The 57671-nt window shown below is 38.5% G+C and carries 46 protein-coding genes and 2 riboswitches (1 of these 48 running past the window's edge); of the genes, 17 read left to right on the top strand and 29 right to left on the bottom strand.

From position 1 onward, the window contains the following. Positions 1-14: 14 nt before the first annotated feature. The 5 genes from PO903_RS15785 to PO903_RS15765 form a co-directional block, all read right to left on the bottom strand. Entirely contained in the window at positions 15-293 is a 279-nt protein-coding gene (locus PO903_RS15785) for an HPr family phosphocarrier protein (RefSeq protein ID WP_069328229.1), read from the bottom strand. 284 nt (positions 294-577) lie between these two features. Continuing rightward, a complete protein-coding gene (locus PO903_RS15780) occupies positions 578-1189 on the bottom strand; it encodes a hypothetical protein (protein WP_069328228.1) in 612 nt (203 codons plus the stop codon). A gap of 26 nt (positions 1190-1215) precedes the next feature. Then, the gene (thiD, locus tag PO903_RS15775) at positions 1216-2025 is read right to left on the bottom strand and encodes a bifunctional hydroxymethylpyrimidine kinase/phosphomethylpyrimidine kinase (protein WP_069328227.1); all 810 of its coding nucleotides are present in this window, start codon (positions 2023-2025) and stop codon (positions 1216-1218) included. A gap of 126 nt (positions 2026-2151) precedes the next feature. Beyond that, positions 2152-2970: a uroporphyrinogen-III synthase gene (locus tag PO903_RS15770; protein ID WP_273593901.1), complete on the bottom strand. Its 819-nt coding sequence runs from the start codon at positions 2968-2970 to the stop codon at positions 2152-2154. Positions 2971-3039: 69 nt separating this feature from the next. Next, on the bottom strand, positions 3040-4362 hold the full coding sequence (locus tag PO903_RS15765; protein ID WP_273593900.1) for an MDR family MFS transporter: 1323 nt from the start codon (positions 4360-4362) through the stop codon (positions 3040-3042). A gap of 125 nt (positions 4363-4487) precedes the next feature. Here PO903_RS15765 and PO903_RS15760 point away from each other — a divergent pair, with 125 nt between their 5' ends. Further along, positions 4488-6266 (top strand): ABC transporter substrate-binding protein, encoded by a 1779-nt coding sequence (locus PO903_RS15760; RefSeq protein ID WP_273593899.1) that lies wholly within the window; start codon positions 4488-4490, stop codon positions 6264-6266. A gap of 62 nt (positions 6267-6328) precedes the next feature. Here the strand turns inward: PO903_RS15760 and PO903_RS15755 are convergent, their stop codons facing one another. The 4 genes from PO903_RS15755 to PO903_RS15740 all read right to left on the bottom strand — a co-directional run bounded on the left by PO903_RS15755 (position 6329) and on the right by PO903_RS15740 (position 9804). Next, the gene (locus tag PO903_RS15755; protein ID WP_069328223.1) at positions 6329-6946 is read right to left on the bottom strand and encodes a flavin reductase family protein; all 618 of its coding nucleotides are present in this window, start codon (positions 6944-6946) and stop codon (positions 6329-6331) included. Between the two features lie 151 nt (positions 6947-7097). Beyond that, entirely contained in the window at positions 7098-8549 is a 1452-nt protein-coding gene (locus PO903_RS15750; RefSeq protein WP_137224339.1) for a DHA2 family efflux MFS transporter permease subunit, read from the bottom strand. A gap of 47 nt (positions 8550-8596) precedes the next feature. Next, the gene (locus PO903_RS15745) at positions 8597-9184 is read right to left on the bottom strand and encodes a TetR/AcrR family transcriptional regulator (protein ID WP_069328222.1); all 588 of its coding nucleotides are present in this window, start codon (positions 9182-9184) and stop codon (positions 8597-8599) included. A 119-nt stretch (positions 9185-9303) separates the two neighbouring features. Beyond that, complete coding sequence (locus PO903_RS15740) at positions 9304-9804, bottom strand: mismatch-specific DNA-glycosylase (protein ID WP_069328221.1); 501 nt, start codon at positions 9802-9804, stop codon at positions 9304-9306. Between the two features lie 186 nt (positions 9805-9990). On the opposite strand from PO903_RS15740, the gene PO903_RS15735 reads away from it, so the two are divergent. Both PO903_RS15735 and PO903_RS15730 read left to right on the top strand, forming a co-directional pair. Beyond that, positions 9991-10452 carry an IDEAL domain-containing protein gene (locus PO903_RS15735; protein WP_069328220.1) on the top strand — a complete coding sequence of 154 codons (462 nt, stop codon included), beginning with the start codon at positions 9991-9993 and terminating at the stop codon, positions 10450-10452. A 142-nt stretch (positions 10453-10594) separates the two neighbouring features. After that, the gene (locus PO903_RS15730; protein ID WP_069328219.1) at positions 10595-11020 is read left to right on the top strand and encodes a DUF4190 domain-containing protein; all 426 of its coding nucleotides are present in this window, start codon (positions 10595-10597) and stop codon (positions 11018-11020) included. A gap of 101 nt (positions 11021-11121) precedes the next feature. Here PO903_RS15730 and PO903_RS15725 read toward each other — a convergent pair whose 3' ends face one another. Continuing rightward, entirely contained in the window at positions 11122-11988 is an 867-nt protein-coding gene (locus PO903_RS15725; RefSeq protein ID WP_137224141.1) for a VOC family protein, read from the bottom strand. A gap of 168 nt (positions 11989-12156) precedes the next feature. Then, the gene (locus tag PO903_RS15720) at positions 12157-13086 is read right to left on the bottom strand and encodes a cellulose binding domain-containing protein (RefSeq protein WP_273593898.1); all 930 of its coding nucleotides are present in this window, start codon (positions 13084-13086) and stop codon (positions 12157-12159) included. 389 nt (positions 13087-13475) lie between these two features. Here PO903_RS15720 and PO903_RS15715 point away from each other — a divergent pair, with 389 nt between their 5' ends. Both PO903_RS15715 and mprF read left to right on the top strand, forming a co-directional pair. Further along, on the top strand, positions 13476-15119 hold the full coding sequence (locus tag PO903_RS15715; protein ID WP_273593897.1) for a multicopper oxidase family protein: 1644 nt from the start codon (positions 13476-13478) through the stop codon (positions 15117-15119). A gap of 342 nt (positions 15120-15461) precedes the next feature. Then, positions 15462-18107 carry a bifunctional lysylphosphatidylglycerol flippase/synthetase MprF gene (gene mprF / locus PO903_RS15710; RefSeq protein WP_069328216.1) on the top strand — a complete coding sequence of 882 codons (2646 nt, stop codon included), beginning with the start codon at positions 15462-15464 and terminating at the stop codon, positions 18105-18107. Positions 18108-18221: 114 nt separating this feature from the next. Here the strand turns inward: mprF and PO903_RS15705 are convergent, their stop codons facing one another. Together PO903_RS15705 and PO903_RS15700 are read right to left on the bottom strand one after the other, a co-directional pair. Next, positions 18222-18776 carry a LytA/YqiH family protein gene (locus PO903_RS15705; RefSeq protein WP_273593896.1) on the bottom strand — a complete coding sequence of 185 codons (555 nt, stop codon included), beginning with the start codon at positions 18774-18776 and terminating at the stop codon, positions 18222-18224. A gap of 216 nt (positions 18777-18992) precedes the next feature. After that, entirely contained in the window at positions 18993-19571 is a 579-nt protein-coding gene (locus tag PO903_RS15700) for a hypothetical protein (protein ID WP_273593895.1), read from the bottom strand. Between the two features lie 376 nt (positions 19572-19947). On the opposite strand from PO903_RS15700, the gene PO903_RS15695 reads away from it, so the two are divergent. Continuing rightward, on the top strand, positions 19948-20292 hold the full coding sequence (locus PO903_RS15695; RefSeq protein ID WP_069328213.1) for a DUF3243 domain-containing protein: 345 nt from the start codon (positions 19948-19950) through the stop codon (positions 20290-20292). A 110-nt stretch (positions 20293-20402) separates the two neighbouring features. Here PO903_RS15695 and PO903_RS15690 read toward each other — a convergent pair whose 3' ends face one another. The 6 genes from PO903_RS15690 to PO903_RS15665 all read right to left on the bottom strand — a co-directional run bounded on the left by PO903_RS15690 (position 20403) and on the right by PO903_RS15665 (position 27409). After that, positions 20403-21011, bottom strand: coding sequence for an undecaprenyl-diphosphatase (locus tag PO903_RS15690; protein WP_273593894.1), 609 nt, complete (start codon positions 21009-21011; stop codon positions 20403-20405). A gap of 156 nt (positions 21012-21167) precedes the next feature. Next, positions 21168-22490, bottom strand: a complete 1323-nt coding sequence (locus PO903_RS15685) for an amidohydrolase (protein ID WP_273593893.1) — start codon at positions 22488-22490, stop codon at positions 21168-21170. Positions 22491-22712: 222 nt separating this feature from the next. Further along, complete coding sequence (locus PO903_RS15680) at positions 22713-23351, bottom strand: DUF1906 domain-containing protein (RefSeq protein WP_273593892.1); 639 nt, start codon at positions 23349-23351, stop codon at positions 22713-22715. Positions 23352-23485: 134 nt separating this feature from the next. Continuing rightward, positions 23486-24694: a threonine synthase gene (locus tag PO903_RS15675; RefSeq protein ID WP_273594662.1), complete on the bottom strand. Its 1209-nt coding sequence runs from the start codon at positions 24692-24694 to the stop codon at positions 23486-23488. Positions 24695-24803: 109 nt separating this feature from the next. After that, positions 24804-26123: a response regulator transcription factor gene (locus PO903_RS15670; RefSeq protein ID WP_273593891.1), complete on the bottom strand. Its 1320-nt coding sequence runs from the start codon at positions 26121-26123 to the stop codon at positions 24804-24806. Positions 26124-26353: 230 nt separating this feature from the next. Then, on the bottom strand, positions 26354-27409 hold the full coding sequence (locus PO903_RS15665) for an NAD(P)/FAD-dependent oxidoreductase (RefSeq protein WP_273593890.1): 1056 nt from the start codon (positions 27407-27409) through the stop codon (positions 26354-26356). A gap of 306 nt (positions 27410-27715) precedes the next feature. Here PO903_RS15665 and PO903_RS15660 point away from each other — a divergent pair, with 306 nt between their 5' ends. From PO903_RS15660 to PO903_RS15650, 3 genes are all read left to right on the top strand, one after another. Next, positions 27716-29065: an MFS transporter gene (locus tag PO903_RS15660; protein ID WP_069328207.1), complete on the top strand. Its 1350-nt coding sequence runs from the start codon at positions 27716-27718 to the stop codon at positions 29063-29065. Positions 29066-29219: 154 nt separating this feature from the next. Next, positions 29220-30668: a cardiolipin synthase gene (gene cls, locus PO903_RS15655; protein ID WP_137224981.1), complete on the top strand. Its 1449-nt coding sequence runs from the start codon at positions 29220-29222 to the stop codon at positions 30666-30668. A gap of 409 nt (positions 30669-31077) precedes the next feature. Next, the gene (locus PO903_RS15650) at positions 31078-32472 is read left to right on the top strand and encodes an S-layer homology domain-containing protein (protein ID WP_273593889.1); all 1395 of its coding nucleotides are present in this window, start codon (positions 31078-31080) and stop codon (positions 32470-32472) included. 496 nt (positions 32473-32968) lie between these two features. Here the strand turns inward: PO903_RS15650 and PO903_RS15645 are convergent, their stop codons facing one another. The 3 genes from PO903_RS15645 to PO903_RS15635 form a co-directional block, all read right to left on the bottom strand. Beyond that, on the bottom strand, positions 32969-33940 hold the full coding sequence (locus PO903_RS15645; RefSeq protein WP_273593888.1) for a D-2-hydroxyacid dehydrogenase family protein: 972 nt from the start codon (positions 33938-33940) through the stop codon (positions 32969-32971). 18 nt (positions 33941-33958) lie between these two features. Beyond that, the gene (locus PO903_RS15640; protein ID WP_273593887.1) at positions 33959-34492 is read right to left on the bottom strand and encodes a hypothetical protein; all 534 of its coding nucleotides are present in this window, start codon (positions 34490-34492) and stop codon (positions 33959-33961) included. A gap of 131 nt (positions 34493-34623) precedes the next feature. Continuing rightward, on the bottom strand, positions 34624-35205 hold the full coding sequence (locus tag PO903_RS15635) for a hypothetical protein (protein ID WP_273593886.1): 582 nt from the start codon (positions 35203-35205) through the stop codon (positions 34624-34626). Between the two features lie 589 nt (positions 35206-35794). Here PO903_RS15635 and thrS point away from each other — a divergent pair. Continuing rightward, positions 35795-37708, top strand: coding sequence for a threonine--tRNA ligase (gene thrS, locus PO903_RS15630; protein ID WP_273593885.1), 1914 nt, complete (start codon positions 35795-35797; stop codon positions 37706-37708). 124 nt (positions 37709-37832) lie between these two features. On the opposite strand, the gene PO903_RS15625 is transcribed toward thrS, so the two are convergent. Beyond that, positions 37833-43352, bottom strand: coding sequence for a cadherin-like beta sandwich domain-containing protein (locus PO903_RS15625; RefSeq protein WP_273593884.1), 5520 nt, complete (start codon positions 43350-43352; stop codon positions 37833-37835). A 247-nt stretch (positions 43353-43599) separates the two neighbouring features. Here PO903_RS15625 and PO903_RS15620 point away from each other — a divergent pair, with 247 nt between their 5' ends. The 7 genes from PO903_RS15620 (at position 43600) to PO903_RS15590 (ending at position 48896) form a co-directional block, all read left to right on the top strand. Then, entirely contained in the window at positions 43600-44085 is a 486-nt protein-coding gene (locus PO903_RS15620; protein ID WP_273593883.1) for a GNAT family N-acetyltransferase, read from the top strand. A 23-nt stretch (positions 44086-44108) separates the two neighbouring features. Beyond that, positions 44109-44627, top strand: coding sequence for a phage tail protein (locus tag PO903_RS15615; RefSeq protein ID WP_273593882.1), 519 nt, complete (start codon positions 44109-44111; stop codon positions 44625-44627). A gap of 26 nt (positions 44628-44653) precedes the next feature. Then, a complete protein-coding gene (locus PO903_RS15610) occupies positions 44654-45172 on the top strand; it encodes a phage tail protein (protein ID WP_273593881.1) in 519 nt (172 codons plus the stop codon). A gap of 71 nt (positions 45173-45243) precedes the next feature. Beyond that, positions 45244-45792 (top strand): phage tail protein, encoded by a 549-nt coding sequence (locus PO903_RS15605; protein WP_273593880.1) that lies wholly within the window; start codon positions 45244-45246, stop codon positions 45790-45792. A gap of 31 nt (positions 45793-45823) precedes the next feature. After that, positions 45824-46147, top strand: a complete 324-nt coding sequence (locus PO903_RS15600) for a DUF3219 family protein (RefSeq protein WP_083243540.1) — start codon at positions 45824-45826, stop codon at positions 46145-46147. 439 nt (positions 46148-46586) lie between these two features. Then, entirely contained in the window at positions 46587-47762 is a 1176-nt protein-coding gene (locus PO903_RS15595; RefSeq protein WP_069328196.1) for a family 10 glycosylhydrolase, read from the top strand. Positions 47763-47981: 219 nt separating this feature from the next. Next, positions 47982-48896, top strand: a complete 915-nt coding sequence (locus tag PO903_RS15590; RefSeq protein ID WP_273593879.1) for a DUF4097 family beta strand repeat-containing protein — start codon at positions 47982-47984, stop codon at positions 48894-48896. 52 nt (positions 48897-48948) lie between these two features. Here PO903_RS15590 and PO903_RS15585 read toward each other — a convergent pair whose 3' ends face one another. From PO903_RS15585 to PO903_RS15565, 6 genes are all read right to left on the bottom strand, one after another. After that, positions 48949-51291, bottom strand: a complete 2343-nt coding sequence (locus PO903_RS15585) for a histidine kinase (protein WP_069328194.1) — start codon at positions 51289-51291, stop codon at positions 48949-48951. Then, on the bottom strand, positions 51288-51863 hold the full coding sequence (gene kdpC, locus PO903_RS15580) for a potassium-transporting ATPase subunit KdpC (RefSeq protein WP_273593878.1): 576 nt from the start codon (positions 51861-51863) through the stop codon (positions 51288-51290). Before kdpC ends, PO903_RS15585 begins: the two co-directional genes overlap by 4 nt. A gap of 68 nt (positions 51864-51931) precedes the next feature. Further along, positions 51932-53959 carry a potassium-transporting ATPase subunit KdpB gene (gene kdpB, locus PO903_RS15575; protein ID WP_069328192.1) on the bottom strand — a complete coding sequence of 676 codons (2028 nt, stop codon included), beginning with the start codon at positions 53957-53959 and terminating at the stop codon, positions 51932-51934. 75 nt (positions 53960-54034) lie between these two features. Then, positions 54035-55705, bottom strand: a complete 1671-nt coding sequence (gene kdpA, locus PO903_RS15570; RefSeq protein WP_273593877.1) for a potassium-transporting ATPase subunit KdpA — start codon at positions 55703-55705, stop codon at positions 54035-54037. A gap of 19 nt (positions 55706-55724) precedes the next feature. After that, positions 55725-55805: a K(+)-transporting ATPase subunit F gene (gene kdpF / locus PO903_RS22300; protein WP_083243537.1), complete on the bottom strand. Its 81-nt coding sequence runs from the start codon at positions 55803-55805 to the stop codon at positions 55725-55727. 248 nt (positions 55806-56053) lie between these two features. Continuing rightward, positions 56054-56236: riboswitch (cyclic di-AMP (ydaO/yuaA leader) on the bottom strand. A gap of 61 nt (positions 56237-56297) precedes the next feature. Further along, positions 56298-56501: riboswitch (cyclic di-AMP (ydaO/yuaA leader) on the bottom strand. A gap of 302 nt (positions 56502-56803) precedes the next feature. After that, on the bottom strand, positions 56804-57671 hold the 3' portion of the coding sequence (locus tag PO903_RS15565) for a carboxypeptidase regulatory-like domain-containing protein (RefSeq protein ID WP_273593876.1). Its footprint extends 494 nt past the window's final position; the window shows 868 of its 1362 coding nt (coding positions 495-1362); its start codon lies beyond the right edge, outside the window — the gene reads right to left on this strand; it ends in the stop codon at positions 56804-56806.

Genomic DNA, 57671 nt, shown 5'->3' with positions numbered 1-57671 from the left:
ACATGAAAGAGATATTATACAGATGGAGCGAACAAAACTTGTTCAAATAATGCTTGTACATTTTCCAAAGCTTCCAATTCGTCTTTACCACGAGTTGTTAATTCGATTTCTGTTCCAGCAGGGATAATCATCAACATCATACCCAACAAGCTTTTTACGTCTACTTCTCTACGGTTGTCAGGGTTACCAAATGCGATACGAATGTCAGAAGCAAAACGTGAAGCTTCGTTAGCGATTGCTGTTAAATGTCCTCGGTCTAAGTTTTGTTCTGTTTTAAATGTATTGATTCTCATTATAATTGTTCCTCTCTTGCACTGATCTTTGCAGTGCTTTCGCTTATTTTTGTGATAATCATGTAATTTACATCATTTGCATACATACTGCTTATTTGTGCATCTTTTTTCAAAAATATCCCTCAAAATACCCCTACCGCATATATCGGCAGAGGCTTGAGTATTTAGTACAGCATGTAACACATTTTATCGCTTATATTGCCAAGCGATAGAAAGATATTTTGCTTTACAAAAATCACTTTTCATTGAAATAGATGAAGTATCGCTTATATTGCCAAGCGATATTATTGCAATGTTAGATCTTTATACCACGTTAATTCGTCTCCGGCTTGATTGCGGAATGTTAATGTGAACTTGCCCTCTTCACCAGCAATATGTCCATCATAAATGAAGCCAAAATTGCGATGATCGCTACTTGCGTAGAATCCATTATTGCCTTCTTGACCGTTCTTCACAGCTTCATCAAATGTAGCTGCTTCACTATATCCTGGTCCAGTCCAGTCTAAATTGCTAACAAGATATCCTTCTGGAAATTCATTAAGACGTACAAAAAATTGTCCAGGGCCTTGTTGTACAATGGTAATATCGACTTGACCTTCGTTAGCAGGAGTCAGTTCTGGTTTGGCAGCAGGGACCGTTTCTTTGCCACCATTGTCTGCTGTTTCAGTAGAACCTTCTGTGCTTGAAGACGTTCCGTCTGTATTTGTTGCTGGTTCAGTACCTGTTGCCGGTTGGTCTGTACTGCCTTCAGTCGAAGGAGTAGCAGGTGTTGATTGTTCTGTGGTTCCATTATCCATGGATGACGGTTGTTGTGTACTATTTCCAGAACAAGCGCTAATGATCATCAAAAGTAAAACTAGCGCTCCACCGAGTAACGATTTGGATAAGCGATTCATTGAGCAATCCTCCGCTCCAGATGCTGTTATTTCAATTGCAAACGGTGTGCCACATGTAGGGTTGGACCTACAAAGTCATTCAGACGGAATCCGTTAGCAATTGCTTGAGTAATGAAGTTTTTAGCGTCAGCATAAGCATCTCTGACAGACAATCCTTTAGCAAGTCCAGCTGTTACTGCTGCGGAAGTTGTGCAACCTGCACCATGTGTAAATTCCGTAGCAATAGCATCCACTTCGAACCAGTCAAATGTTTGACCATCATATAACAAATCCAATGCTTTGCCTTCTTTAATCTTACCGCGTGTTTTGATCAATACATGCTTCGCTCCACGCTCATAAATAATTGCCGCTGCTTGCTTCATTTGATCTTCTGTAGTGATAGGACCTGTTTTAGCTAATTGAGAAGCTTCAAACAAGTTCGGAGTCACTAGATCTGCGCCTGGAATCAAGAATTCTAACATCGCTTCTGTATTTTCCGGTTGAAGAACCTCATCAGTGCCTTTACATACCATTACAGGATCAATAACAACACGATCCATTGGGTAACGATTCAGATGGTGTGCTACCAGTTCAATAATTTCTACAGAACCCAACATACCTGTTTTCAAAGCATCAAAACCGATACCATCCAGTACAGTACGCAACTGCGCTTCAACTACTTTCAGATCAATAGGGAATACTTGATGATCCCATGTTTTAGGGTCCATAGCAACAATCGTGGTAAGCACGGTCATGCCATATACGCCCAATTCCTGAAAAGTTTTTAAATCGGCTTGAATACCAGCTCCACCGCTTGTATCTGATCCGGCTATAGTTAACGTTTTAGGTATAGTCATCTTTGTATTTCTCCTTCACTACATAATAGTTTATTTTATCATAAGCTTACATGAGAATGAACCTTTTTCAATGAAATAAACTGAAAAATTTCATTAGAGTACACAAATTATTCATGAATAGACTTTTTATTGTTCAAAATACTTCGCCATTTCTACAATCATAGCGCCCATTCGTTCATTTTCGGGAGCTACGATTCGGGTGATTCCTGCTTGAGTCAATGCTTCTGAAGTCACTTTGCCTACAGAAACAGCCAGCACGCCTTGATTGAGAGCAGATCGTAATTCCTCTTCATATCCATGTTCACGAGCATCTTTAAATAAATAGCGAACTTGAACCGCTGTTGTAAAGCAAATCGCATCAATCTCTCCTTGCTGGATCTCCTGACGCAATTGCTTTAACGTGTCCGCTTCCGGTGCAATATTAAGATAAGGCAATAAGGTATGTACAGATGAGGCTCCTTTTGCTTCCAAAAACTGAACAAGATCTGGAGCAGGCTCGCCATGCAATTGTATCCATATTTGTTCTTTTGTAAATGTGGTCGATTCTAATTGATCTTCTAGACCTTTCATCGTTCCATCAGAATCCCGAATGTCTGGAGCTAATTCTTGCGTTTTGAGAAAGTTATATGTTTTGTAGCCACGGATAGCGATTTTAGATTGTTGCACCGTTTCTACAAATTGATCTTTGATTCCTAGACGATCTGCTGCATCGAATAATGCTTTGGCTCCTATTCCAGTTGTGAAAATAACCCATTCTGGTCGATTGGCAATAAACAGACGCAATTCCTGCTCCATTTCTTGCTCCTTGAATGTGGTTACACCTTGTAGTGAGCGAACAATCGCTGCTCCACCTTGTTTCTCAATTAATGCTGACATTTCATCGAGTTTTCTTGAACCTGCAATAACGATTGTTTTTCCGCTTAACGGTTTTGATCCTTTACTCATGTTAATCCCCCCTAAGACATGCTGTTGCTTATACATTAATATGCACGTTAGTTCTCAACTTTCTATATCTTACAATGTTACTTGGTTTTTGGTAACCCCTTGTGTCGAAGTTGCTTTTGCCGAAGCTTGTACCCGACTGATGACATAAGAAATAAGCAGGAATCCTATTAATCCAACCATAGCAATAAGGATCGACATACCATAGGAAGGTATCCATACGCCCAAAGTAATCCCAAGAGCCGCTATGGCTCTAGCTCCTTGGGTCCCCATTCCATGAACAGCCATATAGGAACTACGAGATTGATCATTAATAATTTGAGCTAGCAGAGATTGACGAATAGGCACATGAATCAACTCTCCTACAGTTGCTAATAGCATCGCTCCAGCCAGTATCCATAGTGTATTGCTAAATGCCATCACTGCAAATCCGGTAATATAGATAAGAACCGCTACATTCATCCAAGAAATTTGACGTTTAGAACGACGGATCACTCCAGCAAGAAATAATGAAAGGAGTACAATACCAACTGTATTTTCGATCTGGATCATACTTAGAATCTTGATACCATTTAGTTCTAGCTGTCCATTGCCCCAGATCATTATCGTTTGTGGGACAAATTCATTTTGCAGACGAACTCCTATATATTGAGTCAAATGAAATTCAGTCGATAACAATAACATATTACCTAATACAAATAGAATAAACAGCCGGTCTTTCCAGACTTGATGATAATTGCGAATAATCAATTTTCCACTAGAAATAATATTCCATTGCTTGATCTGTTGTATATGATTCTTCTGTTGTACATGAGTCTGTGGTACATAGGTTTCTGTAATCAAAAAGATCGTAATTAACCAGATGATCAAACCTGTGATCGCCAATAATCCAAATAACGCCATTCGATGCGAACTGAACATCGCTCCACCAATTAATGCCCCGAATGTAATCGCCAGATTGATCGACCAGTAATTGATGCTATACATTAGTGTACGTGTCTGTGGTGTGCTTACATCGATTAACATAGCATCTGAAGCAGGGATGATCAGACCATTACAGAGACTATGTATAATAATCATTGCAAATGTAAACCATGCCGATTGCCAGTAAGGCGAGTTAGCTAGCATCATGCCTAGAAAAGCTACACATTGGATACCTTCTCCCCATACCATTACCTTTTTACGTCCCCACCGATCAGCTAAATACCCACCATATAAGCTAGCAATCAGTTGAACGATCAGACTAGAAAATAATAAAATACCCGCAATGCCTGCACCTAAATAGCCAGCAAAATAAATCGCCATAAATGGAAAAATCATCGTTCCTGTTAATCGGGTGATAAATGTAGTCAAAATACGCAGTTGAATCGTCCGGTGCAATTGCAAAAATTCCATTCTTTATTCCTCCTCTTCCAGTCATCTTATTATCAGCTGGAGAAAGAGGAAGAAAAAGAGTAAGATTAAATCAATCGTTTCCCCTTTTATACATTACAAGTCAATACAGCTTAGGAGATAAAGATATGAAGCATCAAGAGCATTACATAACGATTCTATTGTCATTAAATAATCCAGACCTACATAGTACACATACTCTAACAATTGATCATTTGGCTTCTCTTCTGCACTGTACAACCCGCAATGTAAAGTGGATTATACGCAAACTTCAAGAAGAAGGATATATTCACTGGCAGAGCGGTCGTGGACGTGGACATCATTCTATGCTAACGATACTTCACTCACTTGAACATGTATTAAGTGTCTATTTTGAGCAACTACTCACCCAAGGTAAATTACAAGAAGCCGCACAATGGTTGCAACATCCACAGTTACCCTATACTTATGTTCAGCGTCTTCAATATCGGCTTGAACAGCAGTTTGGACTTCATATTGAGCATCATGGTTCTCAGACACTGGATGTATTACGGATTAACCAGAGTCGTATTCTGGAGTCATTAGATCCAGCATTTGTGTTTACAGCGTTTGAATCTCATTTGATCGGTCAAATTTGTAGCTTATTAATTACATATCAAGCTGAATCACAGACTTTTATACCTCAACTGGCTCATTATTGGGAAAGCGATGATACCGACCAATGTTGGACATTTTATTTGCGTAAAGGAGTTCGATTTCATCATGGACGCATATTGACCGCAGAGGATGTAAAATATACATGGGAACGCCTACGTGATTTGGATTCGCCTGCTTTTTGGCAATTCACCCATGTTCACTCTGTTGTGATTCACAATGATTATACAATCAGCTTTTATCTACAGCGGTCTGATCCCTTTTTCCTGAATTATATTAGTTCATTATGTATGTCCATTCTTCCGCATGATCATGATATGGCTGATCGAGGTCGACAATTGGTCGGAACAGGGGCTTTTCGCTTAACCTCTTCTAGTGAAAATCATATTGTACTTGATGCTTTTGATACTTATTTTGAAGGAAGATCGCTGTTGGATCGTGTGGATATTTATTTTGTAGCGGCTGATTATCAAGCAGATCGACGTTATCAGCTATTTCGTCAGAATAAAGCTACAGATTATACTGATCCTGCACAGGTGAATTACAAAGTGATTGGATGTAATTTTATTATGTTCAATTTTTGCAAAGAAGGGATTCAACATGACTCCACTTTTAGACAAGTGATTCATATGTTATTAGATCGTCCACTGTTGACAGAGCAATGTTCTGAGTATTGGTTAAAGCCAGCGTATAGCTTATTTCCGTGGAAAAGCAAACAAACCCATGCTCCAACATATTCATTAGAGCAAGCACGTCAGTATCTGCAACAAACGGACTATCAAGAACAACCTTTGAAACTCAATTATCTGAATCGGGCAGAAAATCATGCAGTCTGCAAATGGTTACAAGATCGTGCACGTTCTATAGGTCTGATCCTCACTTTGTGCCCGCGTGATTCATTTGCTTCCAAAGCAGTAATGCAAGAAGCCGATTTATTTATGGGACAGGAAATGTTAGAGGAAAATATCGTCTGGGGATTGCTTAACTTTTTTAGTAACCGATCAACGTATGTACGTCAATTATTGAATCCTGCTCAGTTAAAAGAGTTAGATCAATTACTTGTTCCTTTTGTTGCTACACCGTTACCTGATTATAGTCAGCATGTTGAGAAGATTGAGCAATTTTTACACACTTCATTTTTATTTATACCTGTTTATCATTCTAATCAAAAGTTGCTATTTGACCCTTCTTTTCAAGGATTATATCCTGATGCATTTGGTTGGATCAATCTTTCAAAATTATGGATTAAGCCTACTTTATCGCCAAAAGACTGAACCTTATTATCAAGGCTCAGTCTTTTTTTAGATATTTTATTCGATATCACTTCATTATAGATTTAACTTGGACGTTCTATTGTAAATTGCTCTGCCAATCCTGCATAGTTATTCCCTGCTAGGCGAGCGACAGGTTTCAATACATCTGCCCAGATATAGAAGCGCTCTGCATCGACTACTTTTTCATCAAAATGATAACAAATAATGCGTACCAACAATAAATCTTGTACGATCTCACCACTATCATTGCTAATCGGTACATGTTGCTCTAACACACACTCAAATCGAATCAAAGCTTCTGCAAGACCAGGTACTTTGATTTTATCGCTAGGGACAGTGTGAAGCGTTGTTAATTCAAGTTCACTCTGTTCACTAGGCAATGAAGCTGCTGTATGATTCATTTGCTCGGTTAATTCTTCATGCACAATATGAACGACCAGCTCTTTATTCTCGATTACATTGCGAGCAGTATCTTTCATTTCGCCACCTTTGCGTGCTACAGAAATGGAAAGAATCGGTGGATCAGAAGCGACTATATTAAAATAGCTAAAAGGAGCTAGATTAAGCACTCCTGTACTCGATTGACTGGTCACAAATGCAATCGGTCTTGGAATAACAGAACCGGTGATTAATTTATAATTATCTATATTGGTTATAGATGCTGGATCGATCGTAATCATAATGATTCTCCTTTTTTTCTTCTATATAGTATAGGTGTACTTTATCTTTTAAACTAAATCATGATATTCCTACCAAAGCTATTGCGATAATAGGACTAAAAAAGCCATCTGAATCCCCAGATTGAGGAGTTCAGATGGCTTAATCACATCATTACATACCGTGTTTTACATTGACACGTTTGATAAATAATGCGCATATCAGACCGATAACAGCAATCACAACAGCGAAGATAAAGGCATGTTGCACCCCTACTGTAAATGCGGACAGCACATTCGCTGGATCTTTCGGATTATCGACTCCACTTAAGAAGTTAGCACGACCTGCACTTAGAATACTTACAGCCAATGCTGTACCAATCGCACCAGCCACTTGTTGTAATGTATTCATAATCGCTGTACCATCTGGATAGTATTCACGTGGTAACTGATTCAGACCATTCGTCTGTGCTGGCATCATAATCATAGATATACCCACCATTAGTGCGGTATGCAATCCAATAATCAGACCGACAGGCGTTGTTGAATGAATTCTAGTGAATGAGAACAAAGCGATCGTCGCAACCGACAAACCGATGATGACTAACCATTTCGGACCGAATTTATCAAATAAACGACCCATAACTGGAGATAAGAAACCATTCAGTAAACTACCCGGTAATAATACAAGACCTGCTCCTAGAGCCGTCAAAGCCATACCTTGTTGCAAGTATAACGGTAAGATCAACATAGAAGATAAGATCATCATCATACAGATAAATACAAGAATCAGACCGATTGTAAACATCGGGAATTTGAAAGCACGAAGATTGATCATTGGTTGCTTCATCTTCATCTGGCGGAAGCCAAACAATAACAATGAAACAGCTCCTAATAACAATGTTCCGACTACAACAGGGCTTCCCCATCCGCCAGAACCTTCACCTGCACTACTGAATCCGAATACGATTCCGCCGAATCCAAGTGTTGATAACACAATCGAAAGAATATCGATTTTAGGTTTGGTGATCTTAGATACATTTTCTAAGAACAATATTCCGAAGATCAAAGCAATTGCAAGAAACGGCAATGAAATCCAGAAAATCCAGTGCCATGTTAAATTAGCTAAAATCAAACCTGATATTGCAGGACCAATCGCTGGTGCAAACATAATAACTAGACCAATCAAGCCCATGGCTGCTCCACGCTTTTCAATCGGGAAAATAATTAAAATGGTATTAAATAGTAGTGGTAACAATAATCCTGTACCTACTGCTTGTAATACACGTGCAATTAACAGTATTTCAAAGTTAGGTGACAAAGCCGCAACAATCGTTCCGACAATCGAAAAAGTTAACGATGTAATAAATAGTTGTCTTGTGCTAAACCATTGTAGCAATAATCCGGATACAGGTACGAGAATACCTAATACTAATAGATATCCTGTTGTTAACCATTGAATCGTAGCTTCATCTACACTAAGTAGTCCCATCAATGAGCTAATCGCTACATTCAATGCTGTTTCACTAAATAAGCCGATAAATCCACTCAATAGCAATGAAATCATAATCGGTAATACTTTGTACTTTCTTCCTTCAGGCTGATCTTTGATAGCATCTGCGTTCATACTTACGTCCACGTTCCCATCCTCCTAAAACTGTCTCTATCTATTGTTTATTTTGTTAATACTGCTGTCTTCATCATTGCTGACAAATAGTCTGCTGCTGTCAACATAGGTTGTTTACTTTGATTGGTCAGACTAATAATCAAAGCCCCTTCCATCATCGAGATCATGAGTAATGCTGCTTCCTTAGCACGAACTTCCAAAGCACCCTCCTGCTGTAGACGATCAGCAATCACTTCTTGCCAATCTGTAAATACGTCCTGACAAGCGGAGCGCAATTTGTTACTAATACACGAAGTCTCTACTGCTGCCCAAAAACTAAAGGGTAAAAAGCCAGTAAATCCGGATTTTTCAGTATCGTCTGCCATATCGCGAATAAAGGCTTGAATCGCATCGCCTGTTGTCTGATGTTGTTCAAAAACAGCTTTGAACTTTTCCAATACATGTTCATTGGTCTTTTCAATACAGACATAAGCTAATTCTTCTTTGCCATTTGGAAAATAATGATACAAAGAACCTTTAGGCGTATCGCTTTCTTTGATAATCTGGCTCAGCCCTGTGGCATGATACCCTTGTGAAAAGAAAAGTCTCGCTGCTGTCTCTACAATCAGATCGCGTGAGTTAGACTTTTCACCCATACATTCACATCCTTCAAATTCATTATAACGATCGGTCTACATAATTAAAACGGTTTTTGATCATATTGTCAAATTTTATTTTGTTCAATCTTTTATTTTGATTGTATTCTAATTTACCCTTATCGTTCATCAGAAAGATGTCGATAAATATCAATAATATCGTCAACAGGCATTCGCACCAGACTACTAGAAGAAGGAGCTACAAATTCTCGTATTCCTTCTATTATAGGTTCTTTTTGGAACCCCCATGATGCTTTGGCACGTTGACTATATTGAAGATAGACTCCTTTACCGACAAAACAAGCAATCTCTGGTTGGTATTTTGTAAGTTTCTCTCGTAATTCTTGTCGACCGGTCGCATATTCTTCTGGCAGAATATCTTCTGCCCCTCGTGTAGGACGAGAAACAATGTTAGTAAATCCATAACCTAATTCTAAAAGCTCACTATCTTCACCAGGTGTATACAAGCGATCTGTAAGACCAGCTTCATAAAGAATTTTCCAAAATCGGTTGCGTGGATTAGCATAATGATGCCCTACTTCTCCAGATCTCAGACTTGGATTAAAACCGATAAATAGAATAGATAGCCCCTTTTTTAAATGATCTTCAACTTCTGACATATATAGTCCTCATTTCCTATAACATTTTTTCCTTTTTTTCGACAAAATATATACAAAATATGAGTCTATTGACCGATATATATTTTAACAGCTTGATAATCTGCAAATCATCACCTGAAAAGTTGACCTGACCCTTACAATCCAAAACGTTTTATAAAAATATATAATAGCAAAGGAATGATTAGCATGATTAAATTAAACGAACAAGAAATTTATGCTGTCCTTCATAAACAATTAAGCAAAAATTTCCCTATACAAACATTCGATCTTAGTTACCATATTGAAGCAGACCATAGATTGATTGACGAGAACGGTTTAGTTCAACTGACTAACAAGCATTATTGGGTTAAAGTTATGGAGTGTACCTACCCTACTCACTCTCGTCCGATTCTGATGAGCGAAATTATTTACTTTTTGAGACAAGAATATATGGACAGTACGATCCGTGTATATTTACAACAAGATTCTCTAGGTGTAGTTACCGCTTCAGCAGAAATTTCTTTTCAAGATGCTGTTACATTAGAACCAGAACAATTGAAAAATCTAATCGATATCGCTTTGATCAGCAAAGACAAAACATGGTTTGATGAGCTGACTGCGATGTATTTGAACCTAACTCGTCCGCTTTCAAGTCATACTTCGATCTAAACGTTTGCTAACCCTATAGTATGGTTTACCCCACAGGAAACTTTTCCCGCCAGAAAAGTCTCCTGTTTTTTATATGTGGATTCAATGGTATGATAAGAAGTAAAAAATGGATCAATTATACATATTTTAAGGAGGTACTTTTATGGACCCACATCAACCGAATTATCCACCTGGCAATCAGAATCCTCCCCCATTTGCTCCTTATCCACCCCAATACCCGATGACCAATAATGGTAAAGCGATCGCTGCTCTTGTTCTAGGTATTTCTTCATTAGCTGCGCTGCTCATGCTACCGGGGTTAGGTATTGTGATCGGAATATTGGGAATTATATTTGGTATTCTCGCACTGAAGGAATTAAAAACACGTAGACAAGCAGGTCAAGGCATGGCAATTGCAGGCTTAATCTGTGGTGGACTAGGTACATTAATTCATTTAATTATGATCGCTTTTATCGTGTTTGCTTTTATTGCTGCACTTGCTTATGGAACAAGCGAAGGCTCATATAGTGAAGATTCTTATTATGAAGACGGTGTAGAAACAGATATGAATACTGACTCTTTTTATTAAAAAGACAAAAAGACATCATCAAAAAACCGGTGCATTAACGCATCGGTTTTTTTGTATTGATAATCTTAATTTCATATTTTGTGATTGAATACATAGTTGACTTAAGAAGCATCACTATAAAAACGAACTTGAATATGAGAAGGATCGGTTAACCACAATTGTCCTTCTTTTTCTTCAACAGGAATACCTGCTGCTCGGGCACGATGAGCGACTTCTTGAATTGAAGCTTGATCTGGCATTTTCAAAGTATAATAGCTTATGCCTACTGCATCCGCTGGAGCTACAGGAGCACCTACACCTGCCCATACATTCAGACCAAGATGATGATGGTATCCACCTGCTGAGATAAACAGCACACTACGATCATCAGTAAGGACAATTTCAAATCCTAAGATATCTACATAAAATTGACGAGCCGCTGCTAATGTAGGTACATGGAAATGAACATGCCCAATAATGGTACCTGCTGGAAGCCCTGTCCATTCTTTACCTTCAGCCAATGCTAATAATCCATCAACATCGACAGGATCTGTTGCCATAATATATTGCCCGCGCTCATCTTTTTGCCATGTAGAACGAGGACGATCGGCGTAAATTTCAATCCCGTTGTTATCTGGATCATACAAATATAAAGCTTCGCTTACTAAGTGATCTCCTTGCCCGATCTGTTGATTACGAACTGCAAGATTACGAAGAACTAATCCCAAGCTTGTACGATCAGGAACCAGAATAGCAAAATGGTACAGACCCGCCACCGATTGGCGTGGTAAAATTTTAGCATTTTCAATTTCTTCTAGTTGAAGCAGTACTGTATGTCCATCGGCAGTTAAATCTGCTGTTTTATGATCTTGGCGTAATATTTTAAGTCCAATAACCTCGGTATAATACGTTAATGAACGTTCTAATTGACTGATACGAAGCTTAACAAGTCCGATTTGAAGTGCTGGACTAATCACGGAAGTATTCATAGGAAAGTCCCTTTCTTTTCTTTAGTTATTTTATATAAGTATATTACCATTTAGAAAGTAACTATGCAAGTATAAGTTAATATCAATCACGTATGTAGTTGAAATTTTATTATATGGTAAAGCAAAAAAAGTGATCTTTAAAAGATCACTTTTTGCACTAGCACGATATTAGTTATTTAGATCAGGTTCTGTTCCCCATACAAGATCACCTTGATAGTATACAGCTACTTTATTCCATTCTATTAATTCGGAGCTGTTATTGTAGGAATAATCATTGTCTTGAGAAGTGCCACTTTGATTTTTTTGAATAGTAAAAGTCATTGGGCCTGTTTCGTCACCTGCTCTGATAATTCCCGCTTCAGCATTAAATAGCAATTCAAGGTAACTGTCTGCTTGTTTGTATGTTTTCTCTAAGCTAACAAAGTTAGGTTCAATATTGCGAGAACCAAAACTGATATTACCTGCGGAGAAGTTTTTAGCTGTTAATTCTTTTCCACCATTGAAATAGTAACGAACACGAATATCGCTCAAGTTCACAGGTGTACCGCTCGTATTCATAATGTTGAATGTAGGTTGAATCACGCTACTGTTTGTACCTGCTGTTGTTCCTGATTTGTATTGCAACACGATCGAGTCTTTCACATTTCCGGATAATTCCATTGGTGTAGCGATCACAGGCATCGACATTTGACTCACCTGTCCATCACCATACACAGCATTAACTACATAACCATAAATTTGACCGTTTGTTACAGAAGTATCCATATACACTGCATCCGTTACACCTGTTGTCAAAACAGTCGTTTCATTCGCTTTTACACTATCATATGTGTTATTGACTACATTATAACGTCTAACGTCATAACTTTTGGCATTATCTACAGGTGCCCACGTTAATACCACTTGTTCAGAACCTGCACGAGCATTTACATCAGAAGGTGCTGCTGGAGCAGAAGGCATATCCCAGTTAATATCATTTTTAACGACATTGCTTTCGATCGCTGCATGAGCGCTTGGCGCTACCAAAAAACTACCTGCTGTTGTACCTAAAATCGTAGCCGCTAATAGAAGTGAAGCTTTTTTAGATTTGTTGATCATGAATCGTATACCTCCGTTATTGTTATGGTTAGATCATATGTGCTCTTCAATCCATTCATCGGGTCTTGCATTAAGTATTCGGCTCTTCGCTTCTATGTGGTACTGATGATCGATCCTCCTTTTGGGCAAAATAACTGCATACATTGTCAAAATGAAGCTTCTAACAGCTTCTAACAGCTTCTAACAACAGAGCCTCGTGAATGATTATTAAACAGTAAGTAATGCGTTTAAACACATTATTCAACAAAAAGTAACATTTTTGTCACCCACCATTATTTGCTATCCACAGATCAATCGTCAAAAAAATGACAATTCCTTTTTGAAATATGGAAGTTAAAAAAAGGCATAATAGAATAGAACAATCTTACATTAGTAGAGGAGAATATACATTGAATCGATTATGGCTCTATTTGTCTTCCAAAACTACCAAAACATCTTTAAGCTTGACTTATCTTCTTATGATTCTTCTTATCGCAGGTTGCAGTTCTACAGCACAACCAACGACTACTCCACCGAATTCATCTACTTTAAACGCACAACATGAAGAGCATTCTATGTCGATGGATCATATAGGTACAACAGCATCTGCTCCAGAAGGCAGTACAACAGAGCGTCCAGCGAAGATAACTACACCACCTTCTATTATCCAAAATAATCAAATCAATCTAGTCGCTCAAACGTCTTATTTGGAAATCGAAAAGGGTAAATATTTGCCTGTATGGACATTCAATAATTCGGTTCCCGGCCCACAATTAGAAGTTACCGAAGGCGATACCGTAACGATTCATTTGAAAAATCAATTAAAAGTGCCCATTGCTCTTCATGTTCATGGTGTTGTTTTGCCTAATGAAATGGACGGTGTACCTGGTATGACTCAAGATGCGATCCAACCGGGGGCAAGCTTCACCTATACATTCAAGGCCAATCAAGCAGGAACGTACTGGTACCATTCCCATCAAGATAGCTTGAATCAGATTGGTAAAGGATTATATGGCTCCTTTATTGTGAAAAAGAAACAGGATACCGTCTCTTCTGATCACACACTGGTAATAGATGAGTGGTCAGACCCTCATACCACTGTTCCTGAGAGTGAAAGCAATACATTAGCTATAAACAGTAATATGGGTGCTTATAATCTCTATACGGTAAATGGACGCAGCGGAGATTCGATAGAGCCTATCGTTGTTCATCATGGAGACGGCGTACGTTTACGCTTGGTTCATGCTGGTAATATGACACAGACTTTATATATTCATTCGGATGCTTATCGTGTGACAGCGACCGATGGACATGATATCAATCGACCTCAGACGCTAAGTAACGGCTTACTGGTGATTGCTCCGGGAGAACGGTATGATATCGAATTTACAGCGGATACGACAGGCATACAATGGATCGGTATGGTCGGAGATTCTTCATTTGCACAATCGGTTCGTATTCCTATTGTGATTGAACCCAAAGGATCTAAACGTACGCTAACAGAAATAACTAAGAAGATAACTTCATATCAAGCACAAATGAATTCTATACCATCAGACCATCAACAGCCTCTTGATCTAACGACTTATGGTCAACCGACAACAAGTGAATTTGGATTGAAGTCTGTGTTTGATCGTGAATATACGTTAGATTTGGATATGGGTGTGATTGATGGTAAAATGTCCTATACGATTAATCAAGAAGCTTACCCACAAGTGAGTCAGCTCAAAGTCCAAACCGGTGATGCTGTTAAAATCACACTGATAAATGAGTCCAAAAATGAAGATCATCCGATGCATCTACATGGACACTCTTTTGAAGTTTTATCCAAAAACGGACAAGCTTTATCTGGTTCACCGATCTGGAAAGATACCATTAATGTGCGACCTGGTGACACTTATGTCATTGCTTTTCGTGCGGATAATCCGGGGATGTGGATGGTACATTGCCATGAATTGCACCATGCTTCTATGGGCATGATGACTGATGTCATCTATGAAGATTATCAAACCAAGTATCATCCTGATCCTGAAGCTGGGAATATTTCAGAGTGAAAAGCTTGATCTGATTCTCATATTCGTTACATTAGTGTAAATAAAATCATAAAAGAATTGTTTATTATAGTTATATTCTGCCCTTGTAGTAGATAGTGAGAACATGTTCATCATTGTATGAACCTTACACTTCAACTAGAAGGGATTTTTTATTCCATTTATGTTGAAATATACAAATGATTGCTAGAACGATCTCAAAATGTGTTTTACACATACCGATGTAGTATGATAGGTAGGGATATTAAGCTATACATCATTTGGCAAAGAATACTATATGAATAAATATGCTGTACTAAAAAAATAATAAGTTCAATCTGTCTAAAAGGTGGAGTCGACGAGACAATGAGAGAATCGCTTCGAAAGCTTAAAATTTTACAACTATTCACAGCGTTATACCGCGCTAAAATTATTAGGATACTGATTCCTGTAGCTATTTTGGCCATTATTTTTGTATATGGAAGACATGAGATTCAGAATATTAACTTAGCCAAAATTATTCATGAATTACGAATGATGCCTGTTCATATCGTTATTCAATTAATCATTGCTTCTTTTATCGCTGTATCGGCAATGAGTACTTATGATTATTTACTACGCAAGCAATTTAAGCTCGATGTCAATTGGAAAACAACATACCGCTATGCATGGATTGCCAATACATTTAACAATATGATTGGATTCGCAGGTCTTACAGGCGTAGGGTTACGTACATTGCTGTATAAAAAAAGTGGCGTACCTATGAAAACGATGGGTGCAGCAGTCTTATTCTTATCCCCTATCGTTCTCGTTGGATTATCTTTACTGGGCTGTTTGACATTAATCGGCGTTTTCCCGGTTGAACCTATTTTCCAGCAACATCCATGGCTTCGATTTGGAGTATGGGGAGTTTCATTGTATTTCCCTTTCTTTTTATTGATGCAACGTTCTTCATTATTTGCTAAATGGTTTCACAAAGGCGAGGGTAAATTACCGTGGAAAGTAATTGCCGCTTCGATCGGTTCTTCGGTTCTAGAATGGGCTTGTGCAGGTACATTGTTCTGGCTATTCGCTTTTTATGACCTGAATCATTTGCCATTTGCTCCTGTATTCGGTGTCTATATTGTAGCGGCGATTGCAGGGATTATCAGTATGGCTCCAGGTGGTATCGGAGCATTCGATCTAATTGCACTACTTGGCTTACACACATTAGGTGTTGATCCATCTCGCGCACTTACCATTTTGTTATTGTTCCGTATTTTCTATTTTGTTGTTCCATGGTTAATCGGTCTGGTCTTGGCTGCTTTTGAAATGAGCCCGAGCAGTAAGCAAATGCGTGAAATGCTGACAACCAGTCTCGATGCTTCTCGTAACACATGGGTTAAATTCTGGGGATGGCCTTCTCAGTTCGGATTGCTTAGCGATCTAGGTGCATGGGCATTAGGCAAATTAGTCTTTGCCAGTGGTGTAATATTACTATTATCTGCGGCAACACCGGGTCTGATCGACCGTTTGCGTTTTATGGAACATTTGTTATCTTTACCGCTTATGCGTTTCTCAGAACAATTATCCGTTATCATCGGTATTATGCTTATTATTGTTTCTAGAGGAATTTCACTTCGTATCCGGCGTGCTTACTTGTTAACAGGGGCGTTATTGTTAACCGGAGCTATTTTTACATTTGCCAAAGGATTCGATTACGAAGAAGCAATTATTTTGCTAATTGTAGCTTTGGTGCTATGGGTGTCACGTGCCCGCTTTAACCGTGAAAGTACAAGTATGTCTGCACGCAGTATCTGGATATGGGCATTCCTTGCTTTCATCTCAGCATTATCATATTACGTGATTGGAACTCATATTCATCCTGCTATTTTGCGTCATTTACCGTTACGTGCTCAACACTGGTTTTTAGATCCACATGAATATGCGGTAACCGCGGTGATTGGATTTATTGGTGCTTTGATTCTGATCGCATCGATTTTTACCCTTCGTCCGCATCGGTACACCGGCGTTCGTCCAGACGAAGCTCAGATTGAGAAATTCACTGACTTTATTGCTAAAGAAGATGGGAATTTACTGACACATCTACTCTATCTTGGTGATAAAAACTTCTACTGGGCGCAAAATGATCAAATTCTCATTCCGTACTCCCGTGTGCGTGATAAATTAATTGTGCTTGGTGATCCGATTGGTAATAAAAGTCTGGTCGGCGCAGCCATTCAAGAATTTCAGAGTTATGCCGATCATTATGCATTAACAGTGGTCTTTTATCAGGCAGCTCCTGAATATCTTTCGATCTATCATGAAAATGGGTATAACTTCTTCAAGCTTGGCGAAGAAGCACTTGTTCCATTAGCGACCTTTACGTTAACAGGGAAAAGCAATCAAAACTTACGAACCGCCAAAAACAAATCAGATCGTGAAGGACAGACATTCGAAGTACTGTCTCCTCCCTATCATGCTGATCTGTTAGCAGAACTACGTCAGATTTCTAATGAATGGTTAGGCGATCGTAAAGAAAAAGCGTATTCTTTAGGATGGTTCAATGAACCGTATATCCAGCGTTCTCCTTTGGCTCTATTGCGTAATGCTGAAGGTCAGATTCTAGCTTTTGCAACACTGGCTCCTGCTTACGATCAGAATAAAGTGATCTCTATTGATCTGATGCGTCATTTGAACGATACACCGAACGGTACCATGGATGTATTATTTGTACGCTTGATCGAATGGGCCAAAGAACAAGGATATTCGTATTTCAATCTAGGCATGTCTCCACTTTCGAGTGTAGGTGAAAACCAAAATGCACACCGTGAAGAAAAACTAGCGCGTCTGGTCTTCCAGTATGGTGGACATTGGTATGGATTTGAAGGATTACGTCGTTATAAAGAAAAATTCTCACCGGAATGGCAAGCGAGATACTTAGCTTATCCAGCAGGTATGGCGCTCCCTATCCTTACCCTTGATCTGGTTCGACTGGTATCGCGCCGTCCTGAACAAGCAGAACCTGTATAATAGTAGATGTTTTTTATAAAGTTACTTTTGAAATGCATTGTACAAAAAAAGCTCCGAACTCACCATATGGCGGGTTCGGAGCTTTTTTTATACTGTGGTATCGATGTGACTCTCTTATTTAGCTTCTTGTAGCTTAGTGATTGTCATAGATTTGATTGTATCGTCACCAGGAATAGCTTTTTCTGTATACTGGAAGCTAACTTTTGCTTCTTCTTTCAAGCTTCCTGCAACAGTTTGAGCTTCATCGCTCAATTGGAATACCATAGGTTGACCATCTACCATAATCTCAGCAGAATGTTCGTCTGCAAGTCCTGTAAATGTACCTGTAGCACTTTTCGTTTCAGCTTCAGTGGAATGGGTTGTCGTATCTGTAGATTCATTGTTATCATCTGCTTCTACGCTTTCCTCAGTCGTTCCAGTTGTATTGTCATCTGTAGCCTCATTGTTGTCTTCTACACTTTCAGATGAAGAGTCATCTGTAGTCCCTGTAGCCGGTGGTGTTACCTCTGTACTTGTGTTCGTGTCTGTTGTTCCAGTGCTACCATTTTCAGCAGGAGCTGTTGCTGGTTGCTCCTTATTGCCACATGCTGCCAACATTAGAATGCCGACTAACAAGATTAATGCAAATGGAGTCCGTTTCAGTAGTAATTGAATATTTCGTTGCATCATAAATGCACCTCCTCAAGTAGTGTAACGCATAACTGTGGCAAAAGTTGCAAACGATCACCTATTCAGCATTAAAGCGTATATAAAGATCATACCAGATTGATACGGCTCCGCAAAATTTATGTGATTTGGCTAGGTATAGAAAAGGGACTGCTTCACTGGTCTATAATTGCGCCAGTACAACAGTCCCTTGAAGATTTATCTTGATGTCACAGCGTATTAAGGAATAAACTGCTGTACGATTTTGGTCACTTGTCCATCTTTTACCGTGATATGGTAAGGAAACGAAGTAGGATCAAGTAGATCAGGTTTTTGGAAAATGGCATTCAGCTTCTGAATACTTACAGGCTCATCCCAATTGGTATCAATATCTTGCCATTGACCTGTATGATCGTAAATTTGCATCAATACTTTAGGATTGGCTGCTACAGCGTAATGATATGTTTTTGTATCCTCATTCGTAATATAATAACCATCCGGTGCTCCGTCTATCCCACTATTCGGATTTTCTTTATTAAATTCAACATTAGCTGCTTCTCCTGTATACCAGTTGATTGGATCTACAGTAAGCTCATAATGACTTGCATTGGTATCACGTTCAATCTTGTTGATAAAGACTGTGTATGTACCGTCAGCAGGTACATTCGCTGTTGGTGTATACGTATCTGCATATACACTCTGTGTAACTGTAGCCGCTTCAGCTGTGACCGTTCCTGAAGTCTGAGTCATGCTTCCAGAAGTCAAGAGGATCAATGAAGCAGCTCCTGCACCAAAAATACCCATCATTGTTTTAAACATCGCTTCATCTCTCCTTAAAATGGTCGGTCAGCTCAATAGACCGCCAACAATTATGTGTTGGTAACTCGTTAACCGGGTGTAGCCTTTATTACCCGTAATTAGTACTCACAGAATCATGTAACTTTTTTCCAATTATACGTGAATACACATGTTCGATCTTGTATGTGCTTGTCGGATTGGCTTGTTTCTATATTCAGTATACTTCACTATTTCTATTCAAAAGTTGCAATAAAGTTAAAAGTGATTAACAAAATTAATACCTTGTCCTAATACCTGAGAGTAATGATTCAAAAGAAGTTTATCGTAAGCAGATTAGAAAAATCGAATAAGGTTATATATATCGTAGTACACCACAAACAACGAGGAGGAATTCATAATGTCAGAAGAATCACATATCGTGAAAAAAGACGGCGAAATTGCAACAGGACAGGTGGAAACTACACTAAATCGTTTGAGTGATGATCAGAAAGATGATATTTTAAGCAACTTTGAATCGTTCAAATCTTATTTGGGCAAACGTATTCAATTGGGCGAATCTATCGGATTAGGCGAAGAAAAATTAGCGAAAATCGCACAAAAAGTAGCTGATTATCTAGCCGCTCATGAAGAACCACGTAATCGTGAAGAGAAATTGCTATATGAATTGTGGAAAGTTGGCGACGAAGACCAACGTCACAAGCTAGCTCATTTGTTGGTGCGTATGGTTCAAGCCGATAAATAAAACAATTTGTCATTTATAGATTAAATTATAGATCAAAAAATCTGCTTCTGATCAGAAATGTCTGAAACTAGACACCATGATCTCAAGCAGATTTTTTTGTTTTTATTCTTTTATAAACGATTGCGATAGCCTGGTTTGCGCCACACTTTGCTTTCAACTTGTTCATAATGATAAATTCCTAATTCCATTAAGCTTTTGGCGAGTGATATTCGTGTAAATACTCTATGCACTACAACCGCAATCAACACTCCTAGTAAAGCTCCAGCAAGAACATCTGTAGGATAATGCACACCTGTCCATACTCTAGCAATCGCAATTCCTGAAGCCAGAACTAACCAGATCCAACCATCACGGCGACGGAATAACCAGATCGTCATCGCAATCACAAATGCACCTAAAGCATGATTACTAGGAAAAGAAGCATTTGCTTCATGATGTACCAATTGGAACACTTCATGACTAACAAAGGGTCGATCGCGATAAAATAATTTGCCTAATATCCAACTCATCGTAAATCCGATCATCGCAGATAATAGTGCTTGAGTGATCATTCGGCGATTAGCATGTGCCCGTGTAAACCAATAAATCAATGCTCCAATCACAAAAAACACTACCGCATACTTTGATAAAAACAACATCAATGGATTGATAAATGAAAATACTTCTGCTCCATCATTAATCCAGCAAAAAGCTTCATAGTCTACTTGCGAAAAATTCAATTGCTGTTCCTCCTTTACATCCCAGCCTAATATTTTAAAGTAATCACCTTCTTTTATCAACTTAGTGTAAAATTAATGTAAAAAAAGCCACTTTATCTATAGACTAGATAGAGTGGCTTAGATCAGGTTGTGCTTACTTTCAAAATCAATTAGAAATTAGATGCCTTCTACAATTCGTTTGGCTCGTCTATTGCCCTGACGCATCACTTCTTGCTCATCTAACGTTAATAATTGACGATTTTGCATAAGGATCTTACCATTTACAATCGTAGTATCTACATCTGCTCCATTTACGCTATACGCCAGTAGCGAGACAATATTATGCACGGGTTGCAAATGGGGTCGATTCAGATCGATAAGAATCATATCTGCTTTTTTCCCGACTTCTAATGATCCTGTCTCATGATCTATAGCTAGTAACTTGGCACTTTCAATTGTAGCCATCTGTAAAGACTGATAGGCAGGTAGTACTGTCGGGTCACCATAATCTAACTTTTGGAGCCATGTTGCTGCTTTGATCTCTTGAAACATATCAAGCGTAGTGGCACTTCCTGCTCCATCTGTTCCTAATCCTACGGTTATGCCTTGTTGCTTCATTTCAGTAATCGGAGCAATACCACATCCTAATTTCAAATTGCTGACTGGATTATGAATAACACCTCCACGCATTCCTTTAAGATATTGAATATCTCGTTTGGTTAAATGAACACTGTGTGCCAGCATCACATGTAATTGTTCAAATAATCCTAGCTCATACAGATATTGTGTAGGTGTCTGCTGATAACGTTCACGCATCGTTATCACTTCTTCTTTGGTCTCTGCCAGATGAATATGAATCGGCAAGTCATATTGCTTTGCCAAACGCATTACTTCTTGCAAAGGTTCAGGTGGACATGTATAAGGCGCATGAGGGCCGAACATCGTTGTAATCCGTCCATCCGCTTGTCCATGCCAATTTTCGACCAGTTCTATCGCTTCGCGAATACGTACACCTTGATCGTCATCATGAAAGACCAATCCACGGGTTAATGATGCTCTCATTCCCACTTCATCCACAGCTTGAGCAATCTGATTCATATGCATATACATATCGGCAAAAGTCGTTGTCCCTGAACGAATCATTTCCGCCATTGATAATTGACTCCCCCAGTAGATATCTTCTGGTGTCATTCGAGCTTCTGCGGGAAACATTTTCTTTTCCAACCAATCCATTAATTTAAGATCATCTGAAAATCCTTTTAACAAATTCATCGGTGTATGTTGATGAGCATTAATCAAGCCTGGCATCGTGACTTTCCCTGTACCATCAATAACTTGAACATCATCACCTGTAAGTGGTGGAATTATGGACTCTATAGATTGTCGATCTGTACGAATCACATGTTCAATCTGATCATTATGAATAACAATATCACCGATAAAAGGTTCTTCCTCCTGATTCATGGTCAAAATAGTCGTGTTACGGATATGGATATGCATAGGTGTACTGCCTCCTGTATAGTGAAGTAATGATTTACTTTTTCACCATATACATTGACGTAACGTTAAGGTCAAGCACAACAAAAAAATCTTGCTCTATCTATGGCTAAGATAAGAACAAGATTTCATAATTTAATTTAGCGGATTGAGGATTGAATACAGTCGACTTCATTAGAGATCAGATGATCCTTATACTCATTATGTTTACGCCAGAAGTGGAGCTTAGGCTTCTAATCTAAATCCTCCACCATCACCCTGTGTTTCATTAAAATCGACCGAAAAGCCGATTTCTGTGCCACTGCCTACTTGCTTAATATTCCATTGTACAAATGTTCTAGAATTGCTCCATCCTGATGATTCGGCTAACCATGTATAGGATATCTCGGGAAAATTTTTGAGGATGTATTCACAAGTAAGTCCTGAACCATACACGCCAATTTTATACTCATTACCTAATGTCTTAAACGTATCAATCACTTTCTGAAAATAATGATGAATAAATTCACTTAAATCGTTGGGCGACGAATCAAAATCGACTGCAAAATAAATCGTCGAATCTTTAGGTTGTCCAATAGTATGTTTGGCATAATTATAAGCTAATGTAGCATCACTTTCTCCTACTTCTTGTGAGAAATAAGAGACAGACGTGGGATATCCATTTTCCCAGACTGCTACAATATAAAGTCCTGCTTGCGTTATCGCTTGAGCTTCTGTCCGTGTTAGATTTTTGTGAGGATTATTATGATTATAATATCTACCAACAAAATGATAACCGGCTTGCTTTAACTCTAAAGCTCTTTCTTCACATAACGATTCGGTATCTATGCCTTTGTCTGTTGGATGTCCTTCGCCTGGATTCATTGTGATGTATCCCCTTTTCGATTGGATGGTCTACCAAAAACAAAAGTGATTCTGTATAAAGAGATTGTAACATTTTTCCAGTTAGAGAAGTACATTTATTATAGTATCCAGTGTTGCGCATTACCTTTCATGACTTATATAATAGATTCGCCAATTTCTAATAAAGGAACTTCAATCTGTGCTGTATCCGGATATTTAATACCTGCACCTGTATTTAAAACAACCACCGATTCATCGCTTCCTATCCAGCCCTCAGCAGCCAATCGCTTCGCTGCTGCAAAAGTGGCTGCTCCTTCTGGACAAACAAATGTACCTTCACGTTCAGCAATATGTTTTTGCTCTTCCAATAGCTCTTGATCGGAGATGGCTATCGCCATACCGTCTGTCTCATATAACGCACGCAATACTAGAAAATCTCCAAGTGCTTTGGGAACATTAATACCAAAAGCAACGGTGGTCGATTGCTCCCAGAATTCAGAGCGCTCTTTCTTCTCTTCCCACGCTTTTACAATAGGAGCACATCCTTCGGCTTGAACAGCGACTAAGCGTGGAAACTTCCCTGCTAACCAACCGATCTCTTTCAGCTCTTGCAACGCTTTGTAAATACCGATCAACCCTACACCGCCACCAGTTGGATACAAAATAACATCGGGCATCGCCCATCCCAATTGCTCTGCAATTTCAAATCCCATCGTTTTTTTGCCTTCGATCCGATAAGGTTCTTTGAGCGTAGAAGCATCGTAAATATGATCATGTGTTACTTTTTCAGCGACCATTTTACCCGCATCACTAATCAACCCATTCACTAGATACAATTCTGCACCTGATAAAGCCACTTCTGTTCGAGTAATAGATGGTGCATCTTGAGGCATCACTATCGTCGCTTTGATGCCTGCCCGAGCAGCATACAGCGCCCATGCAGCTCCTGCATTACCATTGGTTGGCATCGCAAAGTGCTGTACGCCTAATTCCTTAGCTTTGGAGATACCGACAGCGGCTCCTCTAGCTTTGAAGCTTCCTGTCGGAATCAGACTTTCATCTTTCATATATAAATGATTCAATCCATACGATTGACCCAATTCATGCATAGGTAATAAAGGAGTCATTCCTTCCCCTAATGTGATCACATGATCTTCGTGCTGTACAGGTAACAATTCATGATAACGCCAGAGATCATGATTACGCTCTCGAATAGATGATCGCTTCACTTCATTACGAACGAGATCAAGATCATAACGCACCAATAACGGTGAACCACATATGCACAATTGTTGTATCGTACTGACATCATAGGTTTTTTCACATACCGGACATTCCAAATGAGAAACATAGCTGTAGGTCATCATGGATTCCTGCTTCCTGTTATATTTTGCTAATCAATACTACAAATCATAACAGGTCTACATGCCTTTGCCAATTATCCTTACTTGTTAACTTGGTTATGATTATTTGCTAAGCTTGAAGTTGTTTGAACTCACTTGGACTGATTCCGTAATACTTTTTGAAGATTTTACTAAAATGTTCTGGAGATTCATATCCTACTTTTTCTGCGACTTCATAACGGCGTAGATCGGTTTGAAGCAGTAAATTGCGACTTTCTTCCATACGTAACTTAATCACATACTCCCATAGATTAAACCCGGTATCTTTTTTGAATAAATAGCTCAAATAGTTAGGACTCACATGATTCTTTTTAGCTACATCATGAATCGTTAATCCTTTTTGCCCGTAATACTTTTCAATATATTCTTTCACTTGAGATACGATGAGATTGTATGGATTTTTGGATTCGTGTTCTTCAAGTTCATCGCTTTTCCAGTGTATATTTCCATAATAGAAGACATAGTGATCTGGATACTTGGTATGCCATAGTACCGCTCGGTTCGCTTGTACGTTGAGCTGCTTAATAAATGAATACCCTTTCAAAATCTGACTGATCCCAATCACATTCGGAATATGAAGATACTGATCGATATGAGTATGGAGTAGCTGTCCCAATTGATTCAACTGACGAATCTTATCATTCCAACCTTGATTGTAAGAAGCTTCATCCCATTGAATAATAATATTGATCTCACAATCGTCCGTTTCAAAAGTAATACTATTCCACTGATCATGCACGATTTCTACCGCTATATTCATCACTGCATAATTGAGCAAATGTTGATCTTCTAATGTAAGATCTATCTGCCTTGAAGTCAGTGGCTGATAACGAATTTTGAGCATTGCATAATAAGGGCCATATAAGCCTAACGATTGATATAACGAATCATCTGACGGTAGATGAGGCTGTGGAGCAAGTAATTGATTTAATTTTAAATGGTTTTGCATCGTATGTCGTTTCATTTGAAAATGATTACACTGCGGTACACTCACTTTTTCAATAGCAGGTCTAGTAATATTTAAATGCAGTAATACTTCGCGTACCGAATCCAAAAATTGTTCTTGATGAAGCGGTTTGATCAGATAATTTTTAACGCCTAAGCGAATAGCTGTCTGCGCGTTTTCAAATGTATTATTTGCAGAGACAACTATTATCTCAATCGACGGTTTGATCATTTTAATCTGTTGCATATAATCAATTCCATTTAAGCCTGCCACTTCAATATCTGTGATTAATAGATCAATCTCATATTCACGAATATAATCCAATCCTTGCGCAAATGTATGTGCTGAGAAAATATGAGACATATTTAACCCGGCGTGCCATAACAGTTGACTTAACTTTTCAGTCGTTAACCAGTCATCATCTATCATCAGAATGTTATACAAGTATGTATCCTCCTCAGATATAAGATCTATATTCATATCCATAATATACCAGAAGTTTAAGCGCTTTAACAACTTAAAATTAAAATAAAATTTATAGGAATCAGATTTATCTGCGGATCATCATATGCTTGGACAATTAACTGCAAAAAAGACTAAAGCTTTCGCTTCAGTCTTTTGACAAATAGTGAGTTTTTATTCCCTTTTCTTCGCTTAGCTAGAGCATTTTTCAACTATACACTTGCATGAACCGATACTTTAGATTCGAGCATTTTATTTTTTTCTGCAAATTTTTTGTTATGTGAAGATACATAAGCTTGTTGGTAGGCTTCAGGTTCTAAGTATTTTTTGGCACTATTCACAGCAGCAGCCCCTTCTACAAATGTGCCTGCGATTAAGTATAGTTTATTCGTATATTCAATTAAGTCGCCTGCTGTGAAAATGCCCGGCTGTGTCGTCTGGCGTTTCTCATCAATAATGGGGCGGCCATTTTCATTCACTTCGATCCCCCAATGGAGTAGAGGACTCAGATCACCGATCATTCCATGATTAACGATTACGGCATCCACAGGCAATTGACGAACTTCTCCTGTATCCATATGTGTGATTGTAATCTCATCAATCTGAGTTCCATTGTGACTTTGTACAGCCGTTAAGCCGTATGGTGTTAATACTTCTTTACAGGTTTCTTTCATCATCGCTACACTTTTCTCATGTCCACCAAATTCATGACGACGATGTACCACCGTTAGACTTTCAGCAATAGGTTGTAACGCATTTGCCCAATCAACAGCAGAATCTCCACCACCTGAAATGACTACGTGTTTACCCGCAAATATATTAAGCTCTTGCACGGTATAATGAAGATTGGTCACTTCATAACGATCTGCACCTTCAATTTCTAACTTACGCATCGTTGGAATACCATGTCCCATCGCCAAAATAATCGTTTGACTATAATGTTGTTCTCCTGTTGCCGCAGTCAGTAACCAATTGCCATCTTCTAAGCGTTCAATATCTGCTATTTTCTGATTTAACACTACAGTAGGTTCAAACGTCATTGCTTGTTGGATCAAGTTTTCGATTAATTGGGCTCCACTTAGTGGCGGCAATCCACCTACATCCCAAATCATTTTCTCAGGATAAATCAAAATTTTCCCGCCTAATTGCGGATTGTATTCGATAATTTTGGTCTTCATATCTCTCATACCACTATAAAAAGCACTATATAATCCTGCGGGTCCGCCGCCGATAATCGTAACATCATACAATTCTAGTTCTTGGTTCAATATAGCCACTCCCCAATCCAATCATGTATTCATTATCTTATTTAATTGATAATGATTATCATTATAGATTAGAATACCAAGCGTTTCAACATGTTCTCCAAAATAAGTTACATTTTATTATACTTATATTTTATATTCTCTTTTTTTAAATACTAAATAGCATAGATTTCGGTGGTTAACCGAATTGTAAGCGGTTAAAAGAAAAGCGACCGATTATATCCATTTTGCCATATCAAAAATATTCAGCTATAGTCTAGTAAGTATGTAAGTATAAAGAAGTAGATTACAGATAGGATGGGTTAGTGAATGAGAGATAAAGTAGTCATTCCGTTGTGGGCAGCTGGCATATTTCTAGTTGTTATGAACACAACGATGTTCAACGTTTCTTTACCGCGTATTCTTGCTGATTTACATATTAGCTCTTCTCTAGGTTCATGGCTAATTTCAGGATATTCGATAGTCTTTGCGTTATCGGTTGTTATTTTCAGTCGGTTGTCTGATTGGTATCCTGTTCGTAAATTATTAATGGTTGGAATATTGTTATTGGTCGCTTCATGTGTGATCGGATTTACAGCGAATAATTTCCCTATGGCTATGTTGGCTCGTATTTTACAAGCAGCAGGTGCAGGGCCTATGCAAGGATTAGGATTAGTACTTGCTACCCGTTATGTTCCAAATGATCGACGTGGCAAATCGATTTCATTGATTGCAGCTGGTGGTTCGCTTGCTTTTGGTATCGGCCCTGTACTCGGTGGGATTTTAACAGATAGCTTAGGTTGGAATTCTTTATTTTTGGTCACTGGATTGATTGTATTACTTGTTCCTGCGTATTGGAAAATGCTTCCTTCTGAAAAAGAGTTTTCTTTTAAAAAGGATCAGAAGTTCGATATTGTCGGTGCAGGATTACTGGTCATCGTTATTCCATCTCTACTATTAAGTATTGGTCGCTTATCGTGGGTCAATCTATTGATAGCTATTGTTGCTTTTATTGTATTGGTCTTTCATTTACGTCGATCTTCCAATCCATTTATTTTACCAGAGCTATTCCGCAATACCGCTTATCGTAAAATGTTGTTTATGTCGTTTTGCTGTTTTGCCATTAACTTAGGAATGGTGTTCCTTATTCCATTAGTGCTTAATCAAGTATTTGGTCAATCTGCTTCTTTTAGTGGATTAATGATATTCCCGGGTGCTATTTTGTCAGCGATTATGACCCCTATTATCGGTCGATGGATCGATCAGTATGGTAATTATCGTTTATCCTTTATCGGTTATATTATTATGGTCGTGACATTTGCTGGGTTAATCGGCTTCTTAACGTTCTCTCCTTATATCTTAATGGTTGCTTACATGCTACTGGCTTCTTCGTTCTCAGCTGTAGGTGCATCTTTGCAAAATGAAGTGTCTCGTATGCTTCCACGCAAGCAATTGTCTTCAGGTGTAGGCGTATTTCAGTTAACACAATTTTTCGGTGGTGCTACAGCTACTGCTGTTTTCGGATTATTGATCGCACGTAATCCATTTGAATCGGCTTCAGGCATCTATCGTATGAATTATGTTGTTTTGTTAACGATGACGGTATTGTCTTTCATTATGTTAATCTGGTATATGCGTAGTAAACCTGCGGAACCTGCCGATCATCATATCAAAATTTAGTTTATTTATAATAAGATCAGATCACATAACAACTGCCTATAGAGCTGGATCAACAGCTTTTGTAGGCAGTTGTTCTTTTTATAGTGTGTAATATCTTATTTTTTGGTATGCTGAATGGTGAACTCTATTACATATCTAAGGTGGGAAACGGTGAATGTCTATTTTATCGCATCTTTCCTGGATTTTTATCGCGATTAATATCTTTTTCGCTCTTTTTATTGTGTTTATGGAAAGGCGTAATATTGGAGCAACATGGGCATGGCTAATGATACTGGTGTTTTTACCGGTCGTTGGGTTTATGGTCTATTTATTTTTTGGTCAGAATTTGAGTCGGGTCAAAAAATTCAGATTGCGTAAAGAATTCAGATCTATTATCGAATCGGTTGTTGAAGATCAGCGTCAGGAATTTCACTCTAGAAGTTTCTCGTTCAATGATCCTTCGATCGGTCGTTATCATGAGCTTGTGCATATGAACTTGATCAGTAATTATGCGTTATACACGCAAGATAATACGGTTCGTATTTTTGCTGATGGTAATGAAAAGTTTGACGCTTTATTTGAAGATATTGCGAATGCCAAACAATATATTCATATTCAGTATTATATTATTCAGCGTGATGAATTGGGTCGTAAGCTGATTGATGCCTTAACTGCCAAAGCTCGTGAAGGGGTTACTGTACGTCTAATTTATGATGCGTGGGGTAGTTCAAAAGTAAACAAAAAGTTTATCCGTGAGCTTCGTGAAGCCGGTGGTCATGCCGCTGCCTTTTTCCCACCCAGTATTCCTAAAGTAAACTTCAAACTCAATTATCGTAATCACCGCAAATTGGTTATTATTGATGGGGATTGTGGTTACATTGGTGGCTTTAATGTAGGCGATGAGTACTTGGGTAAAGTAAAACGATTTGGTTACTGGCGTGACACTCATTTACGTGTGGAAGGCTCCTCGATTTTACAAATGCAGACTCACTTTTTGCGAGATTGGCATCTGGCATTAAATACACCGATGTCTGAAGACTACTCGTTGTTTGCTGTAACTAAGCCTTTTACGGGTAATATTGGAATGCAAATTGTATCCAGTGGCCCGGATAGTAGCTTGGAGACGATTAAATATTCGTATATCAAAATGATCTATGAAGCGAAAAAAAGTATTATGATCCAGACACCTTATTTTATACCGGATGAAAGTATGGTTACTGCGCTCAAAGCAGCCATGCTCTCAGGTGTGCAAGTGCATCTAATGATTCCCAAAAAACCAGATCATCAAATGGTCTACTGGGCTTCTTACTCTTATTTACGTGAGTTGTTAGAGTTGAATGTTAGTTGTTATTTGTATGAAAAAGGATTTCTTCACGCCAAAACAATGGTCATCGACGGTACGATCGCTTCTGTCGGTACAGCCAATATGGATATTCGTAGTTATAAGCTTAACTTTGAAGTGAATGCGATTGTATATGATAGTGAAACGGCTGCCAAGTTGGAAGAACTATTTTTACAAGATATTTTGGATAGTAAAGTTCTTACACTGGCTGATTACGAAAATCGTCCATTGTATCAACGGATGCTTGAATCGTTCGCTCGTCTGCTTTCTCCGATATTATAAATAACAAAAACTCGCTTTCTTCTGAATTCTTCGAGGTGAAGATGATTCGGATCGAATAGCGAGTTTTTGTTTTATATCTTATTCCGCTTGTATTTCTAATTTCTTTATACTTTCATAGAGATTATCCATACTTTTATCTACATCATCATAATAAGCCCATGCACGTTTCCAACAATCAATAACCTGAAGCAATTTATGTTCCCCTTGTACCTTATGTATTGGTATTACATCAATCAACAATGATTTCAAATAAATTTATCGTTATCATTTTAATATCGGTCAACTCTATTATCTATTTAAGAGATCACATTTATTTTGATTGACAGTTCGTACCCTCCATATTATGATTCAGAATAATATTTCTCATAAAACCTATAGGATTTATGGAATTAATTGGAGGGGATTAAGAATGTTACCATTTTCTACAGCATTTCTGCAAAAATCTGTTCTTCGTAAGTCTGTTATTGCTTGGACACTCGCCGTCTCTGTTGTAGCTTCACCTGTATTATATAGCAGTACTAGTTATGCAGCGACTGCTGTTGTATCCCAGCATGACGTTAGTGCTTCGGAGTACTCGCAATTTTTGCAATCCAAATTCAAGATTTCTGTTAATAATGGAGTAACACGTGGTCAATATATCCAAGACTTGGCAACAGCCTTGCAATTAACTCCTGAGAAATCTGAAGCTAAATTTACAGATGTACCAACCAGTAATAAATGGTACAACGCAGCAGCTGCTTTGTCTGAAAATGATATCCTCTCCGGTACAACCGTTCATCCTAATCAAAAATTAGATGCGCGCACGGCTATTTATTTCGCAGTCAAAGCGGCGGGTCTGAAAGAACTCGCATATACATATCCTCCGGCTAAAGTAAAAATAGCTCTTGCCAAGCTTTCTATTCAACCTTCTACCTTATCTACACAAGCAGGTCAGGAACTGGCTGTAGCTGTCGATAGCGGATTGCTACCTAAGTCTCTTTATTCATCCGTACAGGCTGCTCATACCGCTTCTCCGTCGGCTACATTTGTCGAAACTGTACTCGGACAGGTATTAAAGTTCAAAGGACAGTATAAACACTATCTGGGTTACACCAGTGATGATGATATTTATGCCAAATTACAAGATGCTTATAACACTTCCCGCCTTATTCAAGCTCCTGAACTGCAAGAACTGGCGAACAAAGCGTTAGAAGAAAATTTGGTAACAGGTTACAATGTCAAAGATAACCGTTATGAAGCTAACTTTATTGATTCATTATCACTTAATTATGGTCATGACGATATCAAACATGCTGTGCAATTGATCGGTTTACTTCGCAGTGAAGGTATTTCTGCTAAAGTACAATTCGAACCAAAAACGTCTGCTTTCATTTATTTGAAAGAATGGGGAGAACCCAAATCTACTGAAGATTATCATGTCTCCCAAATTGCTAACGGTAACTATATTGCTAATGCTAAAGAATACGATTTAGCTTTTGAATTTGCTAATACAGCTGACAAAAACAAATTCCAAAAAGTCATTCTGGCGTATGCTAAAAAAGATAGCGAAGATCAAAAAGGATTGATCTATAGCTCATGGTGGCAACCACTGTATTATTCTCAAACGGCTCTTAAAGATTATGATGTGATTAGTAATAATAAAATCACACAAGGTAATTATTATGTACAATCCTTCTCTCTTAATGACAAATCGGCTACTGTAGCTGCTGGGTTCAAAGCACTTGATCCTTCCGTGAAAGTCGATCGTTATCAATTCTGGGTAGATGGCCCATTCTTTAATTATTTAAATGGAGATTCTAAGTAAGTACTGTTTTTGTTCTAAGTTGATCTTAGGCTTAGATGTCCTTCTTTTTTATACTTTTGCTTAAATAAGATTTTGTAGACATACTTTTCATGTTAAAAAAATGTATTAAAAACGATCGCTGTATCTCTTACAGATAAGCGGTCGTTTTTTTGCTTGTTTTTGAATATGGATTAGGGTAGCTTTTGATACGTGCAGGTGCTCTATTGAAATAACTTGCTGATAGTATCACGGGTGATCTTATTTGGGTTTTTCTATTATGAATTTTTCATATAATGAAATAGTATAATATGTATAAATAGTGATACCAATGCGTTGATACAATCTATAACAAAAAAAGTCTAAGATATAGAAAATATCACTTCTTTACGTAAAAAGTGACTTTCTATATCTTAGACTTTTTGAGGAGCTCTCTATTCATTTTCAGATCAATAATATAATACTTTCTTGGTATATATAAGGAAAAAAAGAAAATATTATACTTTTATAGATTGTATCTTTATTTGCGTACGTAGATAAGTTGGCGCTGTATATCGTTATTAAGATATCCTTGGATGTCTTCTACAGCATCTTCATAAAAGCACTTATAATTATCTTCCGATACATAACCAATATGTGGTGTTCCTAATACATTAGGTAATTTGCGCAGAATATGATCATCTGCCAAAGGCTCTGTATCAAATACATCCAGTCCAGCACCGGCAATGATTCCTTGTTGCAAAGCTTCAATCATCGCTGTCTGATCGACAATACCTGCACGCGATGTATTGATCAGGTAAGCAGATGGTTTCATCAAAGCGAACTCTTGCGCTCCAATCATGCGACGTGTGCGATCACTGAGTACCAAATGAATCGACAGAAAGTCACTTTCTGCTAATAATTGCTCTTTGGAAGTGGCTAATTGCACACCTACTGCTTCTGCTCGCTCTGGTGTTAAATGTTCACTCCATGCCAAAATATGCATACCCATCGCTTGACCGATCAGCGCCATCTGTTGACCTATTTTACCAAGCCCTAATAATCCTAATGTTTTACCTTGCAATCCAACACCTATCGTACTCTGCCATGCGCCACCATTACGGAACGCTTCATTTTCTTGAATCAAATGACGGGATAACCCATGAATAAGTGCCCATGTTAATTCGGTTGGTGCAGCACCCTTCCCCCTGGTTCCGCAGACGGTAATACCTAATTTTCCTGCTGCTTTGAGATCGATCGAAGCGTTACGCATGCCTGTGGTAATTAGCAATTTGAGGTTAGGCAATTTACGCAATACATCTTCTGGAAACTTGGTACGTTCACGCATAATCACTAGAATTTCATAATCCTGAATCGCTTCAATCAATTCATTTCGATCTTCAAAATATTCATGATAACTATGAATATTAACTTGAGATTCGATCACTGACCAATCTGCCATCTGCTCGGCAACATGTTGGTAATCATCAAGAATGGCACAGTTCAGCTTCATCGTCTACTACTCCTTTGGTTATTCCATAGAATGATCAGGGTACTTTTCAATTTTCCCAACTTTCCATGATCCATCTTTTTCTAAATCCATACTGATAATCCATTCTTTTATTACTTCTCCGTAGATTTTGTTGCTGTTCTTATCCCAGCCTTTTACATCCACAGAAGTAACTTTAGTAGTTAGCATAGCTTGCTTTTCACTAATATACCATACTGTTGAATGATTAACTTTTATACCTTTTCCATAACTTTCGCTATTGCGATACAATTGATTTTGGATATATATTTTATAATTTTCTTCATGTCCCGGGCGTTTAGCATAATCTTTTAAATAGTTTAAATAAGGAGTGGAACGTGAAGATAGATACATTAGAAAATTCTGATCGTTATACGATTGAATAAAGTTTTTGAATCCGTTCTCAATTTTTGAAATCATATCTTTTTGATTTGATTGAGTAGTTTTTTTAATAGATACAGCTGTATCTGGAATATACCCAATATATTCATCACCATAACCTCTTAGTACTTTCCAACCTTTTCCACGATCTAGCAAGGTTAATTTAGTACTTATTTTTTTAACAAGAACGTTAGATTCTATTGTTCCTTCTACATAAATGATTGCTTTATTTCTTTGAATATAATCTACTTTGTAAATATTAGGCTTGATATTCCATACAAAATCATTTAAAAAAGGAGGAATTTGATAAAATACTTTTTTTGCATATCCTGATCTAAAATAGAAGGGTCTGGATAACGACTACCATCTCCATAATATTGTTTAAGTATGTTATAAAAGTCTGATTCATCATGTTTTCCCCAAGTTTCTATACTCAAATACTTTTCTGAACTATTGTAATTAGGATAACAATTCAACCCGTTTAAAACACTAATAATTGGCAAATAAAGTGTACCATTTATCATATCTCCCTCTACAGGAAATCCAGTCCATTTCGCATTAGAAGGAGCTATACCTGTTTTGTCGATACTAATATAAAATATTGAATCATCTGTGTATAAAGTATAAAATTCATACTCTTTATAATATTTCGTTTTAAAATCAAACTCTTGAAGGATATCATTCAAAGGTAACATCAAATATCCATCTTTAGTGTATCCCATGTGTTTTTTAATCAATTTTCCATTGAAGTCTACAGATATTTCAATCATTTTTTGAGAAGATACTGCAGCACTAATTTGATTATTTGATAAGCATAATAACATGCTTAAAATTAAAAAAATACTTATTTTAGTGAATTTTAACATCATACTTCTTTCCCCTTTTGGATTTTATTTTCTGTTTCATGTATTTATTGTATTTGCTAACTTGCTAACTGTCTCGTTATATTTTAATTATTTTATTATTCAAATCTATTTCGAATTTTGCATATATTGAAATTATTTAATATATAAATTTTATTTTTCTATGCATTTGTACTCATTACGTTACATTCATTCCAAATTTAGTCTTGACCTTTGGCAATCACACTCCTATAATCAGGAATCAATAGCACATCCCAAATAAATATCAGGCTTTGACCAAAGACATGATTCATATTCTGCACTGCCCAGAGAGAAAAGCGATTGCTGAGAGCTTTTTCAGTCGACAAATGTGAAATTACCCCTTTGTAGCCGTAGTATTGAACAGATGGTACATCGTGATCATCTTATTAGATAGTACCGCCTAATCCCCGTTAATGGATTCCAATGAGGACTTTTCTCTGCATGATCATAGCGTATTTAGCTATTTCTACAGGGAGGTCAAATTAGGGTGGAACCACGAGCCAAGCGCACTCGTCCCTTTCTGGGACAGTGTGCTTTTTTGCGCTTACTATTCTAATTATTGGAGGAATCTATAATGTCTATTCACATTTCTTTACCTGATGGCTCGATCCGTTCTGTAGATTCACCTGTATCTATCGCTGAGTTCGCTTCTTCGATCAGCACAAGTCTTGGCAAACAAGCCATTGCCGGCAAGATCAATAATCAACTGGTTGACCTCAATACTATCATTGATCAAGATAGTGCGGTTGAGATGATCACACTGGATGATGCTGAAGGATTAGCCATTTATCGTCATAGCACTGCTCATCTAATGGCACAAGCGATTAAACGCCTTTATAGTGATCAACAAGTGAAGCTAGGCATTGGTCCTGTGATTGCAGACGGATTTTATTATGATATTGATATTGCTAACCCTTTGTCTGTAGAACAATTAAGAGATATTGAAAAAGAAATGAACAAGATTATCAATGAAAACTTGCCGATCGTCCGTAAAGTCGTTAGTCGTGCAGAAGCATTGGCTATTTTTACAGACATCAATGATCCTTATAAATTAGAGTTAATTCACGATCTGCCGCTAGACGCAGAAATTTCAATCTATGAGCAAGGTGAATTTTTCGACCTTTGTCGTGGTCCTCATCTTCCTTCCACTGGCAAAATAAAAGTATTCAAATTATTGCATGTTGCAGGCGCTTACTGGCGCGGTGATGCTAATCAGAAAATGTTACAACGTATCTATGGAACAGCTTTTGCCAAAAAAAATCAATTGGATGAACATCTTCATATGCTAGAAGAAGCGAAAAAAAGAGACCATCGCAAACTGGGAAAAGAATTGGATTTGTTTATGTTCTCAGAAGAAGCACCCGGTATGCCGTTCTATTTGCCTAAAGGAATGGCTTTGCGGACAGAATTGGAGAACTTTTCACGCGACATGCAATTGAAAAATGGCTATCAAGAAGTTCGTACACCGCTAATGATGAATCAGCGACTTTGGGAACAATCCGGTCACTGGGATCATTACAAAGACAATATGTATTTTGCTCCTGTGGATGCAGAAGCATTTGCTTTGAAACCGATGAACTGTCCGGGACATATGTTGATCTATAAAAATGATCTGCATTCTTATCGTGAACTTCCTATTCGGATGATGGAGTTCGGTCAGGTACATCGTCATGAATTCTCCGGTGCGCTTAACGGTATGATGCGTGTGCGTACTTTCTGTCAGGATGATGCTCATATCTATGCGATGCCACATCAGATTGAAGATGAGATCAATCAGGCGATGACACTTCTCGATGATATGTATAAAGTATTTGGATTTGATTACAAAATCGAATTATCGACTCGTCCAGCAGATTATATGGGTGCAGATGAGTTATGGGATCAGGCTGAACAAGCGCTAAGTAATGTGCTGGATCATCGAGGAATTGAGTATACACTTAATGAAGGTGATGGTGCCTTTTACGGTCCCAAAATCGACTTTCATATTCTAGATGCGCTCAAACGTAGCTGGCAATGCGGTACTATCCAACTTGATTTTCAAATGCCTGAAAAATTCGATCTGACTTATATCGGTGAAGACAATCTCAAGCATCGTCCTGTTGTGATTCATCGCGCGATCTATGGCTCGATCGATCGCTTTCTAGGTATACTAACAGAACATTATTCAGGTGCTTTCCCTGTCTGGTTAGCTCCAGTGCAGATTAAAATCCTACCTGTTTCTGAACATTATATTGATTATGGATTGCAAGTGAAACAACAATTGATCCAAGCAGGTATTCGTGTTCAGATCGATATTCGTAATGAAAAGTTAGGTTACAAAATGCGTGAAGCTCAAATGCAAAAAGCGCCTTATATCTTGGTTGTTGGTGAAAATGAGAAAAATGCTAATTCTGCTTCTGTTCGTCAACATGGCGGCGCTGATCTAGGTGTTCTTTCTATAGAAGAAATTATTTCAACAATTACTCAGCAAAATAATGCTAAGTCATAATCAAGTGAACGTTATTTGAGCAACATTTTTCCAAAAGAAAAAGAATCCTTTAGCAAATTGCCTAAAGGATTCTTTTTTGTACATATACTATATTATTTGAACATTGCCTATCATCTGCACCATCTTAGATTAATTTAGCTAATTTGAGTAGACGTTGCATAACGGTTGCTGTCTCTGCTCTACTCATTTGACCTGTTGGGTTCAGTAATTTGCCATTCCCTTGAACTACACCCGATGACAACACTGCTTGAGTGGCTGTCTGTGCCCAAGTGGCTACTTTGTTTTGATCGGAATAGCTGCTTAATGTAGCGCTACCTGCTGTTTGTTGTAGTTTGACAATAGCGATCGCCCGGTTCAGAATCACAAATGCTTCTTGACGAGAAATCGTTTGAGTTGGACGGAATGTACCATCTTCATATCCATCGATTAAGTTGTACTTATTAGCGACAGTTACAGCACCCATATACCAATCAGATGTCGATACATCTGTGAATTTGGAAGAGGTTCCTGTATCCGATAAACCTAGAGCACGCACTAGAATAGCTGCAAATTCTGCTCTTGTCACATTGCTATTCGGATTAAAATGAGTTGCATCCACTCCATTGACAATAAGACGTGAAGCCATATCATTTACCGCTGATTTCGACCAATGATTAGCTACATCTGATAATTCTTCTGGATTCCAGATGAGACCATAATTACTATTGGTCAAGCTGTTAACGACTGCATAATAAGCTTCGCCTTGCTTAGCAACCGCAGTAGGCACATGATGAATATTTTGCTGTGCATCGACAACAACAGCTGTTGTAATACGACTAGGATCATATGTTGCTGGAATTGGTAATTCGCGTTTGACATAAGTGGTAAATTCATTCACCGCTGACGTCTGATTATTGTAAGTAGCTGTAACATTGAAGTCTACTGGAGCTACCGCTACTATAAATCCATCACGAGCAGCACGATTATTCAGTGCATTAATCACTGCATCTGTACTACGAGTAATAGTGACATTGACTTCTAGCTGTGCTGAATTCGCATTGTTACCAAGTTCCCCTGCTAATTGTTGAATACGCAATTGAGTAGAAGGTAATGTGTAATTGCCTAGTACAGTCTCAATACGTAAAGTTGCTTGTGCACCTGCAAGAATCTGTACTGCTTCCCCAGTTAATACAGTATTGATCTTGTCAGCACTCGCTTTGACAGGAATAATAACTTGTGGAGCATTGCCTTCATTGGCTAACAAGTTGCCTAATTTATCGGTATCTACTGTGGCTGTAAAAACAGATTGACCATTTTGTTGATTTAATACTCCTGTAGCGATTTGTTCAATTTGTCGTCCATTGACGATAATTTCAAAACCACTTGATGTAGATGGCGTTGTAGGTTCTGTTGTACCTGGGTTTGTGCCCGGCGTACTAGAATCATCTGGATTACTCGATCCGCCACCGCCTGAGCCAGAGTCCGATTTCTTATCACGTTTGATCGTGATCGTATACGATTGTGTAGCACCATTTTGAGCAGTAACGATAATCGTAACTACATTCTCTCCTACAGACAAAGCAATTGGATCCGATGTTCCTGCATCTGCAAGTACTTTACCATTAACGGTTATCGTTGCATCTGAATCATATACCGATGCTGTAACCGTAATATTGTTTGTAGCGTTACTTACACTCATATTATAATTATTGATTTCTGGATTAAATACTGGACTGAATACAAGTCCATTAACGGTTAATCCTTTGAGATTGCTTCCACTTGAAGCGGATTTAGCTTTGATAATCAGATCAAATGTTTTGGTATCTATAACACTTCCACGTTGGACTTGAGCAGTTAAGCGAACGTTCTGGTCACCTTCACTATAGGTACTGCGTGTGACTGTACCTGTAGAACTTACTCGTTGTGGATTGCTTGATTCCCATGTAATAACGGTATTATTATTTCCTGTTAGAGCAAGTCCTACATTTTGGGTGACTGCATTGGCAGTATCGCCATTTGCATATTGTACTTGCAAAGCATTCATATCTTCAGCTACTGCCTGTACATCCGTAATTGGAAGAGATTTGACTACTACGGTAAATGTTTTAATCGACAGTGCTGCATTTTTCTGAATCAATGCATTCAGAGTGACGGTCACATCAGGATTAGGATAAGATGGACGCGTGACTGTTCCGTTATTTTGTATCACGCTTGGATTACTTGTGGTCCAATTGACAGTAGTAGCGTTAATTCCTGTGGTAGGCAACGTAAGATTCTGCGTCACTGAACTCTCACTGTCTCCTGCTGCATAGCCAATCACTAATGTATTATATGCTTCACTTACAGCATCGGCATCACTAATATTGTTACGGGTAACTGTAATCGTATACGTTTGTGTGGTTCCATCTGTCATCGTAATCACAACTGGAATCGTGTTACTTCCTACAGCCAAAGGAACAGTCGTTGCTGTAGCACTAGTAGCATTTATCCCTGCTACTGTTAATTGTTGAGGTGTAGTGATGGTTGTTGGTGTGACTTGAATGGTGGAAGATGAATAATTAACTGTAGCTGTATATGATGTTGTAGCCGTATCAAACACAGGATTCAATGTCCCAGCGCTAATCGTTAAATTACTTAGATTAGGATTTTGAAGACGTTTCACTTGAAGAGTATACGTTTTGATCGAATTATCTGATGCTGTCACTTCAATAACAATACTATTATTTCCTGTAGCAAGACCGACTATTGTTGCAGTACCACTTGTAACCAAATTACTATCGATTCTCACTACAGCATTAGGATCATCTGTCGTCGGCGTAACACTAATATTACTGGTTGCATCATTGACTGAAGCTGTATAAGACGTAACTGTCGCATCAAATGCTGGCGACAATGTACCTGCACTGATCAATAAGTTAGCTAAATTAGCATTATTCGTTGCAGCAGCCCGTGTTACTGTAGTAGTGTATGTTTTGGTCGTTGTTCCATCTTGCGCAGTGACTATAGTGGTTATGGTATTGTCTCCTACATTTAATGCAATACTTTGTGAAGCATTTCCACTACTTACCGCAACTCCATTTACAGTCACACTTGCTGCACTATCCGCTACCGTTGGTGTGACAGTCAGACTACTTATATTATAACCAACAGAAGCTGTATAACTGGTTGTTCCTGAGGCAAATGTTGGAGATAATATACCCTGACTCAATACCAAATTAGTTAGATTAGCATTAATGCTTACTGCTCTAGTGACAGTAATTGTGTACGTTTTAGGCGAACCATTTTGCGCGGTTACAGTAATTGTAATGGTATTACTTCCTACATTTAATGGAATACTTTGTGAAGCATTTCCACTGGTTACGGCATTTCCATTCACCGTCACACTTGCTGTATTAACTGCTGTAGTCGGTGTGACTGTAATACTTGTTGTTGCATTACTCACACTAGCCGTGTAACTGGGTGTTGCTGAGTTATATGTGGGAGATAAGGTTCCCGAACTTATGGATAATCCGCCTAAATTATTATTACTATTTGCTGCTCTAGTGACAGTAATTGTGTACGATTTGGTTGTTGATCCCTCTTGTGCGGTTACTACCGTTGTAATCGTATTACTACCTACATTCAATGCAATCGCTCCTGAAGCATTTCCACTACTTACTGCGACTCCATTCACGGTTACACTTGCTGTAGCATCTGCTAATGTGGGCGTTATGGTAAGACTTGTTGTTGCATTGTTCACACTAGCGGTGTAATTGGTTGTTCCTGAAGCAAAAGCAGGAGACAGTGTTCCCGAACTTATGGATAGTGCACTTAAATCGGCATTTGTACTTGGAGGTGCTGCGCGAGTCACAGTCACTGTATATGTCTGAGTTGTTGTCCCATCTTCTGCAGTGACTACCGTTGTAATCGTATTACTGCCTACCGCAAGAGCAATACTTCCTGAAGCATTTCCACTTGTCACTGTTGCTCCGTTAACCGTAACAGTTGCATTGGTGTTAGATACTGTTGGAGTAACCGTTAGACTGGTGACATTATTAGCTACGTCAGCCGTGTAACTTGTTGTTCCTGAGGCAAACGATGGGGATAACATTCCCTGACTAATTGCTAGGCTACTTAAATTGGCATTGGTGCTTGGGGCTGCCGCACGAGTCACAGTCACTGTATATGTCTGAGTTGTTGATCCATCTTGCGCTGTAACTATAGTTGTAATCATATTACTGCCTACTGCAAGAGCAATACTTCCTGAAGCATTTCCACTGGTTACCGTAACTCCATTTACTGTAACTGTTGCATTACTATTGGCTACTGTTGGGGTAACCGTTAGACTCGTAACGTTATTAGTTACGTTAGCTGTATAACTTGTTGTTCCTGAGGCAAACGATGGGGATAACGTTCCCTGACTAATCGCTAGACTACTTAAATTGGCATTGGTGCTTGGGCCTGCTCGTGTAACCGTGATGGTATACGTTTTGGTCGTTGTTCCATCTTGTGCTGTTACTTCTACTGGAATCGGATTGCTTCCTACGGATAAAGATACCGTTCTAGCTGTTCCACTCGTAGTAGCAGTTCCATTCACTTTGACAGTAGCATTCGCTTGATTGACTGTTGGGGTGATATTAATAGTAGTGACACCAAATGCTACACTTGCAGTGTAACTTGTAGTGCCTGAGGCAAAGGTTGGAGATAATATTCCTTGATTGATCGAAAGAGCATTAAGTGTAGCATCAGTACTTGCTGGTGCAATAGCTTGAGTTCTAATGCTTCCTGCATCACCTACAGCTGTAAATTGATTACTGCTTGATGCTATTCCATACAAAACGGGCGTTGCATTCGGTGTTTCAGAAGTCCATGATGTACCATTACTCGAAGTCAAAATAACTCCATTTGTAAAAGTTCCATCTATGTCTCCAACAAGTACATATTTACCAGTATTATAAGCAATATCATAAAAAACAGTTGCTGACGCTCCAGAAATCGGTTGAGGAGCATTCCAACTTGTCCCATTGGTAGATGTTATTATTTTTCCATCTGATGTTGCGTAAAAAGAACCGTTTAAAAATCTAACCGAATATAAGGAGCTACTTCCTGCAATCGGTCCTCTATTGGTCCAATTTACACCATCTGGTGAACTATAAGCTATTCCATTCGCACCTACGGCTACAAAGATGTTATTCCCATAAGCAACTCCTAAAAAATCATCTGAAGCAGGTTTTGTATTTGTCCATGTGATAGCATCTGAGGAATAATAAATATCGCCGCTATTGGCTACAATCACATAGGTAGAATTAGCATAGGTAACACCACTTAAATTATTAACAGTAGAAATACTGTGTTCTGTCCAATTTATCGCATCACTAGAAGTGAAAACATGACCTGCATTACCAACAACTACCCATTTTCCTCCTCCATACGTAACATTCAAAAAAGATTCGGTATAAGGTGTTGGGGCAGTATCGACTGTACGTTCTGTCCAGGTAGCTCCGTCAGTAGAAGTGACCACTTTGCCACCTTCAGCTGAACCTACCCACATTCCATTTCCATAGGCAACTTTATAAATGGCTTGATTGGTATCAGATGTCACTGTTGTCCATGTGGTAGCCGCAGAAGCTACGTTGTTACCTGACCACCCTTTCGAAGTCAATACTAGAATTAAGGCTAACATCATACAAAAAAATCTTTTATACCTGTTAAAATAAATAGGTTTTGTCAATGTTTTACCCCCTTCTATCTGCAAATCATAAGCGTTACCATCATCAATAACAGAAGCACAAATAATCTTACATATAACATAGTTTATTTTTGACAAAAAAAATAGATTTTTTTATGAAAAATAAATATATTATGTGTTTAGTGGAATATTTTCGGAATTTTGATTAGAATGAGGGTATCTTGAAGAAGGGAGCGATCCAAGTATGCCTTTAAAAGCCGCAACAGAGCAAGATGCGAGCTTTTTATTCAAATTATTTGAAGCACAGAAAACAGCAGAATTAGAATTGTATCACGTCGATATTCATTTTAAAAATAGTATTATCTCTATGCAGTGGAATTCTAAAAATCAAAGCTATCTGCATAGCTTTCCTAATCTTCAAACATTTGTTATTTTACACGAAGAACAAGCTGTAGGTTCTTGTATGATCGATTACACACCTCAAGAAATACACATTATCGATATTCTGATCTCCTCAACTTTCCGCAATCTTAGTATTGGCACACTCCTTTTCAAGCAATTACAACTAGAAGCACAACAACACAAGATTCCTCTTCGTTTACAAGTAGCTGTAGATAATCCAGCAAAACGATTGTATGACCGCTTAGGATTTAACATTTATCAATCAGATCCAGTCTATTTATCGATGGAATGGATACCGTCCTCTTTTCAATCAACTATATCTCACTAATCTAAATGCTAGGAGTGAAGACGATGAGTGAAGCTTTTGTAGGCGAAATAAGAATGTTTGCTGGCAATTATGCTCCTGAAAATTGGGCTTTTTGCGATGGACAATTACTTAGTATCAGTGAATATGACATTTTATTCTCATTATTAGGAACTACTTATGGTGGAGATGGACAGACTAATTTTGCTGTACCTGATTTACGTGGTCGTCTGCCTATTCATATTGGGACAAATACAGGTACAACTTATACTTTGGGACAGAAATCAGGTTCAGAAACAAATACGCTACAAACGAGTGAATTACCCCCACATACTCATCCCGTCAAAGCCACATCCGATACAGCTACTATCAATACGCCTGCAAATAATACATGGGCTTCAACCGCAACTAACCTTTATTCTAATGTCACCACAACAGATGTAACGCCAATGGATTCTACAGCAGTTTCTATGAACGGCGGTGGTCAATCACATAGTAATATGATGCCTTCTCTCACTATTTCATTCATTATCAGCTTAATTGGAATCTATCCATCAAGACCCTAATTTATTATTTAGAGGAGGATTATACTATGGAACCGTTTTTAGGCGAACTTCGGATATTTCCTTATGATTTTGTTCCAAAAGGATGGCTAGCATGTAATGGACAATTACTACCTGTCAATCAAAATTCTGCTCTCTTTTCATTATTAGGAGTCGTTTACGGCGGAGATGGAAGAACGACATTTGCTCTACCTAATTTACAAGGACAAGTTCCACTTGGAACAGGAGTTAATTCATCTGGAACCACATATGCATTAGGTCAAAAAGCTGGCGAAGCCAATCATCCACTTACTGTTACTGAGATGCCTCAACATAATCATAATATAAAAGCATCTTCTGCAACTGCTTCTTCCAAAACACCAACAAGTAATGCTTGGTCAACACCAGCGCCGAATACTTATAAGCCTTCTACAGGTGCAACAGCCGTAACATTAGCGCCTAATGCTCTTGCTAATGCTGGGACAGGGACAGGTCATAACAATATGCAACCTTATTTGGCACTGACCATCTGTATTGCCACTACCGGACTTTATCCACCTCGTCCTTAATAGATATAGAACGTTTCACATCTATAGGTGTAATACAAGCAATCATCATATTATTAATGGAGGTATCTCTTATGGCTGATCCATTTGTAGGCGAAATTCGAATGTTTGCTGGAAATTTTGCACCCCAAGACTGGTTTTTTTGCCAAGGACAAGAATTAAATGGAGCAAATTATAATCAACTTTATAGTGTTATCGGAACTATTTATGGTGCAGGAACAAGCCCAAATACATTTAAATTACCTAATTTGCAAGGTAATGTTCCTATGCATCAAGGTACAGGTGCTAACCCAGCCTTGACTCCCCATCCTATCGCAAGTACAGCAGGTACAGAAACAGTGACATTATCAGCAGTAGAAATGCCTCTTCATAATCATATTCCACAAGCCAAAGCTATTCCGGGCAATACTACTTCTCCAAATAATGCTCTTTGGTCACAATCTCCAAAAGTAGGACCTTCTCAATCACAAATTAATCTATATGCTGTACCTAATTCTACAGTTCCTATGGATCTACTCATGGTACAAAATACAGGTGGCGGTCAACCCCATAATAATATGCAACCTTATTTAGCTTTAAGCTTTATTATTTGTTATAGTGGAGAATATCCTATTAGATCTTAAGATTTAACCACTAGAAAGGAATTGGTACACCATGTCTATTCGTTCCACAGAAGCGATTCCTGTCTATTTAGACACTTTGCAATTGAATGCTTTACAGTTCCAACATGAACAGGTCAGCCATTCGATTCAAGAAAAGAGTCGTCATCTTCTTACTTTTGATTTTGTCATTACTGGCAATCAAGAGTATCATGATGTGACTTCTCATTTATACGGGCAGACTTTTGATGTTAAAGTGCCTTCTCACGATCTTCATTTCAAAGGAACGATTCACAACTATTCGACTTCTGTACCGAAGCTGACTACAGAGGAAGATACCGTCAATGTTCATTTAGAGCTTATGGAGATTCAAGAATAATCTCTAGATTATAGTCTTCCTATCAAAAAGCCTTTATAAGAACTGAAGCGCTTGTAGACTTCAGTGAACTTATAAAGGTTTTTTTGCGTGGATTTTTAATTTTTTTGAAAATATCATTAAAATGTGAAACTTTTTACCTTTAGGTTACGTATTATATAGTATACCTAATCAAATTGATTCAATTTTGGCTAAAAATCATTATTCTCATGGAAAACTGCGAACCTTTTTCTCTATTATGTCTGTTTTTCGTCTAAATGCGACAATTGACATAGACTTCTCATGGTGTCGTTCATTGATTATTCATATTATAATGGTATAGTTACGAAAGATAAGAGCGTATAGGAAAATAATTGAATTGAGAAGTTATTCATTATTTATAACTGACAATAACTTACTTTCAGCAAAAATACACATGTATTTCGGAGAGGATCTAACTATTATGAAAAAACTTACTTATTCTTTATCTGCTGCTTTATTGGCTCTTACGATTATGCCTTGGCAAACATCAACAGCTAGTGCTGAAGAAGCTGTTGCTACGGTAACTCCTTTTACAAGTGAAATTACAGTTCAAACAGAAGCTAACTTTACTAATGCAGCAACAGTGGATACGTTTATCAAACAAGCGGTTCGTAACCATGTGTCTGTTATTAATATGACAGTCAAACAAGACAGCGATGTGAATGGATCATCTGGTTATGTTTTCTATAACAGTGAATTGGTGAAAGAAGCTACTGGATTCACAGAATTCGATGCATTGGCTGATGTGATTGATGAAGCTCATCAATATGGAATCAAAGTGAACGCTGTTGTTCCACAATTCCAAGATAAAGCGGCTATTGATAAAAACTCATCTTGGCAAATGCGTACAATCAATGATAAAGGAAGAGTTTCAGCTTACACAGGTATGAACGGAAGTACCTACTATGTAAATCCTTTTGAACCTGATGTACAAACGTACGAACGTTCTATTATTAAAGAAGTCGTAACTAATTATAATGTAGATGGCGTTGTATTAAGCGGTCTTGATTTTGATACCGATCGTGTAGATATGAATACTTCTACTCGTAATGCATTCCAATCTGCTAATGGATTCGATCCAGACACGATTGATTTTACGAAAAGCAACAGTAACAAATTAAACACTTGGAACACTTGGAAAGCAGAGCAATTAGCAGCTTATGTAAAAACAGTGAATGAAGATATCGCAACAATCAAACCTGATCTAGCACTTGGTGTATTCACGGTATCTCCTACTTTAACAGGTACAAGCCAAGATATTTCATTATTTAAAGATAGTGTAGACTTTATTCTTCCTATCGCTGATTTTCAAACTTTAGGTTATTCTGCGGATTGGGTATACAGTAACAATGGTATCCTTAAAGCAACAGAAGCTAAATTAGCAACAACAGTGCCAAATGCTAAAACAACTACTGAAGAAAAACCAGCGGTAACCATCATCCCTTCATTAAATATTGAATTAAATACAGCTGATGTACAAAATATCTACAACGGTATGCGTACCAATGCTCCAACGATTACATCTGTAAACTATGCAGTTAAAGGTCAATGGACTGACGCGATGTTCAATAATGTTGGTGTTCGTAATTCATTCTAAAATCAATCATTTGAGAACGTAAATCATCTCAGTTACATTTCAACTCCCTTCCTTCTACGGATAGGGAGTTTTTTCTATATTTTTTTAATATCTATCTTTGAGAAATGAAATCTTTGACTGTGTTATCATAAGTACTGTACTATTTGTATGACTAAATATAAATATGGAAAATACATACAGACTGAAGAAGATAAGTACAATGAATCTGGAGGAACTATTATGAAAACAGTCATCAAAAAACGTGTCGTTATTGGACTTATCTGTGTTGTTGCCGGTATTATTGGTCTAGCTTCTAATAATTTAGGATTAGGTGGCAAACCCGGTTCTCTTGTACATAAACAAATATGGGAATTATCTGGTGGGCAATTGAAAGCATTAAGTATCTATTCCGCTTATGACGTGCAGGTGGATTTTGTGTCAAGTACAGATGGTAAAGATACTGTTCAATTTGAAGGTAAGCTAGATCAAGGTATCTCCAAGCAACTACAACAGACAACGATTCAAAACGATACCCTACAACTGTCGTTAAAAGAAACAAGTAATGGATTTAATTTATTCCATTGGGATGTGACACCTGCTATTCAACATATTACAGTTGCTTTAACAGGTCCAGCTCAATTGCAACAATTTAATATGCATGTATCATCTGCTCATACAACACTCAAAAATGTAACAGCTACCAACATACAACTCCAAACCAGTTCGGGCGATGTAAAAGCTTATGATTTGAAAGGCAAAACGCAATTAGCTACTTCTTCAGGTGATATTCGCTTAGAACACTGGCAAGGTTCTACGCTCGATCTAGCTTCAGGTTCCGGCGATATTTATGCGCAACGCTTAGATGGAGATGTTCATACAAACGCAAGTTCCGGTGAAACCGAAATTCAGCAATTAGGCGGAGAAGGTCATATCGAATCGCAATCTGGTGATATCTTAATCACTCTTCAAAAAGGAGCACGTAATCTAGAAGCTTCTGCTCAATCCGGCGATATTGAAATCCACACTAACCATCAATTTGAAGGTTCATATGAAGCCCATACGAACTCAGGCGATGTGGAAGTTCCACCTAATGGTACAAATAGTCCTTATATGATCAAAGCCAATACGTCTTCTGGTGATATTGAGATTGAATAAGTATCCTCTGGATTATAAAGGTGAATAGATTATTATCTGTATCTATCTACAATTAAGTTTCTCGATCTGCTACCACCAGAATATCCATATTGCGTGCATAACGTAATACTTTTTTCAATAATGAATCTCTGCCCCATCTTTTCCAAGGTGGGGTACTTGTCTGTCCAAGAATCATCTGAGTTGCATGGTACGATTGCGCTTCTTCTACAATAGATTGGGCTAAACGTTGACGTAGTGGTTGATAGCGAATCTCAAATTCTCCGCCTAGACGTACTGTTAAATGATGCAACTTATCTGCTTTGTCCGCTATTACACCTGCCAGTGAGAACTCGCTACCCAGATGAATATACGAAACGATTAATTTGGCTTTGAGTCGATAGGCAATGCGGAATCCGCGCCGAATCAGACGCTCTGCTTCATGATCTAATTTAACACCTACGAAAATAATTTCTTCTCGTTGCCAAGGGCCACGCAATGAATCTTTACGCTCCCACGATTCTAAACGCTCATCGACATCATCAGCGACTTCACGTAATGCCAATTCACGTAAAGCAATCAGATTACCCATTTTGAAAAAGTTACTGAGTGCCTGTTCGACTTTGGACGCAGCGTAAATCTTGCCTTCTTGTAATCGTTGGCGTAACGTCTGTGGCGTAACATCAATCAATTCTACCTCATCTGCCAAATGCAAAATGGAATCCGGTACTGTTTCTCGTACACGAACTCCTGTGATTTGTTCAACAGCATCATTTAAGCTTTCCAAATGCTGAATATTGACTGTAGATATCACTGAAATGCCTGCTGCTAATAACTCTGTGATATCTTCATATCGCTTACTATTACGGCTCCCCGGTACATTGGTATGAGCTAATTCATCGACCAAAACGACTTCTGGGTTACGTTCAATAATCTTTTGTACATCTAATTCTTCTAAATGATGATCACCATACTTGATCACTTGCTTTGGTAATAATGTCAATGAAGCCGCTTGATCTGCTGTTTCTTGTCGTCCATGAGTTTCTAATAAACCGATCACAACATCTATACCTTGGCGATGCAGTTCGTTACCTTCACGTAGCATTGTATATGTTTTGCCGACTCCGGGTGCTGCTCCTACATATACTTTGAATGTACCGCGCCGAATATGGTCAATTTGACGAGCAATTTCTTCTGAAGGTAAACGACGATAGACATCTTCTTTTTTAGGAACATTCACTTTAGCTGTTTTGGCAGGTAAAATACGTTCTCCTTCTTGCTCTGCACGATCTGCCATCAAAAAAATATCAATATCCCGTGTCATTAACAATACACCATTAATCACAGAACGATTGATCCATTCTTGCCAGCGATTTTGGCGTGAATGTCCTAATACAATTCGTGTTACTTGGTGTTCTTTGGCATAACGTACCACTTGTCTTGGTAATCTGCGCTTAGAGATCATTGCCACTTCTTCAAATACGCCACCCACTTGAGTCGATAACTCACGAATCGAACGCTTGAATGTTTCTTCTTCACGATTGAGCTTACGTGCTTTATTTTGAAAAGAAACAACTAACAAATCTCCACTTAACCGCCGGGCAATCTGTTGTCCACGCCGGATATAAATAGAACCATTCCAGTGGTACTGCACAGATACCATAATACGTTCTGCTGTTCCTGTAGGTCCGGTTAGCCCTTGTTCGGCACGATGCTTCTCCAGTGTACCGCCTACTCCCTCTGCCACAGTACGCAGTGCTAATTCACGTAACACAGCCAGATTCCCACGTTCAAAAAAAGCACGGTCACTACTATTATCTAACAGACCAGCAGAATAACGTTGCAACACCACTTCTGGCGTGACATCAATTAATCGAACTTCATCGGCTTGGTGTAATGTATCCGCAGGAACCGTACATTCCACTTCTCGGCCGATATACTGCTGAGCCAATTGAGCCGAACCTTCCAGTTCATATACATTAACTGTTACCATCACACTGATTCCATGTTCCAATAGATAACGAATATCTTCCCAACGTGTCCGATGCTTCGCTTCAGGTCGATTCATATGAGCCAGATGATCGACTAAAACGACCTCTGGATTGCGCATAATAATCTGTTCTAGATTCAAATCTTTTTGTTCCCACTGTTGCCCTTGCTTGTCTTCTTTCACCCAATGGATACTTGGAATGCGTTCTAGATCGCCTAATTGTTGCATCGTTTCCGGACGTTGTAAGGTAGATACGGCACAAATAACAACATCTATTCCTTCTTGACGGAGCATCTGACCATCCCGAAGCATATGGTACGTTTTACCGGAGCCACTTACGGCTCCGATATATACTTTCAAACGTCCCTGTTTTAATTTGGTGATCATTTGTAACAATTCTTCAGGTGTTTTGCGACGAAAAGTATTCATGATGCAGACAGCTCTTTTTGCAAAGCTAGATTCAGTTTCAATACATTAACGGCTGGTTCACCGAATATACCTAATTGTCGGGATGATGTATTTTGCTGAACTAAAGCTTGTAATTGATCTGCTGAGACTCCTGTTAATGAACTAATTCTTGGAATCTGAGCTTTAGCGGATTCAGGGCTAATATCAGGATCTAATCCTGAACCTGAATTGGTGATCAAATCTACCGGTAAAGAAGATACGGGAACATCTGGATTTTGCTTTTGCCATGTACCTACAGATTCTTGCAGGCGTTTGAGCAATTCTGGATTAGATGGTGCAAAGTTTGGTGATCCTGATCCATTCGCATTGTAATCAATACTGGATATCCGTCCTTGGAAATATTGAGGTTCTGTAAATGATTGTCCGATCAGTTCAGAACCAACAACCTGATTGTTACTATTATAAATAAGACTTCCATCCGCCTGCTTGGACATCAATGCTTGCGCAACCCCTGTAACTGCTAGTTGATAGAACACACAACAGAGCAGAAATAAAATGATACTTGTTCGTAAAGTCACCCATACCGTTCTCATACCTATTCTTTCCCTTCATTTCTTAGTAGTCATTTCAAAGTATCTGTATCGTTCGTTGAACTTATTTCTTATAAAAAAGTCTGCATAATCAAATCAATACATTTGATACCGACAAAAGGAACGACTACTCCCCCAAATCCATAGATAAATAGATTACGACGCAATAATTTGGTAGAACTCATTGGCTTATAAGCGACACCTTTCATCGCTAGTGGAATCAGAATCGGAATAATGATGGCATTAAAGATTAGCGCTGATAAAATAGCAGACATTGGTGAATGTAGGTTCATAATATTCAGCACTTGCATTTGCGGAATAGCCACCATAAACATCGCTGGAATAATTGCAAAATATTTAGCAATATCATTCGCAATACTGAATGTGGTTAAGCTACCACGAGTCATCAATAGCTGTTTACCAATAGCGACCACTTCGATAATTTTGGAAGGATCGGAATCCAGATCGATCATATTGGCTGCTTCTTTGGCAGCAACTGTACCACTATTCATCGCAATCCCTACATCGGCTTGTGCAAGTGCAGGTGCATCATTGGTACCATCACCTGTCATTGCAACTAATTTACCTTCTGCTTGTTCACGGCGAATAACGGCTATTTTGTCTTCCGGCGTACTTTCAGCGATATAATCATCCACTCCTGCTTCCCTTGCAATCGTTGCTGCGGTTAGTGGATTATCCCCTGTACACATAATCGTTTTGATACCCATACTACGCATTTGTTCAAAACGTTCTTTCATACCTGCTTTGACTGTATCTTTAAGATAAATCAATCCATAAATTTCTTGATCTACAGCCACTGCAAGAGGTGTTCCTCCAGCAGAAGCAATAGCATCATTATTGGCTTGTAGATTATCCGGAATAGTTCCTCCCTGAGACACAACCCATTTTCTGATTGCATCGACCGCGCCTTTACGTACTTTGCGACCATCGGTAAGATCCAGACCGCTCATTCGTGTCTCTGCACGGAACTCGATAATCTCTGCGCCTTCGCTTAACGATTGCGGATATTCCCAATTTTGCTTTTTCATCAATTCTAGAACAGAACGACCTTCTGGTGTCTCGTCAAAAGCAGAACTTACGGCTGCCCATTCGCCGACTTCTTGTGGTGAATGTCCTTCTGTCGGTACAAATTCGCTAGCCATCCGATTACCATACGTAATCGTACCTGTTTTATCTAAAATAATCGTATTGATATCACCAGAAGCTTCTACTGCTTTCCCTGACATTGCTAATACATTAAAGCGTGTTACCCGATCCATCCCAGCGATCCCAATAGCAGATAACAATCCACCGATCGTTGTTGGTATTAAGCAGACTAACAACGCAATAAGTACAGGTACAGATAGAACAATATTTAAGTAGCTCGCCATAAAAGGCAATGTAACAACAACCATTAAAAAGATAATTGTTAAGCTTATCAACACTGTGTTTAGCGCAATTTCATTAGGTGTCTTCTGACGTTCAGCACCTTCGACCAGACTAATCATCCGATCCATAAACGATTCACCTGGATCGCTTGTAATACGAATAATGATCTCATCACTAATCACCATCGTACCACCAGTGACAGAACTAAAGTCTCCACCTGCTTCTTTGATCACGGGAGCTGATTCGCCTGTAATCGCTGATTCGTCCACAGATGCCAGTCCTTTAATGACTTCGCCATCACCAGGAATCATTTCGCCCTGTACCACTTTGACGATATCGCCTTTACGTAGTTGAGTGGAAGATACAGCGACAATCTGCTCGCCTTCGATCCGATTCGCAATAATTTCTTTTTGTGTATTTTTCATGGAATCGGCTTGAGCTTTACCTCGTCCTTCGGCTAACGCTTCTGCAAAGTTCGCAAATAGTATCGTGAACAAAAGAATAATAGCGACAGCAATATTAAATCCTGTTGAAACCGATTCGCCAAAAGCATTAGGGACAAAAATTAACAATAAACTAATAATCAAGCCTACTTCTACTACAAACATTACTGGATTACGTGCCATTAGTTTAGGATTTAATTTGATCACGGACTGCTGTAAAGCTTTGGAGATCAAGTCCCGGCTCATCATTGATGATTTACTTTTCATTACATTGTTCCTCCACTTAGCGTTTGGTAGTATACACGCACTATATATTGATAGAAAAAGATAAGATGTTGCTGTTTACAATGTGAGCATTTCTGCAATAGGTCCAAGTACAACTACCGGGAAAAACGTAAGCGCACCGACTAAAATAACAGAAATAATAAACATACCGCCGAATAACGCTTGATCTGTTCGTAACGTTCCGCTTGTTTCTGGAACAGGTTTTTTCGCCATTAATGAGCCTGCAACAGCTAACAATGTCACCATTGAGAAGTAACGACTGATAAACATCACAACACCTGTCATGATATTCCAGAATGGTGTGTTATCGCCCAAGCCTTCAAATCCTGAACCGTTATTCGCTGCTGATGATGTAAATTCATAGAGCGCTTGAGTCAGTCCATGATAACCCGGATTCGAAATCGTATCTGCCTGCGTCATTAAAGCAATCGCTGTAGGCGCTAAGACCAGTAGAGGCTGAATAAGTAATGTGACGGCAATCAATTTCATTTCTTTGCCTTCAATTTTGCGACCGAGAAATTCAGGTGTGCGTCCAACCATAAGACCGGATAAGAACACCGCAATAATGGCATACATTAGAATATTCAACAGTCCTACACCTGAACCGCCAAATACTGTATTTAGCATCATATTTCCTAATGCAATCAATCCACCGAGTGGTGTTAACGTATCATGCATGTTATTGACAGCACCAGTCTCTGAAGCGGTAGTAACTACAGAGTAGAACGAAGATTGAGCTTCGCCTAATCGTACTTCTTTACCTTCCATCGATCCTGCATTGTGCTGGATACCTAATTGATTAATCAATGGATTTCCTTGATATTCACTTGCAAGAGATACACTAAGCATCACGACAAACATCATAACCATCGAAACGAATAATACTCGGCCTTGCTTCGAGTTGCCGACCATTTTACCGTACGTAAATGGTAATGACATTGGAACCAGTAACATCATCAGCATTTGCAACATATTACTGAATCCGCCTGGATTTTCAAAAGGATGTGCAGAGTTGGCTCCAAAATAACCACCACCGTTATTCCCTAATTCTTTGATCGCTAGAAATGATCCAATTGGACCTACACCAATCTGTTGCTCTGTTCCTTGTAACGTCTGAGCTGTCACTACAGTATGCAACGTCTGCGGCATACCTAATCCAACAAACACAAGCGCCATAATAAAAGTAAGAGGTAGCAAAATCCGTGTAATTGCTCGTACTAGATCCGTAAAGAAATTACCTAGAGGCTTACCGGTTATTCCTCTAATAAATGCAATTGCAACCGCAATCCCTGTTGCCGGTGATACAAACATCATAAAGATAATTGCTGTCATCTGTGAAAATAAAGATAAACCACTTTCACCACTATAATGCTGTAAATTGGTATTCGTCATAAAGCTAATCGCTGTATTGAACGCTAGATCAGGGCTCATATTCGTAATGCCCGCTGGGTTCAAAGGTAATACATGTTGAAGACGGAAGATCGCATAAGCGATAAGCAAGATGACTGTATTACTGATCAATACGGCTCCAGCATATTGCTTCCATGTCTGATTTTCACCTTTGATTCCACCGAACCTGTAAATCCATTTTTCAATAGGATGAAACCAACGATCTAATCGATTGGGTGTATTGTCAAAAGCATGTGCAATATAATGTCCGGTTGGACGAGCGATGATTAAAGCGATAATAAAAGTGACTGCAATTCCGATATATGAAAAGATACTCACGATGTTCTCCCCTGACCCATTAGAATTTTTCTGGATAAATTAATGCGTAACATAGATAAATGGTTAATCCACCAATAATAATCCACAGCAGCCAAGTCATCGCTCATTCCTTCTTTCTCCGATAGCTACAGATGCCCATTGCAGCAACCCGCTCAACCCTACAGTAATCAACAAAACCAATCCAATCATTAATATATCCATCATATGTGAAGAACTCCCTGCATTCATTTTGGTTACTATGATTTGCTAAAAAAGGCACAAAAAAAGAAGCCTGGAGAAAAGCAGAACTTTTCCCCAGACTTCTACAAACACGCACACTTATCGTGTACCTGCCGAGTTGCTGGTTAGGAGTTCTCCCTTATACGCTTACGGAGTTAGCTGTCGGATTCGGGCTGGAAGATTGCCCGTTCCGGTAGATACCGGAATTCACCCCATGTTGTGTAGATCCTGATCATTTCCTATCAGTCCTCTTCATCAACGATTGGTTCCCCCGCTTTTCATATGCATATGAAAATTAAGCGTTGTGACATTGTTAACATATCAAAAAACACAGAGTCGTATTACACTGTGTCAGATCGGCACAAGCTTCACACTTCTCTCCTATCCACGCTTACGAGGTTAGCTGTCGGATTCGGGCGGTGAGAGTCGCCCTACTGCATTGTCTGACTGTACCATGGTTAGTCAGTATGCAGATTCACCCCAACGATTCACATTCCGGCTCTCACACCGTTTTGTGAAATCGCAATTTGGTTCCCCCGTTTTTCGGTTAGCACCGAAAACTCAGCGATCAAAAACATTGGAAACTTCATTTATATCAGTTGCTGAATCGTATTCATCAACTGCCTGCAATGAATAATACGCCTGTCCTTGTCAACTGTAAAGCTGAGAAAAGACGCAAAAAAAGCTGTGAATCATCACAGCTTTCATTTTCAGATAACTATTGAAAAGTTATCTATCGCAGGCTCCTATTTTCTCTCTTTTTCATCGTTTCTCTACTTTTTCACTGTTGTTACATCGCATTTATCATTCATTTACAATAGATTCTGAAAACGGTTATGTCATTTTTTACGCAAGATGCTATCATTTTTAAAATTATGGTCAACCTGTGTAGATTTCATAAGCGAAATGATACAGTGTGCTAATGTCTGAATTTAATGGCTTACCGTTGCTGAAAAATTGGATTCTGACAATATCATAATAATGTCTGTATTTGGATGATTGGAACGTATATTGCCCTACTCCTGGATTATCAATATTGACTGGCATTGTAAAGTTACCTGAAGCATCTGTCGTAGCTGTTCCGGGAATCACTTTGCCATTGAGAATTGTAGTGATATTAGTCGTTACGATAGCGTTCGCTACCGGATTGCCTGTAGCATCAAAAGCACGACCTGAGATCACGATATTGTTTTTGACACGCCACTTATTACCTTGTCCATAATTAATAAATCCATAGACACCACCATCTGTTGTAATATTACTAATCGCAACTCTGGATACATCTGCTGTCTGATAATTAACAGATAATTTGTATGGAGTCGTTAGATCAAATGTAGAAGGTGCTAAGACTTGAATATAATACGTTCCTGCGGGTAGTGTGACTTGACCGTTGGTATTCTGTGCCAGTGTTCCTTGACTCACCAGATTCGCATTAAATAACTGTAATTGATACGTTCCATAAGCAGATGTGTTGTCTAGACGAAGGTTCATTTTGGATTGAGCTGTCAAAGTGACTTTTGTCCAATCCTCGTCAAAACGATTATCAATATTCTGTGTGCTGACAAAAGGTGCTGATCCTTTATCTTTGGCTAACCATGGATTATCATCAGGCTCGCTTGCATCATAACTGTCTGAAGTGACAGCAAATACAGTAAATGGATTAGTGGTATCTGCTCCTTGATAAGAACTTACTCTAATAAAATAATATCCTGCTTTGGCAATATGACTAAGCTGTTCATATTGTGTT

This window comes from Paenibacillus sp. PK4536 (assembly GCF_028594455.2).
Taxonomy (GTDB): Bacteria; Bacillota; Bacilli; order Paenibacillales; family Paenibacillaceae; genus Saccharibacillus; species Saccharibacillus nuruki.
The sequence above is the reverse complement of the archived record's forward strand: the minus strand, read 5'-3'. Positions and strand labels throughout refer to the sequence as shown.

Coding starts and splice junctions, on each gene's coding strand:
- PO903_RS15765 (WP_273593900.1), bottom strand. CDS start 4,362: ATGGAATTTTTGCAATTGCACCGGACGATTCAACTGCGTATTTTGACT.
- PO903_RS15610 (WP_273593881.1), top strand. CDS start 44,654: ATGGAACCGTTTTTAGGCGAACTTCGGATATTTCCTTATGATTTTGTT.
- kdpB (WP_069328192.1), bottom strand. CDS start 53,959: ATGAAAAGTAAATCATCAATGATGAGCCGGGACTTGATCTCCAAAGCT.
- PO903_RS15680 (WP_273593892.1), bottom strand. CDS start 23,351: ATGAATCCAGGCGAAGGACATCCAACAGACAAAGGCATAGATACCGAA.
- PO903_RS15745 (WP_069328222.1), bottom strand. CDS start 9,184: ATGGGTGAAAAGTCTAACTCACGCGATCTGATTGTAGAGACAGCAGCG.
- cls (WP_137224981.1), top strand. CDS start 29,220: ATGTCTATTTTATCGCATCTTTCCTGGATTTTTATCGCGATTAATATC.
- PO903_RS15635 (WP_273593886.1), bottom strand. CDS start 35,205: ATGATGTTAAAATTCACTAAAATAAGTATTTTTTTAATTTTAAGCATG.
- PO903_RS15740 (WP_069328221.1), bottom strand. CDS start 9,804: ATGTCAGAAGTTGAAGATCATTTAAAAAAGGGGCTATCTATTCTATTT.
- PO903_RS15705 (WP_273593896.1), bottom strand. CDS start 18,776: ATGATGCAACGAAATATTCAATTACTACTGAAACGGACTCCATTTGCA.
- PO903_RS15615 (WP_273593882.1), top strand. CDS start 44,109: ATGAGTGAAGCTTTTGTAGGCGAAATAAGAATGTTTGCTGGCAATTAT.
- PO903_RS15770 (WP_273593901.1), bottom strand. CDS start 2,970: ATGAGTAAAGGATCAAAACCGTTAAGCGGAAAAACAATCGTTATTGCA.
- PO903_RS15590 (WP_273593879.1), top strand. CDS start 47,982: ATGAAAACAGTCATCAAAAAACGTGTCGTTATTGGACTTATCTGTGTT.
- PO903_RS15650 (WP_273593889.1), top strand. CDS start 31,078: ATGTTACCATTTTCTACAGCATTTCTGCAAAAATCTGTTCTTCGTAAG.
- kdpC (WP_273593878.1), bottom strand. CDS start 51,863: ATGAGAACGGTATGGGTGACTTTACGAACAAGTATCATTTTATTTCTG.
- thrS (WP_273593885.1), top strand. CDS start 35,795: ATGTCTATTCACATTTCTTTACCTGATGGCTCGATCCGTTCTGTAGAT.
- PO903_RS15785 (WP_069328229.1), bottom strand. CDS start 293: ATGAGAATCAATACATTTAAAACAGAACAAAACTTAGACCGAGGACAT.
- PO903_RS15730 (WP_069328219.1), top strand. CDS start 10,595: ATGGACCCACATCAACCGAATTATCCACCTGGCAATCAGAATCCTCCC.
- PO903_RS15695 (WP_069328213.1), top strand. CDS start 19,948: ATGTCAGAAGAATCACATATCGTGAAAAAAGACGGCGAAATTGCAACA.
- PO903_RS15725 (WP_137224141.1), bottom strand. CDS start 11,988: ATGAATACTTCCGTGATTAGTCCAGCACTTCAAATCGGACTTGTTAAG.
- PO903_RS15735 (WP_069328220.1), top strand. CDS start 9,991: ATGATTAAATTAAACGAACAAGAAATTTATGCTGTCCTTCATAAACAA.
- thiD (WP_069328227.1), bottom strand. CDS start 2,025: ATGACTATACCTAAAACGTTAACTATAGCCGGATCAGATACAAGCGGT.
- PO903_RS15720 (WP_273593898.1), bottom strand. CDS start 13,086: ATGATCAACAAATCTAAAAAAGCTTCACTTCTATTAGCGGCTACGATT.
- PO903_RS15700 (WP_273593895.1), bottom strand. CDS start 19,571: ATGTTTAAAACAATGATGGGTATTTTTGGTGCAGGAGCTGCTTCATTG.
- PO903_RS15660 (WP_069328207.1), top strand. CDS start 27,716: ATGAGAGATAAAGTAGTCATTCCGTTGTGGGCAGCTGGCATATTTCTA.
- PO903_RS15755 (WP_069328223.1), bottom strand. CDS start 6,946: ATGATTACGATCGATCCAGCATCTATAACCAATATAGATAATTATAAA.
- kdpF (WP_083243537.1), bottom strand. CDS start 55,805: ATGACTTGGCTGCTGTGGATTATTATTGGTGGATTAACCATTTATCTA.
- PO903_RS15750 (WP_137224339.1), bottom strand. CDS start 8,549: ATGAACGCAGATGCTATCAAAGATCAGCCTGAAGGAAGAAAGTACAAA.
- PO903_RS15645 (WP_273593888.1), bottom strand. CDS start 33,940: ATGAAGCTGAACTGTGCCATTCTTGATGATTACCAACATGTTGCCGAG.
- PO903_RS15780 (WP_069328228.1), bottom strand. CDS start 1,189: ATGAATCGCTTATCCAAATCGTTACTCGGTGGAGCGCTAGTTTTACTT.
- PO903_RS15605 (WP_273593880.1), top strand. CDS start 45,244: ATGGCTGATCCATTTGTAGGCGAAATTCGAATGTTTGCTGGAAATTTT.
- PO903_RS15675 (WP_273594662.1), bottom strand. CDS start 24,694: ATGACCTACAGCTATGTTTCTCATTTGGAATGTCCGGTATGTGAAAAA.
- PO903_RS15760 (WP_273593899.1), top strand. CDS start 4,488: ATGAAGCATCAAGAGCATTACATAACGATTCTATTGTCATTAAATAAT.
- PO903_RS15620 (WP_273593883.1), top strand. CDS start 43,600: ATGCCTTTAAAAGCCGCAACAGAGCAAGATGCGAGCTTTTTATTCAAA.
- mprF (WP_069328216.1), top strand. CDS start 15,462: ATGAGAGAATCGCTTCGAAAGCTTAAAATTTTACAACTATTCACAGCG.
- PO903_RS15625 (WP_273593884.1), bottom strand. CDS start 43,352: ATGATGTTAGCCTTAATTCTAGTATTGACTTCGAAAGGGTGGTCAGGT.
- PO903_RS15595 (WP_069328196.1), top strand. CDS start 46,587: ATGAAAAAACTTACTTATTCTTTATCTGCTGCTTTATTGGCTCTTACG.
- PO903_RS15585 (WP_069328194.1), bottom strand. CDS start 51,291: ATGAATACTTTTCGTCGCAAAACACCTGAAGAATTGTTACAAATGATC.
- PO903_RS15600 (WP_083243540.1), top strand. CDS start 45,824: ATGTCTATTCGTTCCACAGAAGCGATTCCTGTCTATTTAGACACTTTG.
- PO903_RS15685 (WP_273593893.1), bottom strand. CDS start 22,490: ATGCATATCCATATCCGTAACACGACTATTTTGACCATGAATCAGGAG.